The sequence below is a fragment of the Vibrio rotiferianus CAIM 577 = LMG 21460 genome (assembly GCF_002741985.1).
Lineage (GTDB): Bacteria > Pseudomonadota > Gammaproteobacteria > Enterobacterales > Vibrionaceae > Vibrio > Vibrio rotiferianus.
Genome location: NZ_APHW01000105.1, coordinates 115,343 through 173,013, shown reverse-complemented (window position 1 = coordinate 173,013; position 57,671 = coordinate 115,343). Strand labels below are relative to the sequence as shown.

General features: G+C 43.8%; 50 protein-coding genes and 5 pseudogenes (2 of these 55 running past the window's edge). 25 read left to right on the top strand and 30 right to left on the bottom strand.

What is annotated here, in order from left to right; all coding sequences use genetic code 11:
• Positions 1-497: the 3' portion of a glutaredoxin domain-containing protein gene (locus B853_RS21890; protein ID WP_038882731.1), read on the top strand. 118 nt of this gene lie to the left of the window's left edge; only the last 497 of its 615 coding nucleotides appear in the window; its start codon lies off the left edge, out of view; it ends in the stop codon at positions 495-497.
• A gap of 71 nt (positions 498-568) precedes the next feature.
• Here B853_RS21890 and B853_RS26765 read toward each other — a convergent pair whose 3' ends face one another.
• The 3 genes from B853_RS26765 to B853_RS21875 form a co-directional block, all read right to left on the bottom strand.
• Complete coding sequence (locus B853_RS26765) at positions 569-703, bottom strand: hypothetical protein (RefSeq protein WP_010452602.1); 135 nt, start codon at positions 701-703, stop codon at positions 569-571.
• A 134-nt stretch (positions 704-837) separates the two neighbouring features.
• Positions 838-1,185 (bottom strand): hypothetical protein, encoded by a 348-nt coding sequence (locus B853_RS21880; RefSeq protein WP_010452604.1) that lies wholly within the window; start codon positions 1,183-1,185, stop codon positions 838-840.
• A gap of 116 nt (positions 1,186-1,301) precedes the next feature.
• Positions 1,302-2,495, bottom strand: a complete 1,194-nt coding sequence (locus B853_RS21875; RefSeq protein WP_038882730.1) for a multidrug effflux MFS transporter — start codon at positions 2,493-2,495, stop codon at positions 1,302-1,304.
• 111 nt (positions 2,496-2,606) lie between these two features.
• Here B853_RS21875 and B853_RS21870 point away from each other — a divergent pair, with 111 nt between their 5' ends.
• Both B853_RS21870 and B853_RS21865 read left to right on the top strand, forming a co-directional pair.
• Positions 2,607-3,506: a LysR family transcriptional regulator gene (locus B853_RS21870; RefSeq protein ID WP_038882728.1), complete on the top strand. Its 900-nt coding sequence runs from the start codon at positions 2,607-2,609 to the stop codon at positions 3,504-3,506.
• A gap of 198 nt (positions 3,507-3,704) precedes the next feature.
• Entirely contained in the window at positions 3,705-5,537 is a 1,833-nt protein-coding gene (locus B853_RS21865) for a putative bifunctional diguanylate cyclase/phosphodiesterase (RefSeq protein ID WP_038882727.1), read from the top strand.
• Positions 5,538-5,569: 32 nt separating this feature from the next.
• Here the strand turns inward: B853_RS21865 and shyA are convergent, their stop codons facing one another.
• Together shyA and B853_RS21855 are read right to left on the bottom strand one after the other, a co-directional pair.
• Complete coding sequence (shyA, locus tag B853_RS21860; protein ID WP_038882725.1) at positions 5,570-6,859, bottom strand: peptidoglycan DD-endopeptidase ShyA; 1,290 nt, start codon at positions 6,857-6,859, stop codon at positions 5,570-5,572.
• Between the two features lie 123 nt (positions 6,860-6,982).
• A complete protein-coding gene (locus B853_RS21855; protein WP_038882724.1) occupies positions 6,983-7,612 on the bottom strand; it encodes a hypothetical protein in 630 nt (209 codons plus the stop codon).
• Positions 7,613-7,810: 198 nt separating this feature from the next.
• Here B853_RS21855 and B853_RS21850 point away from each other — a divergent pair, with 198 nt between their 5' ends.
• The 4 genes from B853_RS21850 (at position 7,811) to B853_RS21830 (ending at position 13,187) form a co-directional block, all read left to right on the top strand.
• Positions 7,811-8,212: a GFA family protein gene (locus tag B853_RS21850; RefSeq protein ID WP_029561131.1), complete on the top strand. Its 402-nt coding sequence runs from the start codon at positions 7,811-7,813 to the stop codon at positions 8,210-8,212.
• 152 nt (positions 8,213-8,364) lie between these two features.
• Positions 8,365-9,036 carry a YoaK family protein gene (locus B853_RS21845; protein ID WP_038882723.1) on the top strand — a complete coding sequence of 224 codons (672 nt, stop codon included), beginning with the start codon at positions 8,365-8,367 and terminating at the stop codon, positions 9,034-9,036.
• 459 nt (positions 9,037-9,495) lie between these two features.
• Positions 9,496-10,860 (top strand): YjiH family protein, encoded by a 1,365-nt coding sequence (locus B853_RS21835; RefSeq protein ID WP_038882721.1) that lies wholly within the window; start codon positions 9,496-9,498, stop codon positions 10,858-10,860.
• Between the two features lie 455 nt (positions 10,861-11,315).
• Positions 11,316-13,187, top strand: a complete 1,872-nt coding sequence (locus tag B853_RS21830; protein WP_038882720.1) for a methyl-accepting chemotaxis protein — start codon at positions 11,316-11,318, stop codon at positions 13,185-13,187.
• A 359-nt stretch (positions 13,188-13,546) separates the two neighbouring features.
• On the opposite strand, the gene B853_RS21825 is transcribed toward B853_RS21830, so the two are convergent.
• The 4 genes and pseudogenes from B853_RS21825 to ppiC all read right to left on the bottom strand — a co-directional run bounded on the left by B853_RS21825 (position 13,547) and on the right by ppiC (position 20,350).
• Entirely contained in the window at positions 13,547-14,704 is a 1,158-nt protein-coding gene (locus tag B853_RS21825) for an amino acid permease (protein WP_038882719.1), read from the bottom strand.
• A 991-nt stretch (positions 14,705-15,695) separates the two neighbouring features.
• The gene (locus tag B853_RS21820) at positions 15,696-17,792 is read right to left on the bottom strand and encodes a methyl-accepting chemotaxis protein (protein ID WP_038882717.1); all 2,097 of its coding nucleotides are present in this window, start codon (positions 17,790-17,792) and stop codon (positions 15,696-15,698) included.
• Between the two features lie 439 nt (positions 17,793-18,231).
• Positions 18,232-19,583, bottom strand: a pseudogene (locus B853_RS21815) (alpha-amylase family protein).
• A 488-nt stretch (positions 19,584-20,071) separates the two neighbouring features.
• The gene (gene ppiC, locus B853_RS21810; protein ID WP_010452635.1) at positions 20,072-20,350 is read right to left on the bottom strand and encodes a peptidylprolyl isomerase PpiC; all 279 of its coding nucleotides are present in this window, start codon (positions 20,348-20,350) and stop codon (positions 20,072-20,074) included.
• A gap of 210 nt (positions 20,351-20,560) precedes the next feature.
• Between ppiC and B853_RS21805 the strand changes: the two genes are divergently transcribed.
• Positions 20,561-21,475 carry a chemotaxis protein gene (locus B853_RS21805; protein ID WP_010452636.1) on the top strand — a complete coding sequence of 305 codons (915 nt, stop codon included), beginning with the start codon at positions 20,561-20,563 and terminating at the stop codon, positions 21,473-21,475.
• Between the two features lie 6 nt (positions 21,476-21,481).
• Here B853_RS21805 and B853_RS21800 read toward each other — a convergent pair whose 3' ends face one another.
• The 5 genes from B853_RS21800 to hutW all read right to left on the bottom strand — a co-directional run bounded on the left by B853_RS21800 (position 21,482) and on the right by hutW (position 25,221).
• Positions 21,482-21,892 carry a hypothetical protein gene (locus B853_RS21800; protein ID WP_038882715.1) on the bottom strand — a complete coding sequence of 137 codons (411 nt, stop codon included), beginning with the start codon at positions 21,890-21,892 and terminating at the stop codon, positions 21,482-21,484.
• A gap of 139 nt (positions 21,893-22,031) precedes the next feature.
• Positions 22,032-22,568 (bottom strand): ATP:cob(I)alamin adenosyltransferase, encoded by a 537-nt coding sequence (locus tag B853_RS21795; protein ID WP_038882714.1) that lies wholly within the window; start codon positions 22,566-22,568, stop codon positions 22,032-22,034.
• Between the two features lie 103 nt (positions 22,569-22,671).
• Positions 22,672-23,202, bottom strand: a complete 531-nt coding sequence (gene hutZ, locus B853_RS21790; RefSeq protein WP_005441121.1) for a heme utilization protein HutZ — start codon at positions 23,200-23,202, stop codon at positions 22,672-22,674.
• A 122-nt stretch (positions 23,203-23,324) separates the two neighbouring features.
• A complete protein-coding gene (gene hutX, locus B853_RS21785) occupies positions 23,325-23,828 on the bottom strand; it encodes a heme utilization cystosolic carrier protein HutX (protein ID WP_038882712.1) in 504 nt (167 codons plus the stop codon).
• Positions 23,829-23,850: 22 nt separating this feature from the next.
• Positions 23,851-25,221 (bottom strand): heme anaerobic degradation radical SAM methyltransferase ChuW/HutW, encoded by a 1,371-nt coding sequence (hutW, locus tag B853_RS21780; RefSeq protein WP_038882710.1) that lies wholly within the window; start codon positions 25,219-25,221, stop codon positions 23,851-23,853.
• A gap of 167 nt (positions 25,222-25,388) precedes the next feature.
• On the opposite strand from hutW, the gene B853_RS21775 reads away from it, so the two are divergent.
• The 6 genes and pseudogenes from B853_RS21775 (at position 25,389) to B853_RS21750 (ending at position 29,965) form a co-directional block, all read left to right on the top strand.
• On the top strand, positions 25,389-26,135 hold the full coding sequence (locus tag B853_RS21775; RefSeq protein WP_038882709.1) for an energy transducer TonB: 747 nt from the start codon (positions 25,389-25,391) through the stop codon (positions 26,133-26,135).
• Positions 26,135-26,832 (top strand): annotated as a pseudogene (locus B853_RS21770) (MotA/TolQ/ExbB proton channel family protein). Before B853_RS21775 ends, B853_RS21770 begins: the two are co-directional and overlap by 1 nt.
• Positions 26,829-27,242, top strand: a complete 414-nt coding sequence (locus B853_RS21765; protein WP_038882707.1) for an ExbD/TolR family protein — start codon at positions 26,829-26,831, stop codon at positions 27,240-27,242. The pseudogene B853_RS21770 and the gene B853_RS21765 overlap by 4 nt, the downstream one beginning before the upstream one ends.
• A gap of 25 nt (positions 27,243-27,267) precedes the next feature.
• On the top strand, positions 27,268-28,137 hold the full coding sequence (locus B853_RS21760; RefSeq protein ID WP_038882706.1) for a heme/hemin ABC transporter substrate-binding protein: 870 nt from the start codon (positions 27,268-27,270) through the stop codon (positions 28,135-28,137).
• Between the two features lie 9 nt (positions 28,138-28,146).
• Positions 28,147-29,183 (top strand): annotated as a pseudogene (locus tag B853_RS21755) (FecCD family ABC transporter permease).
• Complete coding sequence (locus B853_RS21750) at positions 29,183-29,965, top strand: heme ABC transporter ATP-binding protein (protein ID WP_038882703.1); 783 nt, start codon at positions 29,183-29,185, stop codon at positions 29,963-29,965. Before B853_RS21755 ends, B853_RS21750 begins: the two are co-directional and overlap by 1 nt.
• A gap of 85 nt (positions 29,966-30,050) precedes the next feature.
• Here the strand turns inward: B853_RS21750 and B853_RS21745 are convergent, their stop codons facing one another.
• On the bottom strand, positions 30,051-30,512 hold the full coding sequence (locus B853_RS21745) for a TetR/AcrR family transcriptional regulator (protein ID WP_010452658.1): 462 nt from the start codon (positions 30,510-30,512) through the stop codon (positions 30,051-30,053).
• A 523-nt stretch (positions 30,513-31,035) separates the two neighbouring features.
• Here B853_RS21745 and B853_RS21740 point away from each other — a divergent pair.
• On the top strand, positions 31,036-31,335 hold the full coding sequence (locus tag B853_RS21740) for a YfcZ/YiiS family protein (protein ID WP_038882701.1): 300 nt from the start codon (positions 31,036-31,038) through the stop codon (positions 31,333-31,335).
• Between the two features lie 47 nt (positions 31,336-31,382).
• Here B853_RS21740 and B853_RS21735 read toward each other — a convergent pair whose 3' ends face one another.
• Complete coding sequence (locus B853_RS21735; protein WP_038882699.1) at positions 31,383-31,655, bottom strand: YnjH family protein; 273 nt, start codon at positions 31,653-31,655, stop codon at positions 31,383-31,385.
• A gap of 264 nt (positions 31,656-31,919) precedes the next feature.
• On the opposite strand from B853_RS21735, the pseudogene B853_RS21730 reads away from it, so the two are divergent.
• Positions 31,920-32,521: pseudogene (locus B853_RS21730) on the top strand (hypothetical protein).
• Between the two features lie 111 nt (positions 32,522-32,632).
• On the opposite strand, the gene B853_RS21725 reads toward B853_RS21730, so the two are convergent.
• Entirely contained in the window at positions 32,633-33,742 is a 1,110-nt protein-coding gene (locus B853_RS21725; RefSeq protein WP_038882696.1) for a 1-acyl-sn-glycerol-3-phosphate acyltransferase, read from the bottom strand.
• Positions 33,743-33,936: 194 nt separating this feature from the next.
• Between B853_RS21725 and B853_RS21720 the strand changes: the two genes are divergently transcribed.
• Entirely contained in the window at positions 33,937-34,545 is a 609-nt protein-coding gene (locus B853_RS21720; protein WP_038882695.1) for a cupin domain-containing protein, read from the top strand.
• A 45-nt stretch (positions 34,546-34,590) separates the two neighbouring features.
• Here B853_RS21720 and B853_RS21715 read toward each other — a convergent pair whose 3' ends face one another.
• Both B853_RS21715 and B853_RS21710 read right to left on the bottom strand, forming a co-directional pair.
• Positions 34,591-35,073 carry a hypothetical protein gene (locus B853_RS21715; protein ID WP_010452671.1) on the bottom strand — a complete coding sequence of 161 codons (483 nt, stop codon included), beginning with the start codon at positions 35,071-35,073 and terminating at the stop codon, positions 34,591-34,593.
• A 14-nt stretch (positions 35,074-35,087) separates the two neighbouring features.
• Positions 35,088-35,621, bottom strand: a complete 534-nt coding sequence (locus B853_RS21710; protein WP_038882693.1) for a nicotinate-nicotinamide nucleotide adenylyltransferase — start codon at positions 35,619-35,621, stop codon at positions 35,088-35,090.
• 210 nt (positions 35,622-35,831) lie between these two features.
• On the opposite strand from B853_RS21710, the gene nadE reads away from it, so the two are divergent.
• A complete protein-coding gene (gene nadE, locus B853_RS21705; protein ID WP_038882690.1) occupies positions 35,832-36,662 on the top strand; it encodes an NAD(+) synthase in 831 nt (276 codons plus the stop codon).
• Positions 36,663-36,772: 110 nt separating this feature from the next.
• Here nadE and B853_RS21700 read toward each other — a convergent pair whose 3' ends face one another.
• Positions 36,773-38,590, bottom strand: coding sequence for a hybrid-cluster NAD(P)-dependent oxidoreductase (locus B853_RS21700; RefSeq protein WP_038882688.1), 1,818 nt, complete (start codon positions 38,588-38,590; stop codon positions 36,773-36,775).
• Between the two features lie 289 nt (positions 38,591-38,879).
• Here B853_RS21700 and B853_RS21695 point away from each other — a divergent pair, with 289 nt between their 5' ends.
• Positions 38,880-39,044 (top strand): YqaE/Pmp3 family membrane protein, encoded by a 165-nt coding sequence (locus B853_RS21695; protein WP_005453437.1) that lies wholly within the window; start codon positions 38,880-38,882, stop codon positions 39,042-39,044.
• Between the two features lie 154 nt (positions 39,045-39,198).
• Complete coding sequence (pyrC, locus tag B853_RS21685; RefSeq protein ID WP_038882687.1) at positions 39,199-40,227, top strand: dihydroorotase; 1,029 nt, start codon at positions 39,199-39,201, stop codon at positions 40,225-40,227.
• Between the two features lie 102 nt (positions 40,228-40,329).
• Here pyrC and B853_RS21680 read toward each other — a convergent pair whose 3' ends face one another.
• Positions 40,330-41,235, bottom strand: a complete 906-nt coding sequence (locus B853_RS21680; RefSeq protein ID WP_010452699.1) for a DUF808 domain-containing protein — start codon at positions 41,233-41,235, stop codon at positions 40,330-40,332.
• Positions 41,236-41,409: 174 nt separating this feature from the next.
• On the opposite strand from B853_RS21680, the gene B853_RS21675 reads away from it, so the two are divergent.
• On the top strand, positions 41,410-42,327 hold the full coding sequence (locus tag B853_RS21675; protein WP_038882685.1) for a M14 family metallopeptidase: 918 nt from the start codon (positions 41,410-41,412) through the stop codon (positions 42,325-42,327).
• Here the strand turns inward: B853_RS21675 and B853_RS21670 are convergent.
• Positions 42,322-43,110 (bottom strand): AraC family transcriptional regulator, encoded by a 789-nt coding sequence (locus B853_RS21670; RefSeq protein ID WP_010452704.1) that lies wholly within the window; start codon positions 43,108-43,110, stop codon positions 42,322-42,324. The two genes, B853_RS21675 and B853_RS21670, sit on opposite strands and share 6 nt — an antisense overlap.
• A 98-nt stretch (positions 43,111-43,208) precedes the next feature.
• Here B853_RS21670 and B853_RS21665 point away from each other — a divergent pair.
• Positions 43,209-44,115: pseudogene (locus B853_RS21665) on the top strand (DMT family transporter).
• A 500-nt stretch (positions 44,116-44,615) separates the two neighbouring features.
• On the opposite strand, the gene B853_RS21660 reads toward B853_RS21665, so the two are convergent.
• From B853_RS21660 to B853_RS21635, 6 genes are all read right to left on the bottom strand, one after another.
• Complete coding sequence (locus tag B853_RS21660) at positions 44,616-45,440, bottom strand: Cof-type HAD-IIB family hydrolase (RefSeq protein WP_038882681.1); 825 nt, start codon at positions 45,438-45,440, stop codon at positions 44,616-44,618.
• A 51-nt stretch (positions 45,441-45,491) separates the two neighbouring features.
• Positions 45,492-46,331, bottom strand: coding sequence for an arabinose operon transcriptional regulator AraC (gene araC / locus B853_RS21655; RefSeq protein WP_038882680.1), 840 nt, complete (start codon positions 46,329-46,331; stop codon positions 45,492-45,494).
• A gap of 191 nt (positions 46,332-46,522) precedes the next feature.
• On the bottom strand, positions 46,523-46,909 hold the full coding sequence (locus B853_RS21650) for a hypothetical protein (protein WP_249027433.1): 387 nt from the start codon (positions 46,907-46,909) through the stop codon (positions 46,523-46,525).
• A 48-nt stretch (positions 46,910-46,957) separates the two neighbouring features.
• A complete protein-coding gene (araA, locus tag B853_RS21645; protein ID WP_038882677.1) occupies positions 46,958-48,445 on the bottom strand; it encodes an L-arabinose isomerase in 1,488 nt (495 codons plus the stop codon).
• A gap of 9 nt (positions 48,446-48,454) precedes the next feature.
• On the bottom strand, positions 48,455-49,195 hold the full coding sequence (locus B853_RS21640; protein ID WP_038882676.1) for an L-ribulose-5-phosphate 4-epimerase: 741 nt from the start codon (positions 49,193-49,195) through the stop codon (positions 48,455-48,457).
• Positions 49,188-50,891 (bottom strand): ribulokinase, encoded by a 1,704-nt coding sequence (locus tag B853_RS21635; protein ID WP_038882675.1) that lies wholly within the window; start codon positions 50,889-50,891, stop codon positions 49,188-49,190. Before B853_RS21635 ends, B853_RS21640 begins: the two co-directional genes overlap by 8 nt.
• A gap of 371 nt (positions 50,892-51,262) precedes the next feature.
• Here B853_RS21635 and B853_RS21630 point away from each other — a divergent pair, with 371 nt between their 5' ends.
• The 3 genes from B853_RS21630 to araH are packed head-to-tail and all read left to right on the top strand — an operon-like array spanning position 51,263 to position 54,853.
• Positions 51,263-52,261 (top strand): arabinose ABC transporter substrate-binding protein, encoded by a 999-nt coding sequence (locus tag B853_RS21630; RefSeq protein WP_038882673.1) that lies wholly within the window; start codon positions 51,263-51,265, stop codon positions 52,259-52,261.
• A gap of 59 nt (positions 52,262-52,320) precedes the next feature.
• Positions 52,321-53,838, top strand: a complete 1,518-nt coding sequence (gene araG, locus B853_RS21625) for an L-arabinose ABC transporter ATP-binding protein AraG (protein WP_038882671.1) — start codon at positions 52,321-52,323, stop codon at positions 53,836-53,838.
• 25 nt (positions 53,839-53,863) lie between these two features.
• Positions 53,864-54,853 carry an L-arabinose ABC transporter permease AraH gene (gene araH, locus B853_RS21620; protein WP_038882670.1) on the top strand — a complete coding sequence of 330 codons (990 nt, stop codon included), beginning with the start codon at positions 53,864-53,866 and terminating at the stop codon, positions 54,851-54,853.
• A 636-nt stretch (positions 54,854-55,489) separates the two neighbouring features.
• Here the strand turns inward: araH and B853_RS21615 are convergent.
• Both B853_RS21615 and B853_RS21610 read right to left on the bottom strand, forming a co-directional pair.
• Positions 55,490-56,752, bottom strand: coding sequence for a maltoporin (locus tag B853_RS21615; RefSeq protein ID WP_038885668.1), 1,263 nt, complete (start codon positions 56,750-56,752; stop codon positions 55,490-55,492).
• Positions 56,753-56,900: 148 nt separating this feature from the next.
• On the bottom strand, positions 56,901-57,671 hold the end of the coding sequence (locus tag B853_RS21610) for a beta-galactosidase (RefSeq protein ID WP_038885669.1). The gene runs 1,296 nt beyond the window's last position; only the last 771 of its 2,067 coding nucleotides appear in the window; its start codon lies off the right edge, out of view — the gene reads right to left on this strand; its stop codon occupies positions 56,901-56,903.

Below are 57,671 nucleotides of genomic sequence, written 5' to 3'. Positions count from 1 at the left end.
AAAATGAACTCGCAGATGTACCAGTTGAGCTAGAAGTGAAAGATTGGTTGTCTCACTGGTGGGAGCCACTAAAACTTGGAGCATGGCACGCCCCGATACTCGTCGTTGAAGGTAAAGTCGTCAGCCAAGGGGAAGCGCTAAACCGAGGCGTGCTTGTTCAATCTGTTATTGCTGAATGGACTAAACGAGACCAGCTGAAAGGGAACATCGTTTACGGGAAAGCGACTTGCCCTTACTGTGTAAAAGCTAAAAAGCTACTTGATGAAGCGGGTGTTGAGTACAAATACCATGACGTTGTCAAAGACAGTGCAGCACTTTATCGAATGATCCCAGAAGTGAAAGCCATTATTGGTGAAAAAACACCGGTAACTGTACCGCAGATTTGGTTAGATGGTGAGTACATCGGGGGTGCCGATAACTTGGAAAAGTGGTTAGCAGAGAAAGGGTTAGATAATGTGCCAGATAACGTGGTTGAGATCCCTAGTCAAAGCGCATAAATATCACTCATCGAAAAAATAATACATACATAAAAGCAAAAAGCCCTGATATCACATCAGGGCTTTTCTTATTAATTCGCTAGTTTTTTCATTAGGCGAGTAAACATCGAAGGTTTTTTCTTCTTTGCTTTACCGTAAAGCGCTTTATGCATTGCGTCTTTAGCTATCATTTGGCCAATGTAAGCGCCACCTAGTTCGTTACCCATGACCTTCTCCTAAGATATAATTGACTGGTTTATGTTGTAATTTTACACCCAAAAACCGCAATTACAAGACTTAGATCACACTTTTCTGTAATTAAATTACAAGAACTTCTAACCTTAGCGATAAATTTTGATTATCAACGTTTAGGCTGTTGGTAAGTTTTACCCGCAGCTTTATATGTATCTTTCTGTTTGATTTCAAAGAAAGTTTCAAAGAACCAAGCAGCAAACTTTATCAAGTGCTCGCCTTCATTCATAACATGCTCGACAAACTCTTTTTCTTCACCAGACTCATCAGCTTGGATCGTAATATGGTAAATACGTTTTTCACCATCGACTTCAGCAAGACCAAATTGACCTGTAAGTGATTCTGCAGCTTGTGCGATCTCTTCTTCATCAGATGCTTTTAGCAGTTCAAGGGCTTGAGGTAGGTTCTCTTTCTCACCGATTTCTTTTAGTAGTGCTTCAAATTCGTTCTGTTGCATGGTTTCACCTAACGATTAACTGGTATCTTGCTCACGCGACCCCTTTATGAGTCAACGCAAAGCTAGCGTAACTTACGGCGCATTTTAGAAAGGAGATTGTAAGCTTGCAAGCAGATTCAACGTGAGCTCTCTGGTTCGACAAAGCGATGATAAGGCTTCCGAATCTGACTCAGTAGCAAAACTAGACAACATAACAGTGCAATCAACATGTAAAAGAAACCTAATTGCTGTTGACTGGTTACCCAATGTTCTACCAAATAACCTCCCAACAAACCTGCGAGACACATTTGTATCGACCCCGACAATGCAGAAACCGCTCCTGCTTGTTTCTTGTGCGGCGACAGCAATAAACTTATCGAGACAGGGAATGACATGCCTTGTGCAAAGCTCAAACAAGTAAACGCAATCAATAGTGAAGTCACTGTAAACGGCAGTAGGAGAAGCATTGCCCCAGAAAAAGCTACTATCACAAAGCTCATTAACAATATTTGCTGCTCTTTATACCGAGCATTAATAAAGTTGAGAACCAAGCTTCCCATTAATAACCCAGCCGAAGGCACAATCATCAAAGTGCCATAGTCTGCCGCTGTAAGACCAAGTCCTTGTTGCATCAAAAAAGGATACAAAGACAAGGTCACCAAAGCAGATAGATAGCTCAACCAGTTGTAACTGGCACTACCAATTACTTGCTTATTAGTCAGTAAGTCAAAGTAACTTAGTATCACTCGCTTTGGCTCAAAGCGTCGCTTTGGATACGGTAGTGTTTCTGGCAGCACCGCAAAACCAAGGGCAAAAATCGCCGCAAGATAAAGGAGAACGAACACAAAAACCGCATGCCAACTGATGTGATAGGCAATCCATCCACCAAATAACGGCGCAACAATCGGCATTACAGAAGCGGTCACAGAGATATAAGAAAGTGCTTTGGTCAACTGTGCCCCATCATAACTGTCTCGTAATACCGAGCGCCCAAGCACAGAAGCGCTTCCTGCCCCCAAACCTTGCAATAATCGCCCTACTTCTAGCGCTGAGATATGGTCTGCAAATGCAATACAGATTACCGTCCCAACCAAATAGACACTTTGACCGATAATAAACACTGGTCTACGCCCTATTGAGTCCGATAATGGACCATAGAACAATTGAGAGACACCAAACCCAACGAGGAATAGTGTGACGAGGTTTTGTATCTCGTGCTGCTGAAGGTTAAGGTCATGACCAATAAGTGGTAAAGAGGGAAGATAAATGCTGACGCCAACTTGACCGGTCGCGATGATCATCATAGCTAACAATAATGGTGTTTTACGCAATATACCCTCCTAACAACATGACAGTTTCACGACAGACAGTGTATATTTGATACTCAAAGATGATAATAAACTAAAATGGAAAGGCATTATTTCCTATTAGGATAGAATAGTATGGATTGGATTCAGAGCGTGCACAGTTACATTCGTGTGGTAGAAGAAGGAAGCTTCAATGCGGCGGCTAGAAAGCTCAACACGACCAGTTCGGCGATTAGTAAGCGTATTCAATGGCTAGAAGACAAGATTGGCGTGCAATTGCTAAAAAGAACAACACGGTCAATAAGCCAAACCGAAGCTGGTGCGCTTTTTTATGAGCGCGCTAAGGTACAGCTCGATTCTTGGCAGTCGGTGTTAGATGAAACACGCTCAGTAAACCAGTCCCCTGCAGGTCTACTTAAAATCGGAGCCACTCTTGCGGTAGGATCAAAGTTTCTAGTGCATTATCTGGATGATTTTCTCGATCAATACCCAGACATTAAACTTCAGTTGTTTACAACGTTACCAGGGCAACTTCCAGAACTGAGTTTGGATTTATTTATTAGCCGAGAACTGGAACAGCTCAACTCACTTAGTTTCAAAGCAACGCCCCTTTTCGAGCACAAAGCCCAGTTTTATGCGGCACCCAAGTACTTAGAGAAATACGGGTCCCCTCGCTCAATAGAAGAGCTAAGCACCCACAACGTACTTATTTGGGGTGAAAAACCATCTAGAGACGTTAAGACCATACATGGCCATCGGTTTACTATATCTGGCAACTTCTCTACCACTAACCCTGAAGCCTTATTTCACGGCGCTAAGAGAGGAATGGGAATTATACTGACTAACAACGTCATGATCAGAGAAGAGTTGAAGCAAGGCAATCTTGTCCCTGTATTGCCCGAAATCACAGCTGACGAAGCGACTGTGTATGCATACTACCCCAAGCTAGACTACCAACACACTCGTACTAAGTTATTTCTAGACTACCTAAGGAAACGCTTAGAAGATGAAAAAAAAGAGCTGCTTGCATTGTAATTCATCATAGTGCCGATGCTCATACCGATTGATACCCTGTGTGAAGGAAGTTCTTTTAGGTATTTTCTCAACATTGAGATAAGTTGAATTTGAAAAATATTTAGTTTTCACCGATATTTAACGTGATGCATATCGAAATAATTTGAGATTTAGCGTGTAACAAAAATATCAAAATCACGAACAAAGAGATAACGTCAGATGAAGTATTCACTAGATGAGTCACACATCAGCGTCTCGGACCTAGAAGAAACGTTAAGCCTTGATGGACTCGACTTACTAAATAAAACGACATTAGACCTACATCAGAGGTTTGATAGCTATTGCACATGTGTGGTGGAGGTGGCGCATTTGTACCACCATGCCGTCACCCTATCGTTCGCTGAGAACAATCAAATTATTGACAACAGCACCTACGGACTTGAAAAAACGCCTTGCGAACAGGTATGTGCGGATATTGGCAAACAAGTATTCTATCAAGATGAAGTCTACAAACTCTTTCCAGAAGACGCTCTATTACAAGACGTAGGAATACAGGCTTACATTGGGCTACCGCTAAAGAACCACAATGGTGATGTTCTCGGCATTATTCATTCCACATATCAACGGCCAATACTCGATGAAGAAGCCAGAGAAATAATCCGGCATCATCAATTCTATGCGAGCTTAATCGTCCATAGTTTAAGAGAAAAGTGGATCAGCGAACGATCTGATAAATTGCTCAATCAGCTCAGCTACGAAGTTTCCCACGATAACTTGACTGGTCTCCTCAACCGTAGTTGTTTGGCTGACTCACTAGAAATGCTAACGCAGCAATCAACAAAGCCCTTTCACCTTGCCTACCTTGATATCGACAATTTCAAATCCATCAACGATATCAACGGCAACTACATTGGCGATCAAATCATTAAGTTTACCGCCAATGTCATTCAGCAAACTTTGGGGGAACAAAATAGCGCGTTCAGAGTCGCCGGTGATGAATTTGCTTTTATCAGTTTTGAAAAAGACCCCGTGACGATCTGCCAAGAAATACTCGATAAAATTGAGTCCGGGTATCAAGACAACGCTAATCGAATCAACTTTACCGTCAGTATAGGATTGGCGAAAGCAAGTACAAGTCTGACAAACAGCGATGAGTTAATCTTGAATGCCAGCCTTGCCTTAAAAGACTGCAAGAAGCATCGAGACATTTCAATTCAACATTATGACACACATCTGAGCGCGATATACCATAAACAAACTCAGCTTATTGAAGCACTTAGAGATATTTTACGCCATCCAACTTCAGATAATGATGAGCTATATGTCGTCGTGCAACCTATTGTCGATATCACGCAAGACCGATGGGATTATTTTGAAGTTCTTGCTCGTTGGAACAGTAGAAATTTCGGCCCAATATCGCCGATGGAATTTATTGGAGCAGCAGAGCAATCTGGCCTCATCGTAGAACTCGGTGAACGAATCATTGAGCTCGCTTGTCAAGCAAAACAGCAATTGGAATCTCAGCTTGGCTATCCGATCAAACTTAGCGTGAACTGTTCCGCCTATGAGCTACTCAACTCAAAACGCTATATTAACCATCTGACTGACACAATCGAAAAATACGGACATCAGCCTAGCGATTTCGTTATCGAGTTAACTGAGACAGTATTGCTTGCTCAGTCAGGGCAGGAAAGGTTGGTTCTTGACTCACTTCGCTACCTCGGGTTCAAAGTCGCTCTAGATGATTTTGGTACTGGTTACTCAAGCTTAAACTATATCCATAGTTACCCAATTGATAGCATAAAAATAGACGCAACATTTATTCGAAATATGCTAACCAATCAAACGTCAGAGCAGGTGGTTAAGCTCATCACTCAACTAGCACAATTGCTTGGTGTCGATTTGGTCGCAGAAGGGGTCGAAGACGATATTGCACTCAATAAACTTATAGATATTGGCTGCCATCAAATACAAGGGTATCACTTCTCTAAACCAATGGAAGTATCAGAAATGGTCTGCATCATAAATGAAAGAGATATTAAAAGCGCATAAAAAAGGCCAAACACTGTTTGGCCTTTTTCAGATTAAAGAGATGCTAATTCTTGTTTATGCAGCAAACGATCCATTTCATCTCGTTTCACAATAAACGCAGCCATATCTTTCTTAGGTACCGAGCTCGCCATTGGTATGTTCGCTCGCATTGCATTCACCGGGCGCCCATATTCAATTAACTCGTAATGAAGGTGCGGTCCAGTTACGCGACCAGTTTTACCCGACAAACCAATTCGTTGACCACGAGATACTTTCTGCCCTTTCTTCACTAGAATTTTGCTCAAGTGTAAGTAGCGCGTCTTATATTTACTGCCGTGTTCAATCACAACATAGTTACCAGCATAAGGGTGTTTACGGGTCATAATCACTGTGCCATCCCCCGTAGCCTCGACAGGAGTACCAATAGGCACTGCCCAGTCTGTACCATTATGCGGCGCAACACGCCCAGTTACAGGGTGAAGACGTTTTGGGTTAAAGCTTGAGCTTATACGCCAACTGCGACTTACTGGGTAACGTTGGAATGCGCGCTGAAGACTCTCGCCCTTAGCATTATAGAACTGACCATCGGTATGAAGGTATGCAGAAATCTCACGACCACGATTGTAGATCTTGATCGCTTCAATTTCATTCTTACCTGTAGCAATACCATCAATCGTTTGAGAACGGCGAACCACTTCAAAACGATCACCTGCACGCAGGTCCTTTCCAAAATTGACTTGCTCTTTAAGCAAATTGACGACTTGACCTATTTCAGCTGTCGTCAAACCTAATCGGTTGGCAGAAGATGAAAAACTACCATTTATAACACCAACTAAAGGTTGTTGATGCCACACACCAGGAATAGAAACGTCTTTGAAGTCATAGCTACCGTCATTGTTTCTTTGATACACAGCTTTATCAGCAATGGAGAACTGAAGCTCCATTTTTTCTAGGTCACCCGTTTCTTCATTTCGCCAAAAGCGGAGTGTATTACCAGGTTTTAGTGTATCTAGTGCTAAGAAGTTGAGGTCTGTTTCCATGACCTTCATTAAGGAGCTATAACCAAAGCCAAGCTGGCTAAAAATTGAACTTAGATTATCACCAGCTTGAATTTGATACTCAAAACTTGGAGGCGTGGTCACAGCCAGAGATGCCGTTTTAGCATCTAGAATTCTTTCTACAACCTGTGATTCAGGTAAATTGAGGGCGATCGTTTTGGTAAGAGAAGACTCGTTGATCGAGTGAGAAACACCAATCGCAACAAACACAGGTAAGGAGTACAGCAGTAACGCTTTACGGCTTGTGAAGCTAGGAAACCGCTTTGTTGACACATTTTCAGACACGGGAATTACTATCTCCTTATTAATAAGGCTCATAGCTTATGCATTCCCGAATCAGAAATCACTAGCAAATTACGAGATCTAGCGCAGAAAATGCCTATTTTTTACAGAAGCAAAAAAAAATCATCACTGTTGCATACTCAAGCTATTACCTACACGAAGAATTGTCGCTGAGATCAATTGATTTGGTTGCTCCGCAAGCGCTTGTTCTTCGCCATGTTCAAGATAAGAAAGCGAAACTTTCGTATCACTCACCCATTCCAGCGATGATATTTTGATGCGGTCTCCAAGAAATTCACTATTGAGCAACACTACTCGACTTGGCACTGCATCAAACTTGAACAATCCGAGGTAATAAAATGCGCCTGAACCCTGTGTTGTTACAATCACTGGCGCAATAATCCAAGGTGTACCATTGATGTCTCGTTGAGCAATAAACTCGGTAGGAACCAGCACTTCACCCTTGGTAGCGCCCGCATCGTATTGACCTTTCAATAAGCCATTTTCTTTGTCCCATTCATCTAAAAACGTCACCGCACCTTGTTCAGGGACTTGAACCGTCCACGGATTTCGTGACTGAATCCCAAGTACTTCAGCTACGATTGAGTTAGCTTGGGACTGAGTTTGAGGAAACTTCGCCATGATGTCTTCATCAGAAAGGCTAAAACGGTAAATACCAGCAATCACCACAATGGCTAACAACAGCACAGGGATGAGAAGAATAAGTGGAATAGGTAGAATTCTCTTACGAGTCATGCGTGCTTCCTTGTGTTTGCTCTCATAATTCTGCGCTGAGTATATACCAATTCAATCGTTAAGACCGCAGTACGATTTTGACTCAAGTGTTTCAAAGTTAAACTAAACTATACTCAAGTGATTCGCTAGCAGCCTAGTTGCTCCCAGCACTACAACATCACTTCAATCACAATAACTGACATCCAATAGGTAATAACAATGACAACAATCACCCACACATGCGAGTGTGCCTGTGGTTTGGTTCAACTACGTTGTATGGCAGAACCCATTAGGACTTCAATTTGTCATTGCTTCGAGTGTCAGAAACGCACTGGAAGCGTCTTTGGCGTGCAAGCCAAGTTCAATAAAGAGCAAGTGATCTTAGACGGTGACGTGACGAGTTATACGCGATTATGTGATTCTGGCAACCAAGTACAATATGAGTTTTGTCCAGCTTGCGGCACCACAATGCGTTTATTATTGTCAGATGCGACTGACTTTGTCGTCGTTCCGGTAGGTTTGTTTAATAACAATGAGTTCCCACAGCCTACTATCTCTATTTACGAGCAAAGGAAGCATGGATGGGTACATTTTGAATGTACTATGGAGCATATCGAATAGAAAAGCGTGCAAGGTCGCAGGACATAATATTTGAATCCGCTCAACAATAGTTGAAATTTTATTGAGAATGATCAACCGAGTATCGTGTGAAAGGCTTTCGTTATAACTTGTAAGCGCTATAATCTGCTCCTAACATTTGGTGAGGCTTAATTGTGATTTCCAGACTTCCTCGTTGGGTGGAATATGGCGCGTTTCTGCTGGCTCTTCTGGCTGGTTGCGTCAATGCCGTAGGACTACTCGGCTTTCAACATCAAGCGATAACACATCTTTCCGGAACGGTAACTCAGCTAGGGAACAGCCTTTTAGTCGGTGTGGACAGTACCATCCACCTACTACTCATTGTATTCAGCTTTTTAATTGGCTCAGCATTTAGTGGCTTCTTTATTGAAAGTAGCGCGCTAAAACTAGGACGCCGCTACGGTGTAGCGCTTTGTATTGAAGGAAGCTTACTACTTCTAAGTTTGGGCTTCTTAGTGCAGGGCGACGTATACGGCCAATACCTCGCTTCGGCGGCTTGTGGCTTACAAAACGCAATGATTACAACGTTTAGCGGTGCCGTAGTGCGAACAACACACATGACGGGGATTATCACTGATCTTGGGATAATGATTGGCGAGAGTTTGCGTGGACGCCAGTTTGATAGAAGAAAAGCAAAACTATTTATCTTTATCTTCTTAGGTTTTTTACTTGGTGGTACAGCGGGAGCTGCGCTTTTTAACGTCTATGAGCTTTATGCTTTGGTGTTTCCTGCATTATTGGCATTTGTTATTGCTATCGCTTACTGGGGCTACCTTTACTTGCTCAGCCGAAAACAGGCCGCATAGCACCTATCTCTAATCTAATTTCAATGACGGTTTAAGTAATACACCTAGGCCGTCCTTCCCTACTTCTTGTGCTCGTTTCCAAACATGTTTATCAAAGTCTGATCTGACTCCTTACAATTAGTGCCACCAGGATGAGAAGATCCTGAGGCGCCCTTGAGATCCGAATCACATTTACTATGCTTTTTATTGCTCTAGTCACATTGTGTTGTCTAGCCGAATGCAACGAGCAGTTTGCGTGCTACAATTTTCTAACACGAGCAACAATTTCATATACAAGATTCTAGTTTTGATCAGATTAGCCGAAAAAACGGCTGAATAACTAGATGTATTTAATGAATAGTATTGCAAAGGATACAGTTTGCGGGTAATCTCCGCACACTGTGATTAAATACGGATGTTTAGTGAATATTTATGTCATGGAATATGGCGAGTATTGACTAGTAGTAACACGAGACAAATATGCATAACAACACTAATGCTGCTGAAGCGCCTAAGGGCAATTTCTGGATGTTCTTCATCCCATCCCTGATTGGTCTTCTACTCTTCATGGCTCCTATCTCTTACGATGGTGGCCTGACAATTCCAGTTGCAGTAATGGCAAAAGTCATTCCTGCAGTTCTGGGCGATACATTAATTGCTATTGTAACCGCTATTATTGCTTTTATGGCTGTCGCTTCTGTTCTTTGTAAAATTTTCAAGCCAGCAGCAATCCTGCGTAACAGTTTCTTAAACGGTTTGTTTAACCCATCACCTCTCTGGTTGTTTGTTCGTCTCATTGGTGCTGCGGCAGTATTGATGACATTCTTCCAAGTTGGTCCCAAAGCAATCTGGGAAGAGAATACTGGTGGTCTTGTTTTAACAGGTCTTCTACCGACATTATTTGCAGTGTTCATTTTTGCGGGTCTTCTACTGCCACTGCTATTGAACTTCGGTCTACTTGAACTATTTGGAGCACTGCTCAGTAAAGTAATGCGTCCAGTGTTTAACCTACCTGGCCGTAGTGCGATTGACTGTATGGCTTCTTGGCTAGGTGACGGCAGCGTTGGTATCCTGCTAACCAGTAAGCAATACGAAAACAATTTCTATACTCAACGTGAAGCGGCGGTTGTTGGTACTACCTTCTCTGCAGTATCCATCACTTTCAGTTTGGTTGTTCTTGCTCAAGTTCAGCTAGAACACCTGTTCCTACCTTTCTACGGTGCAATCTGTTTGGCAGGTGTCATCGCCGCGATCATTATTCCTCGCTTACCACCATTAAGCCTGAAGAAAGATCGTTACATGGACGGAAGTGAACCAAAGAAAGACGCTGATGCAGTTCCAGCAGGTCACACAACATTCTCTTGGGGCATGGATCTTGCGCTAAAACGCGCTGGTCAAGTGACTTCTGTACAGTCGGTATTTAAAGAAGGCGTACATAACGCTATCGATATGGTGTTTGGTGTGCTGCCTGTTGTAATGGGTCTTGGTACCGTGGCTTTAGTAATTGCCGAATACACATCCGTATTTGAAATCCTAGGTCAACCATTTATCCCGTACCTAGAGCTTCTACAAGTACCTGAAGCGGCGGCTGCATCTCAAACTATCGTTGTTGGCTTTGCAGACATGTTTATCCCTGCAATTCTTGCTGCCTCAATTGACAATGAGATGACGCGTTTTGTCGTTGCTGCAATGTCAGTAACCCAGCTTATCTACATGTCTGAAGTTGGTGCTCTACTACTGGGTAGCAAGATTCCGGTAAATATTATCGAACTATTTGTTATCTTCATCCTGCGAACACTAATTACACTGCCTGTAATTGCAGGTGTAGCGCATTTGATTTTCTAAAGTTCTTTTTCCTAAGGCCCTGCTTTTGCAGGGCTTTTTATTACGCCCAACTCTGAGATCAACATAAAAAGTAAACACAAAAAAATAGAGCTCTAGCCAACATCCCTCCCACTTAGTCTCATAAGTGAAACACACAAATTACATTTAATCGATTCAATCCCCCAATAAGATTGATTTTATAAACCTCACGCCATCCCATCTCGATTGACAGCAAGCGACTAACATTTCGTTTTTTGACACTTTTATTATCAAACTTTATCAAGATGACCAAACTCACACATTTAGCTCAATGTTGCAGTGAAAGTTAAAAAACATGAAAAATCCATTCAGGAATCTGATAAAACTGTCGATAACAAAATAACAACAACACGTTTTTTGCTATCTGTTGTCGTAAATCATCCCCCAATAAGAGATGAATCAGAGATAGTGTAAACAGGGAGACTTGAGGAAAATCTATGAAATTCAGTCATAAAGTAGTAACCGCGTCCTCGATTTTATTGTTAGTGACAGTTTCGCTTCTGTCTATTCAACAGGTAATGACGGTACGCTCAGAAATCGAAGATCATATCAATGAATCACTAGGGGAGATTCTAACGAGTGTTGGGAACACCGTTGAGTCTCAAATGGATGCAAAAAAAGCGCTGGCACAATCTCTAACAGAAGTAATTGAGTTAGCTCCTAAAGACCGACAGTATGTAAAAGACATTCTTGAGCAGCCCAAGCCTAAGTCAAGCTTTCTCGCGATAGGTTTCGGTTACCAGGCTGACGGTTCAGTCATCGAAAATGATGACAACTGGGAAGCTGGTTCTGATTATGACCCTCGCCAGCGTCCGTGGTTCCAAGCTGCAAAGAATCAAGGTAGCCTTGTCGTTACTGACCCTTATGTCGATGCCTCCTCTAAAAATGTCATTATCTCTATCGGCACCCCAGTAAAAGAGAATGGTCGATTCATTGCAGGTATGTTCTACGACTTAGAGCTTACTAAGCTGGCTGAATTGGTAAACCAGGTAGATGTATTTGATGCGGGATACTTATTCCTTGTAACCAACGACGGTACAACTATCGCGCACCCAGAAGCTGCAAACAATGGCAAAAAGCTGTCGAGCTATCTACCCCAGATTGACTTAGGTAAACGTGAGCAACATATCGAAGTCAATGGCCAAAGCTTTATGGTGAGCTTATCTCACATTAAGAGCGAGAATTGGTACGTAGGGGCAATTGTTGATGAGAGTATCGCTTACGCAGCCGTAGATAAGTTGCGTACTAGCGCAATCATTTACTCACTTATTGCCGTAGTATTTTCAATTGCTGCGCTTACTATGTTGATTCGATTCTTGATGCGACCATTAGATGAGCTGAATTCCGCTATTCAAGGTGTTGCTTCCGGTAAAGGTGATCTAACTCAGCGCTTGTCTACAGAGACTGATAAAGAGTTTTCCGAGTTAGCACATGGCTTCAATACCTTTATGGAGAACCTTCAGCATCAAATCATCGAGTCCAAGCAAATCTCTGATGAGATCTTAACGGGAACTCAGTTAACTGCAGAAGGGGCGAAAGGATCAGCTTCTGCGATGCAAACTCAGCTGCAAGAGCTTGAGCAATTAGCAACAGCCATGCACGAGATGTCTGTAACGGCGACAGAAGTTGCGAATAATGCTCAAGGCGCCGCAAGTGCAGCGAAAGAAGCGGACGAGGCCACCATACAAGGTTCCAATGTAGTTAATGAATCAACTGCAACGATTAACCTACTTTCAGACAACATCGACCAAGCAGTTGAGGAAGTTCAAGGCCTTGAGTCTGCAACAGCGAATATTGAGACAATCTTGAAAGTAATTAACGATATTGCTGATCAAACTAACTTACTTGCACTGAATGCAGCCATCGAAGCTGCTCGCGCAGGCGAATCCGGTCGAGGATTTGCCGTTGTAGCTGATGAAGTTCGTACCCTAGCACAGCGTACGCAAGAATCTACGACGGAAATTCGCAGCATGATTGAACAACTTCAATCCGGCGCATCTTCTGTGGCGAGTGCGATGCACCAAAGTAAAAATAGTGCCGTTGAGGCGGTTGATAAAGCGGAACAAGCAAACGGCGCTCTGCAACGAATCCGTGATTCAATTCAGCAGATCTCTGATATGAACTTGCAAATTGCCTCTGCTGCAGAAGAGCAAAGCTTGGTTGCTGAAGAGATCAACAATAACACGGTCAATATTAAAGATTTGTCTACACAAGTATCTCACTCAGCTGACCTTGCCGATGAAGCTATGCAGAAACAAAATGAAAACGTTCGTAAACAAGATGAAATTCTAAACCGCTTTACAGTTTAGATACTTCTCTTTTTTAACCGACAAGCAAGCAAACAAACAGCGAGCCCATGTGCTCGCTGTTTTTCTACTTATAGAAAGAAAGCATCATTCCAACGACTGTGAAAGAAAATCGCTTCGACACTCGGCTCCCCTTTACTTTATAACTTGTTCGCCATCATAAAGAGAGTAACAGCAAGTCATGTCAGCCTCTGGCGAGACAGTTTCGCATTAACGTCAAATATCATCGCGATTTATCAGGCAATGCTCAGGCCATACACACAGCTAATGCGGCACTAACACCTTCGCATAAAAAAGCCGCTTGCCCAATTGTGGACAAGCGGCTTTCTATAGTTCAATTACTGTGTGTTCGTCGAGTCGATTTATACCGCTTGAGCGAACAGCAAGAAACATCCGAATAGGAAGATAATGCTCATCCCCATCGCACCACCACCCGCTTCGTACACGCTGCTGTCTTCTACAGGTACACGACGCACTTTCATGGTCATCGATAGTGGAACAAACACCGCTAGGAATACAAGGATGATACCTGCGTAGCTAAGGATCGCTAAGAAGTGCTCTGGAGCGAATACCGCACCAAGTAAGGGCAGAATAAACGTAGTTACGAATACCACTGGCTTACTTGATTTTAGAAGATCTGCATTTTGGTCGTAAAGCGCCATTGCCACACCTAAGAAAGACGTCAATAGTGCCAAGCCAGTAAACATAGACAGGATGAACTCAAGACCTGTGTACTGCTGACCAAGAACAGAGATCAACTCAGACACGTTTGAGAATTGAACAAGTTCATGTGGTGGCAAGTTACCCACTACCGCGAACAACCACAGTAGGTAACACACAAGAGGAATCGTAGAGCCAACAATGATCATGTTGCGTAGTTGGTTTTTACTCGCTTCTTTGTTGTAAGTGACCAAAGAAGGAATCACCACCATGAAACCAAAGCTTGTGAACAGAACTGAGCTTTGTTTGATCAGTGCCATTTTGTCTGCGTTCACTACTTCACTTAGGCCTTCAAACGATACATTTGGCGCAAGAGAGAGTAGCGTTAGAACAAGCGCGACAATCATACCGACGAACAAGCCACGGTTTAGCTTATCAACAACGCCTGTACCAGCCGATACGATAAGACCAACCAAAACGGTAAAGCCAACTTGGCTAGAAATAGTAGAAAATGGTAGGCCCATTGACGTAGTGACTTTTTGCACCAAGTCACCAGCACCGATGATGTACGCCATCAATAGACAAACAAGCAATGCGTACAAAAGACCGTTAGTAACAAGCTGACCGCCTTTACCAAGGGTTTCACGAGCAATGGCGTTCATACTCACGCCACCACCTACTTTACAGCTTGCTTCCAACAGAAGAAGTGCCGCATAAGTCGTACCTGCCCAGATGAACAGCATGAGAAGAGTGCCCCATAGGAGGCCAAATTGAGCTAGCACCATTGGTATAGCGAGCATACCAGCGCCAAGAGCAGTACCTGCAACGATCAGGGAGCTGCCGACAAGTTTTGAGTTCACGGTTAATACCTCTAAATTTAATCCGTTTTGTTGTGACTTATCGTGCTTTTGGTTCGAAGCACGATCTACGGAGACGCCCTACCCTGCAGCCAATGAATTCACGATGAAACAGTAACTCAAGGTGCAAAAAGCCTAAACTCAAGATGGATCTATCCTGTCTGAGTACATTAGGGATGTAGGGAATCATTTCCGGGCAGAGTTCAATTAACGGAATGTCTCACTTTGGGTTCGAAGCAAAATCAGCGCATCCTTTTTCGTCAATCCCATTCTCTGCTGAATGGATTTGGTTCAAAAGGATTGTAAGGCATAAATAGGACGATTGAAAAGCAAAAGCTCCATCTTATAGCCATATATTTTAACAACTATCAGTTGATGCAACAGATATGTTGTATAACCGCCGATTATTTAGTCTTTTGTTGCTATAGATAGTAGGAAATGAGCTGTAGCGCTCAATTTTTAAGGTGTACATGAAAATGTACACTTTGTTAGAAGGTGTTAGAAACCCGGAACATAGCCTAGATTCAGCAATATCGTTATTATTCTCACCGTACCGACACGTTTCGGTTCACATACCTCTAAACACTGATTTACGGTTCGAAAATATAGGTAAATGAGTGTTCCGAATGCTGGGTTTGGTTCCCCAGCATTTTTATTCTTCTTGCTATTTTTTCTCTGGCTAAGCCTATCCTTTCCAGCACCCTGCTACATCTATTTACACGCGTCCTGTTCTCCTATTGAAGATATATGTTCAAGTGACTTCAAGATACAGGGTTCAGAGCGTTGTCACTGATTCCCGGTTTACCGAAAGTGAGCGATGAAAAACAACGAAGCGGAATAGCTAGCTCTTTTCAAATTGTTTGACGAAGCTATTTAGTTAGCAAAGAACGTGCTTCAGTGACACGCTCCCGAAGGGCGAGGTTATTTGAGTATAAAAAAGGCAAGGTGCCTAATGACAACCCTGCCCAACTTCAACAATCGTCTTATATTGCAACTAGGATAATTTGAACTTGCTTAGTTCACCATGTAACTCGGTAGCCTTTCGCGTAAGCTCATTACTGATTTCAACAGAAGATGTCATCGAGTCCATCACATCCATTGCTGTATCGTTGATAGTGACAACGTTGCGATTAATTTCTTCCGACACCGAGCTTTGCTCCTCAGCAGCCGACGCAATCTGATTGTTCATATCATTAATTACTTCGATAGCATGATTGATTTCAGAAAGCGCCTGTTGCGCAGCTTGAGTTTCATCTCGAGTATCGACAGCTTGTTGCTGACTTTGCTCCATCAAAACAACTATTGATTGAGTCTCTTGCTCTAAACGAGCCAGCATAGTACGAATTTCTTCAGTAGAACCTTGAGTCCTTGTTGCCAAATTACGCACTTCATCTGCCACAACCGCAAAGCCTCTACCAGCCTCTCCTGCTCGAGCCGCCTCAATGGCAGCATTTAAAGCAAGTAAATTTGTTTGCTCCGCAATACCGCCGATTTCAGTCAAGATACCTTGGATGGCGGTGCTTGACGCAACAAGGTTTTGCGTTTGGTTCTGTGCATCACTCACTTGACTAGCAAGATGTGCCACCGCGTTGGCTGCGTTGTCCATCCTAGCCATGCCATTCACACTATTGCTTTGCACTTGGCTCGCAGCTGCTGCTGCTTGAACCGCAGAGTTTGCCACTTCATGAGCGGTTGCACTCATTTCATTGATGGCTGTAGCGAGGGAGTTCACCTCATTAACTTGAGCGTTTAACTGCTCTTTCGAAATATCAGCACGCGTTTGGCCTTCAGTTGCGCTTTTGTCAACTTGATCAGCCGTTTCAGTGACCGTTAACAGCATTTCCTGTATGCGGGCTAGGAACGAATTGAACCAATGCGCTAATTGAGCCGTTTCATCTTTCCCTTTGACCTCAATTCGATAGGTAAGATCGCCTTCTCCTTGTGCCGCATCTTTAAAACGCTCGACTAAGTTCGTTAGTACTTTGCCTAACGAGTTAGCGATGAATGCCATTGCCAAAATACCGACAAGTGCAGCAATCCCACCAGCCCAAACACCTTTTTCTATGGCTGACTGGTTCTGCTCGTCGCTCCATTGCTCATAGTCAGCCACACTTTTTGTTAGGTGGCTACTAGGAACCGAAACAATCACGACCCATGGTGCATCATTGGTATCAATCGAAGTTATGGCGTACTCATTGCCATCAAACGAAATAATTCCGATCTCTTTTTGTGTCGCTAACGATTGGATATTTTTCCACTGTGATAGTAATTCGGAAGGTACTTTCATCCCTACAGAAGCAGAATCATCACTGTTCGCAAGAACGGCGCCCTTCCAAGAGGAAATTAGAATCTTACCTTGGCCCTCGAATAAACCGCTCGCTAGATTCTCACTTTGTCCTTGTAACTCATTTAGTGATAAATCAAAGCCGACAGAACCAATAATCTCGCCATTCATTTTGATTGGCTGGCTGATTGTAGTAATTAGCTCTTCTCGACCACGAACCGGATACATGTACGGCTCCATAACAAACGTTTTACCCGTTTCATATGGTTTCAAATGCCAATCATCTTTACGCTCACCACTACTATTGAGTTCAGTGTTGCTGAAGCTTTCCATTGCAACAACATCAAAGCTATTTTTGGAATTAGGAGAGAAGAATGGTGCCAAATAGCCTTTGGTATTGAAGCCGTCTTTTATGTCAAATGCTGTTTCACTAGGCCAAGACATGTCTTGCCATACCATATATCCAGCAAATACAGCTTTATTCTGAGCCTCCAAAGAAGCGATGAACTGTTTTACCACCGCCTGTGGTGTAGCACTAGACTCTGCACTCAATTCGAGAATTGATCGCACTTGTTTCAGGTTGGCAAGCACTGGCTCCAGCTGGTTTGAAATACTAAGCTCCTGTTGTAGAGCGGCATTTCTTAGATCAGAGGTGGTCGCATTTGTCAGTTGTTTTTTTACTTGTGTTGTAATCTGTTGATTTACTTCAGTGAAGGCACTGGTTGTCATCCCCATCGCAATCAATAAAGTGAAAGCCATTGCACCACCGGCGCTCACTGCAATTCTTGTTCGTATACTGTTAAACATACTTGTTTCTCCAACAGGCTAGTAGCTGGATTAATATTTAAATAAGGTAGGAAGGGAAATTGTATCTAACAGGTGTGAATGGAGAATGTTGTAATGTGAATGAAATACGAACGGATTATGAAATTACATGAACAACACTATATCGTTTAAAGTGCACAAGGCGGGGAAGTAAAGATGTTTATTGAGTGTGAATCTATCTATATCTCAACTAACGCAATGATATTATAAATATTTATCAGAATTTAAAGATAGTTACCGGAGATACCGTGATCTCATGACTGAACAACTCGCTGCGGCCTATCTAACAAATTTGGGCAACCAATAATGTGATATTATTCACATAATATTTTTCTTAAATATCTGTGACTTAGCTGTAAATAAATCCTATTTTCATATAAATACCCTTCTCCACTATGAGGAGAAGAGTATTTAAATCGATCTAGCAGTTTACCAGCATCATAGCGTTAAGAGCTGGTACCTTAATGGGTTGGCCAAGTTCAAACTGTTCACCTGAGAGTAGATCCGTAACTAATGCATCGCCAGGTAGCTCTAACGTCTGGGAACGTAGAGACTTATTAAGAACCAAAATCCCCTTATCACCTCGCTGCAGCACAAGCATATCATCATTACCTTCTACCATTCTCATCGGCTCACCATGCGTTAGGTTGTGAAATGCGATCATCTTCGCCATTCGAGGATCACGCCATGAGTTTTGCCAACGAGGATTTCCAAGACGATCTTTGATACCACTAGGGTCAAGATCGGTATATACCAAAGGGACTCCTCCGTCGCGCCCCATGATATACGCATACGCTAACCATTCTTCTTCCTCACCCATTACATGCTCTAAAAATACATCATTGTTTGGGATATCGTGAGTAATGGCAAAGGTGATAGCTCGGCCATTGGATAACGCCTGCCCAAAGCAATACGGATCGATGAGTGACTTGAAGCTACCACTTTTCTTAAGCGCTTTCGAGATTGTTGAAAACAGCGGAAAATCATACGCACCGAGTCGTGTTTCTTTCAAATAAGGTTCAAGAAACAGCTCATATTCTTCTTCAGTCGCGCCACCATCCGTAATTATTTCACCAAAAATGTGGACGTCATGCGTGATATCCTCAGTCCAAACCTGCTTCAAGTGCTCTAGCGTCATGTGCTTTGCTGCATCAATACGGAACCCCTTCACGCCAAGCTGTTTCAACGCTTGAAGATACAGTCTCTGCTGAGCGACAACATGCTCACACACTCGTAACGTAGGTAAACCCGGATCGGTCGGCCCCCCCCTGTGATACGGCCATTTTGTACTTGCCACTTATCTTTCCAATCTTTGATACCAAAAGCTTCGACAAAATCATTTTCATCAAACAGCGGCTCAGATAAGTCCCCAAATAGAACGAGGTCTTGATACTTGTCTGCATTTTGCTGGTACTCGTCCATCACAGCTTGGCGCGGGTACTGCAAATCCGCGCGGAGATGGGCTTCATTAGCCATATGGTTAAATACTACATCGGCATAAACTAATACACCTACACGGTCGAGAGCTTCAACCATGTTTTTGAAATCTGCGGTGTCTCCAAGTGCATTATCGATAACACGGTAATCTTGAGGTTGGTAACGCTGCCACCAGCGTTCGTCTTGTGCACTTTTCATTGGTGGAGAAACCAAAACCGAGCCATAACCTAGCTCGCTAATCTCCGCTGCACGTTGGCCAATATCAGCATACTTCCAATCAAAAGCATGCAAGATTACATTTGCACCCGTCGATTGTGTGTCTTGTAAGCCACTCATGTTTCTCTCCTCGTCGCGTTCGCTCACCCATTTATTGCTCGAATTCGTCGTGAGCGAATCCAATAGCTGAAATTATAAGAAGTATTGGCGCCTCTCCCTCCCCCCCCTAATATGTTTGTGCTAGGGGGAAAAACGAGGCGTAGCTCCACCTTGGGTACGGCTTAAAGGAGTACTTGAATACAATGTTCACTAAAAACAAACACCAGAACGACTTGAGATAACTCATAAGTAGTTGTTTTAAAGGCATTTTTAAAACAAATATCGGAAAATGATGATATCGCTATTACGCCTTTCCTTGAGCACTTCGTCTAAGTAGAGGCACAAATTCAATATGTAACAAATATTTAAGAAGACGAAACTGTAGCTTATGTCACAGTTGGTGCGGTTTATAAATTGATAGAAAAGAAGAGAAAGACTCAAAAAGATGGCGAGAGGGGGGACAAATAAGAACGCTGGATACAAAAATAGCGCGATAAACGCGCTACTTTTTAAGTGCGGTACAACACCTTCACAACGTGCCAACCGAATTTGGTTTTGACTAGATGTGGAGTTAGTACCTCTCCTGAAAAACAAACTTTATCGAACTGCGGCACCATTTGACCACGGCGAAATTCACCTAGATCGCCACCACGTTTACCAGATGGGCAAGTGGAGTATTTCTTTGCCAATGCCTGGAATTTAGCACCTTTCTTAAGTTGCTTAATGATGTCTTCAGCTTGTTCTTTGTGCTTTACAAGAATATGCAATGCAGCTGCTGTGTTTGCCATTTGTCTGTCTCTCACTATTTGTGGGGGCGCAAGTTTAACCAATGTATCCACCTACGCTCAAGCGTTAGTACACTTTTGTATGAAAATAAAAGTCAAATGAGATTTGCGATATTTCGTTAAGAGCTCAACTTTCTTCAGCCAATAGTTGAAGAGTAAGGATTATAAGATAAGATATACTACATAAATCAGTAACATTGATAAGGTTATTTCATGGCAAAAGTCGCAAGCAAAGCGAACCAATCTCAAGGCATGTTGGTGTTTAAACTCACCCTGCAACAGAACTTCGCAATTGGCACACTTAAAGTCCGTGAAATTGTTCCTTACATGCCAACGACCAAGATCCCTTATTCACATCACCATGTGATTGGAACCGTAACAATTCGCGATTTAACTGTACCCGTTATCGATATGGCTGCAGCGATTGGATTCCGTCCTATTCAAGAAGAGGAATACCAGAATTGCTATTTAATCGTGACCGACTGCTTACGTACGGTAGTTGCGTTCATGGTTCGAAGTATTGAGAAAATCATTGAATGTGATTGGAAAGCTATTGAAACGCCACCAGAAAGTGCAGGTCACAACATCTTTGTAACTGGCATTACTCGTTATGAAGAGAAAATAGTTCAAATGCTGGATGTGGAGCTTTTGCTTTCGAAGATCTACCCTCAATACGAAAACACCAAGATTCCAATGCTGACAGACATCGAACGTGAACGCCTGAAAGCCCTAAGCATCCTTTTAGTGGATGATTCTTCTATTGCACGTAAGCAGTTAAGCGATGCATTAGACCGCATCAACATCCCTTATCAGATTTGTAAGAACGGTACTGACGCGCTCGACTTAATGAAACGAGAAGCTGAAGCCAACCGCCCAATTGACCTTCTGGTGAGTGATATTGAAATGCCAGGACTGGACGGTTACGAACTTGCGTTTGAAGTTCAAAATGATGCTTCGCTGAACAATTCTTACCGTATTCTTCACACATCACTCTCTAGCGAGATTTGTGTCGACCGAGCTCACCAAGTTGGCGCGCATGAAGCGTTAGAGAAGTTCAATGCTGGCGAACTGATTGAAGCAATGCTGCGCGGTGCAAAAGAGCTAGAAGCAAAAGCAATGGCTTCTTAATCAAACCTAGTACGTCTGCTTTATCTCATATTTATCGATGATTTTTCCGGCGGTGAACAAGCTAGTGATACTCGCTAGCGAACATGAAAATAGCGTAACAAAGACGAACGTCTTTATGTGACTGTTGAGTAATAACTCTCCACCGAAGAAATACAGCCCTATCGCGACAAGCGTTGGTGAAACTAATACCGAGCGACACAGCAATTCCATTGCAAGGGAGAAAAAGTAGACTTCCTCCCTTTTAGCGATCGAATACCAGTTGTAGAAAACAATAGCAACTACTACACCCGCAGCTAAAACCATGGCAGCGGTGACGCTTGAAACAGGCTGTCCTGCAAACAATACAAATCCAGCCCTTATAGACAAAATCAGGCAAATCACCCAAGCTAATAAAGGAACCCCAATAACTAATCCCATCGTATCTTTCCTTTGAATTAATGTTACTTGTTATTCAAACAAAGGCAGTAAGGTAAGGAAAGGTTATCGCAGTACTCGTATGGGCATCTGCGACGGATAGCTTAAAGTCATTAAATTCAAACTATTAGATTATTTTTAACTACTTATTTGGCATTGTGTAGCTGCGAGACACAAACTCAGTTTCTTCCACTTGATAGATGTGATTGATGTAGGAAGCCAAGCTGTAGAGAACGTTGGCGAGCAGGTTTGAATATCGGAACAAAATTGGGGCGGGTTGCTTTTTACCCGAATGCTCTACCGCAACCAATGCACGAACGACCTTTTTGGCTTGGCAGCGACACAAATGCAATTGGCTGGAAGTTGGGTGACCACCGGGAAGTACAAACCCCTTAAAGCCGCCGTCAATGCGCGCTTTGATTTCGTCGTAGTCGGCTTTGAGCTCATCAACTTCCGCTTCTGTGATCGCCAGCTTGCCGCGAATAGAACCATTAACATGGTACACGTTTGGCTGCATGCGAGTTAGGACGTCGCGGCTAAAATCATCCAACTCCATCGATAGCACAAGCCCAATTCGACTGCACAACTCGTCTGCCGTAATTTCAAAATCGCAGACCGGGCTGTCTTCATAAATGAATGGGTAACAAATCTCGCCAAGTTCCTTACTTACTGGTCTCATGCTCTTTCTCTGTGCTTTGGTTCTAATAAAAAGGGAGTTAGTATAGCCTAACTCCCTTTGGGCATTCACATCCGTTTAGACGATAATAAGTTAGAAAATCGGCTTATGCGTTTTCGATTTTCTTGTGACCTTCTTGAAGGTGAACGAAATCAACCAGATCATCGCCTGATACTTGGTAAGCTTGACCAAAACCTTTCACGAACAGACCTTGTTCTGCTTTTAGGTTGAACAGAACGAAGTCTTCTAGTTGGCTCAGACCATCAATGATCTCACCGAAACGATCTTTCATTTGACCAACAACTTGTTGCCACATTTCAGTATCACGCTCAACAACGGTTGCAACCGCATCAAACGTTAGACGCTTACGAGCAAACAACTGCTTCGACGAATCTTCATCTTCAATCATCATCAAAGATACATTTGGATTCTCTAATAGATTGCGTGCGTGACGAGCAATCTGAGAAATAAGAACGAAGTAACCTTCCTGGTTTTGAACGTATGGGGCGTAACTTACGTTTGGACGACCTTCCGCATCAACTGTTGCTAGTTGAATTGTACGGCGCTCCTGACGAAATTCCTTAATTTCTGGTCCTAGACGACCTTGTAAACGCTCTTGTTTAACTTGCTGATCCATTTTGATACCTAACTTTACTTGTTTTGTGTTTCCGAGTTTAAACTCGGTTATTCTTTGATAAACGACGCCACCCCACCTGTTGGCTGATGGAGCAAGCGTCGTACGCATTTAACACTATTAAACTACTGGTTGAACTCAGCTTGCATTGCACGGAATGCAGTTACTTGCTCTTCAATCAGTTCGCGCTTTTCATTACGACCGAGGTAGATCTTAAAGATGTTGCTACCGCACTCAGAGAAGAAACCAAAGTAGTGGCTTTCGCGTCCCATAAACGGCTTACTTACTAGCGCGATGTTTTTCACGTTATCCAGTTTAAGGTGGCCATGAAGCTCGCCTTCTTTACCCATTAAGTTATAGTAACCACGTGCTACTTTGCCTTTCGGGAACGGTGCTTTCACTTCAAATATTGAGCCGAAAGAGTGAACAATCGTCGTTACAGGACCAAAGCCAACAAGACCTTCTAAAATGCCTTGTGCTTGCTCACCCGGAGCCACCGATACCATTTCTTGAGGTAATGCTGCAACCACTTCAAATTCCGATACGCCAAGGCGCTCTGCCATCGCCGCTGGCAGCAGTTGTGGTTCTTGTTCTAGTAGGAGTTCGACCTGTTGCTTAATTGATTCCATTGTTTTTTCCATTTCTTTCAGATTAATTGTTAGATACTTTTGGTACGTTTTCGTTCATTTCCGATGTTAGTACCTGAATACATGCCTGCGCGAGAGAAACAGCCCAGAAGCTCCCTGCAAGGGTTAGCACTAGGCTGCGCTCTTGAAGCTCGACCAAGCCCTTGCCATGCCAGACTTTGAACAGCGGCATTAGGAAGTTAAAGGTATCTTCACCCATGAAGTTTGGCAGTTTATTCCCTTGGACAATGCCACGGTCAAAACCTGACTTAAGCGCAGCAAAGAGTGGCTCTAGTGGGCTTTGCTTCATCATCATCGCGATAGTGCTTTGCCCTTCATTCACGGCCTTCACATAAGTGTCTAGCGTGCGGTGTTGCATCATGCCGTAACCACCGATATTACCGCCAGCACCGCAGCCAATAGGAAGCACTTCTGCATACGTCTTTGCTAGGCTGTTGTACAAGCTTCGTTCACGGTTATCGATCGCCCAGTGGTTAACGCTGAGTTGCTTCATGTGGTGCTTCGACATGAATTTCGCACCAAGCTCGTACATGCCAGCTTTTTCTGGTGTAGTTGCTGGTGGTGGCATCTTGCCCTTCTCAACTAGGTTCAGCATCGGAGCGGTACCACCAACAACAAGCTGGTATAAATCTAAACCGTGCGCCCCAGTAGATATGAAATCATTCAAATCCTGTTCGAGCACTTCTCTGGTTTGATACGGTAAACCGTAAAGTAAGTCGATAATGACGGGAATTTTGTCTTCTTTAGCGAGCTCAGCAACGCGATTCAATACATCTTCACGATCATCTAAACGTTTAGCACTACGGCGAACTTTAGTATCAAAGCTCTGTACACCAAATGAGAAGCGGTTGAACCCACCATCTAGCGCACCTTGATAGAGTTCATCTGAAAATCGGTTGATGCGACCTTCCAACGTAATTTCGCAATCAGCGGCTAAAGGGAAGTAGTCATGAATTGCCTGACCAAGAATACGAACTTGATCTGCAGATAAGTCTGTAGGCGTACCGCCACCGATATAAACCGCATGAAAAATGCCACTTTGTGTCCATGGCAGTGCAGCTTTCTCTTTCAGCTCTTTCATCAGAGCATCAAAGTACTCATCAACAAGCTTACGGCTCGCGGCATTTTGGAAGAAGTTACAAAAAGTACAGCGCACACGACAAAATGGCACATGAATGTACAGGCAACGCTTATTGTTCTTTTGCGTTGTTTCGGAAGTGATCCGTGACAGAATTTCACCTTGTTGTGGCGGTGGCACTGGCATGCTGCTACCACCCGCATGTGCGGAGTGTTTTTTCACAAAAGCAAAGCGCAGCGGATCGGGGCTATCACTCCCAAGAATTGATTCGTCAAATTTATAAATGTCGACGCTCATATTTACTCACTTAAAGCCCACCACACAAAGGATTGAGGCTCATTTCAAAAAAACTGTAAAGATCATAATTTGCACGTAATGATAATGCAATTGATAATTGATCTTATTTCCTTTTCGCGTAATAATCCCTTCCACTTGATAATGATTCCTACTACCGAGATTTATCCGTGAACGTTAAAAGATATGCCATTGCCGGAGGCGCCTCTTTAGTGGTGCACGCTGCGCTTCTTTTTGTCTCTCAAGAGACGAAAGTGTTTGCAATGCCAGCAGGCAATCCCACCAGCTCGGTAAGCTTGAATTTAGTCTCAGCGCCAAAACCGGTACAAGCGGCTCCAACGCCACAAGAAGTGGTGGAAGAAAAGCAACCGGAGCCAAAGAAACAACCTGAACCTAAGAACCCAAAGCCTGCGCCGGTTAAAAAAACGGTGGAAAAACCGATCGTAAAAAAAGAAGCGGTGAAGAAAAAACCCGTCAAAAAGAAACCTGAACCGATTAAAAAACCTCAACCACCAAAACCCGTTGCAAAGAAAGATCCGCAACCAAAAGAAAAAGTGGAAGAGAAAATCGCAAAAGAACCTCAACCACAACAAGCGGCTCCTACTGATCAATCTAAAGGGGCGACATCACAGCCTGTGATGCTTGATCAGCCTGCTTTTGTGTCTCAACCAGTTCAGCCCCGCTACCCACGTTCAGCACGCAAACGCGGTATTGAGGGTGTCGCCCTCTATGAAGTGTGGCTAGATGCAAACGGCAACCAGATTAAACAGGTTCTTATTGAATCATCAGGTGCAGAGATGCTTGATGTTTCTGCTCTACGTGCCATCAAACAATGGCAATTCTCACCACATATTTCTGGTGGGCAAAAAGTTGCTCACCGAGTTCAAATCCCAGTTCGTTTTAAGTTGGATGGATAATGGAACAACTACAACATTTACAAAACCAATTTGGTCTTATGACTTGGCCTTTAGTTATTTGCTCTGCACTTACAGTCATGATCATTGCGGAAAGACTCTTTCAAGTATTCATTAGCTTAGGCGTCGGAAAACGCGCGATTCGCCAAAAGTTGACCGACCTTGATCCAACCAACAACAAAGACATCGAAGCCCTAGCGGATGAGTTTTCCGGCAAGCGCCCCCTCTTATACCGTGGCGTTGCGATGCTGCTTGCCCACCACTCATTTTCTAAGTCATTACGAGAAGACGCAGCAGGGATTTGGCTACAAGAAAAACGTCATCAGTTGCACTCAGGGCTGCGTTTATTGACCCTGATTGGCGTGATCAGCCTCTTATTGGTCTGTTGGGTACAGTACTTGGGCTTATCGACATGTTTAAAGGTATTGCTTCTTCTACAGGCAACATCACACCAAACGATCTGGCCGATGGTCTTGGCCTTGCGATGCGCACGACAGCTGCAGGTTTGATCATTGCATTACCAGCAATTTCTGGAGCGCAACTTATTGGCCTATGGGCTGATCGTGTTATCGCAAAGCTTGAACACACTCTGAACTACGTGAATCTATGGCTTGAAGGCATTTCGCTTCAACACGTATCCCCTGAAAACAGCAAAGAAGTCGCGACTGTTGCAAATCATGTTGAAGCGAGAAGCTCATGATAAAGGCACCGCAAGACAATAACAGCCACGGCTTAACACCAGACTTAACTCCGCTGCTCGACATCATCTTCATCGTTATGGTGTTTTTGATGCTCACCGCCGCGGTGAAGTTAGATTCCCTCGATGTGAACCTACCAAGTACTGATTCCCAAGCAGTTGCTGAAGTAGACAAACAATCGATCACAGTGAACATCCTTAAAGAAGAGCCACATTGGGCGATCAATGGTAAGGCGTACATCGATTGGGAAAACTTCACGATAGCTCTGTTAGAAGAAAGCAAATCAACTGACAAACCCATTGTGATTGGCGCGGAAAAGACCGCAGATATTCAATCACTGGTTAAGCTTCTTGGTTTTTTACAAGAAAACGGAATTCAAGCGACTCAACTGCTCACTGAAGAGTCGCAATAAAAGAACATAGATTGAGAACACACTAATGAATAAAACACTTTCGCCCGTTCGTACCGCATTGACAGCCGCCATTACTATGCTTGCAAGTGCGACCCTGTTTGCCAACGAAGCACCATCAAATGAACGTATTGTCAGTGCAGGTAGCGCTGTGACTGAGCTATTGCTTGCTCTTGATGCCAAAGACAGCCTTGTTGCTGTCGACGTAACAAGCCAGCTACCGGAAGGGATGGAGCTACCAAAAGTTGGTTACCACCGCCGCCTGTCTGCTGAGGGCTTGCTAGCACTTAGCCCAACTAAAGTGATTGGCTCAGATGAAATGGGCCCAAACACCACGCTAGCCCAATTGAAATCAGCGGGTGTTGATGTCGAAATCGTCAACACAGAAGCAAACGTGGAAGGTTTGGTTGATCGTATCGACCAAATAGCGACCATCATGCATCGTGAAGATCAAGCAACAGCACTAAAAACAAAAGTTGAAACGCAAGTAAAAGCACTAGAAAGCAACCAACCAACAAAAGCTGACAAGAAGAAGGTACTTTTCCTGCTGATTCACGAAGGCCGTCCTGCAAACGTCGCTGGCTCAGAAACCACACCGGATGCAATCATTCAACTTGCAGGTGGCGAAAACCCAGCAGCGAGCAAACTCTCTTCATACAAACCACTATCAACCGAAGCAATGGTTGAGATGCAGCCAGACGTGATCCTTGTAAGTGGCCGTAGCTATCAAACAATGGGCGGTGCAGACGCGATTTTGAAAGCAATGCCACTTCTTGCCGCTACCCCTGCTGGGAAGAATAAAAACATCGTAACGATTGATGGCCATGCTTTGGTTGGCGGTTTGGGGCTTAAGAGTCTTTCAGAAGCCAAGCGCCTTAACGAACTACTGTACCCATAGAGAGACTCAATGCTGTTAAGACGTATCCCTTTATCTACTACTCTATTTGCGTTATCGGGCATTTTAGCTTTATCGCTGTAGCGTCCATTACAGTAGGTCCAATGAATATTAGCCTCCAAGACAGCCTGAGAGGCTTAACAGGATCAGGTTCAGACCTTGCTCCTCATATTCAGCTCGTCATCAACGAAATCCGCCTTCCACGCACCATTCTTTGTATGTTTATTGGTGCGATTCTCGCTATCTGTGGTGTTGTAATGCAGGGGTTATTCCGTAACCCACTTGCCGAGCCAGGCATCATCGGTGTTTCTGCGGGTGCTGCGCTTGGTGGTGCATTTGCAATAGTCGTATTTGCCGACTTCAGCCAAAATTACCCAACACTAATGAACTTAGCGGCATTACCATTCTTCGCCTTTCTAGGCGGTGCGATTACGACGGTATTAGTTTACTGGCTAGGCACGAATAAGTTTGGTACGTCAGTAACCATCATGCTACTAGCGGGCGTAGCAATTAGTGCTCTTTCTGGTGCTGCGATTGGCTTTATGAACTTCATCGCCGATGATCAGATGCTTCGAGACTTAACGCTTTGGTCGATGGGCTCACTAGCAGGAGCAAACTGGTCAGGGATTGGCTTAGCCGCTGTTACTCTCATCAGCTTGATGTTCTGGTTCCAGAAAAAAGCCATGTCATTAAATGCATTGCTCTTGGGCGAGTCAGAAGCCAAACACCTAGGAGTACCGGTACAAAAGCTCAAACGCCAACTTATCCTGTTGTCTGCTGTTGGAGTGGGTATTACGGTGAGTATCTGTGGTGCAATTGGCTTTATTGGTCTGGTGATTCCACACCTTGGCCGGATGCTTGCAGGCCCTGACCACCGTACACTACTTCCTATTTCAGCGCTGATGGGCGCACTGCTTCTGACCGCCGCTGATATGTTTGCACGCGTCGCTGTTGCGCCCGCAGAGTTACCTGTAGGCATTGTGACTGCGCTGATTGGCGCGCCATTCTTTATCTACTTACTGTTCCAACAAAAAGGGAAGATCCTGTAATGAATGACATCGTTTTGTCTGGCAGAAATATCTCTATGAGATACGGGAGCCGAGTAGTACTAGACGACATCAGTATCGATATTCGTGCAGGTGAGGTCACCGCATTATTGGGGCCAAATGGCGCGGGGAAAAGTACGCTGCTCAAGCTACTGTGTGGTGAAATTCCCTCTCAGAGTGACATCCAGTACTTTGGCAAACAAAAAAATGACTGGGAGCCCTCTGAAAGTGCAAAACACGTTGCCATGCTACCTCAACACAGCACGCTGACGTTTCCGTTCTTAGCAAGACAAGTCGTCGAGCTAGGTGCGATTCCTCTATCGATTTCAAATAAAGAGACCACGCAACTTGCTTTGCAATACATGAAGCAGACCGATGTCTTGCATTTGGCAGATAACCTCTACCCTGCTCTTTCTGGCGGTGAAAAACAGCGCTTACACTTAGCTCGTGTATTAACGCAGCTTCACCTGTCCGGTGATAAGAAAATCTTAATGTTAGACGAACCCACTTCAGCGCTCGATCTTGCCCACCAGCACAACACACTCAAGATCGCTCGCAAGGCTGCGAAAGAAAACAACGCTGCCGTTGTTATCGTATTGCACGATCTTAACTTAGCCTCTCAATATGCCGACAGATTAGTGCTGTTGCATGATGGAAAGCTGGTTTGTGATGACACACCTTGGAACGCCCTGACACCAGAACGCATTGAACGTGTCTATGGCTATCGTTCTATCGTAACGAAGCACCCAAGTATGGATTTCCCGCAAGTCCACTCAGCGGCTTAAACAGAGCGCCTGTGCTACGACCACAGCAAAGTGCTCCAAGAAACAAAAAAACCCGCTCAATAGCGGGTTTTTTATTTGATTCGTGTTATTTGCTCATTTGAATTAGAGACTTACCTATTAACCACTCTAGCTCTCTGTCACTACCAGCGCCAAATTGGCTTTCTGCCATTTTGTACAAACGATCAATGCCGTTTGAAGCAAACTCGTGTGCGCTTTCTGAAGTAACAATATGATGGAATAATAGACGTAGAATTGCTAAGAATTCTTTGTCTTCTAAGGCCTTAACCCAGCTTTGAGAGAACGCATCAACACCTTTGTCAAATTCTAGATGTTCAACAAACATCTTAAAAATTCGACCATCTAGTGCTGCGGTAAAATCCGTTTTCTTCGGGAAATGGTGGCTAATACCTGTACGCGATACACCTGTTTGCTGGCTCAACGTTGTATATGACATTTTGTCATAACCAAGTCTAAGCAACTGATCAACAACAGCATCCATTATTTTTTGGATAGTGATTTCGGTATCTTCTTTACTACGCTTTGGCATATTTTAAGCTCTTCTCTTTTTAAATCCATCTAACTCACAGTTAAATGAGGCCAGAATGAAAATCATCTCAGCATTATCTATTGATGAGCTTTTTCTTCAATATAAGCTCAGTCAACTCGAAACCACGCGGCGTAAATCGTGGTTTACATTGACCTTTTTATCAATATCTGTGATTAAAAATATGGCACTTAGTTCAATCCAATAAAAACCAATGCCAGACTATTCATCATGAATATGCTTTTGCCAAGAATGATAATTATGTAAAAATAATCAATCAGGAAATAGTCTTATAAATTAATACTTAGTTCAACTCACCTGACAAAAAACTGACTGCTCAATTCATCAATTACTCTTAAATATTGATACACATCACATTTATCAATCAAATTGTAGCGTTTCATCAGCATTAACCTTCGATTAACAACATAGCATACCGAGCCTTTTTTATCCAAATTCATTCATTTTTGTAGATACAGATCAAATACCTGATAGAATACCCATAGTTTTTACAAGAGGATTCGTTATGAGTGTCGAATTAGAAGAAAACCAAGTATGTGAAGCTTGTGGCTGCGCTGGTGAAATCGGCTTCATCATCAAAGAAGGTGACGATGTTGCTGACGTAACGATTTTTGCTGAGTCTAAAGCGGCATTAGAAGCAGAGTTTGCAAAATACCTAGAGCTAGCAAAAGCAGTATGCGCAGACGTTGAGTACAACACATCTGAGCTTAATGAAGAATCGAAAGAGTTAAAAGCTCGCTTCAAGTTTGATGTAAGTGCTGAAAAGCTAATCTTTGAACTAAAGACCCGCTCTCTAGCTCGTTAATCAAAGGTCACTCCCTCTACATAAAGCGAGCCTTATGCTCGCTTTTTTTAGTTATTACTTTCAAACACAACCCATTTCAAAGCACCATTGAGCTCAAAATCTTTCTCTGGGGCGCATTGAATTAAGACACTATCGATTTTAAGTACAGCGCCAATACTGTATGCCTTATCCTCATAATAGCAAACACGTTTACCGATACTTCCATCTGCAACAATCACTGGCTTTATGTCAGATGTTGTATATGTTTTTGCATGCGCATCATCAGTGACTAATAATATCCCCGAAACCGCAATAGCGAATAATGGTGTTAAGTAATTCATATTGTTTCCGCCCAGTAAGAAGGTGCTTAGAGTTGTTGATCTATTTATAGACTTTATCCTTATTGAGGACAACAAACCTGAAATAACATCAAGTTGCTTAATATTATAAATTGCTAAATAAACTCTAAAACTTAATAAATAATCTATTTAGTGATATCGCTTCCATAACATTGTTACTGGATTTAAATAGATATAACCATCTAGCAGATATCTCGTGATTTAGTTATTCTTTCAAGTATGTTGTTGCCACTTGGTTCAAATAATATGTTTCGCGGCTTTCTTCTCACAATTTGCCTACTATGTCCATTGACAGCGAATTCCTATGAACTCGATTCATACAGTAAGCTCAATCACGTTGATAACTATGGCAATATCGACTTAAGAAACAAGCCATATTCATCTTTGCCAAGTGGCCTTGTTGTCAAAGGCAACTTGAACATATCTAAAACTGCTATAACTAAACTTCCCAAAGGCCTCGACGTGGGGGGGGAAGCTTAGAAGCAACAAACAGTAGTTTGAAGAAAGTGATGCCCGGCGTATCCATTAAGGCCTATGCCAACCTACTAGGCAGTCAAATTGAGAGTTGGCCTAAAGGCGTCAAATTAGGCGGCTACCTAAACTTAACCGACACACCACTAAAGCGATTGCCTAATTGGCTCAAAGTTAAGGGTGACCTCAGCGTAATCAGAACGCCTATCGAATCATTACCAGAAGGCTTAGTCGTGGAAGGTAACCTATATATTGGAGGGTCTGCGCTAAGAGAGTTTCCCGATACTATGACAGTTAAGGGTAATATTTTCTTAGGTGGTAATCGAATATCTAAATGGCCTACGACGCTTAACTTAGGCGGCGCGGTCGCACCATGAGGTGTTTTTAGACTTTGATGTGAGGAACGAGCTAAGAACCTATAGATAACACGCCTATGTTAAGTTCTTATTTACCTCGTTCCTCTGAACTGGTCAATTTCGGCTAACCGACTAAGCCTCTTTATTGTTAACCGGATTTGCGTAACTCGCTACGAGAAAACGCTGGGCACCAACTGGTAACATCTCAAGCTTTGCTGCTAGTTGAGACTTGACGTCATCTGAAACACTCTCATCTTCACACCCTGCAGCAAGCAGGTTGATAGGGAATACTCGATATTTGTTGTGAATTTGGCGGTCGATTTCGTTTGCTAACTCGTCTGGCGTCTCAAATTCTTGGTCAATTACATCACCAAATGCAACATGCACTTTACCTTTGTAACCCACGATGCCTTGGATGATGCTTTCAATGTCTTCAAACTCACCTTTTTCGTAGCTACCGTTTTCTGCTTTTTCATACAGCTCTTTGGCTTTCGCAATGTCACAAGGATCGTTTTGATATGAAATTGATACTGGTACAATCTTCAATGAACGAGTGTATTCACCAAAGCTGATTTTTTGCTTACGACCTTCAACATGAAACATCTTTAAGATCGCAGGGTCAGTGAAATCATTACCGTCTTTAGCTCGGCCTTCTTTTTGGGCAATCCAAATAGAGTTGCCAGTATCTAGAGAGTGTTTGATGTAGCCTGATAGCTGGCCAAGTGCTTTCATCATTTCACGCGGGGCTTTGGCTGAGCGTTTAACAATGAAGCTCTTATTCAGTCTCATTAGCTCTGTAGCACACGGTTTCTTTAGCAGGTTATCACCAATCGCGATACGTACAGTACGATGATCCGTTTGATGTAAACCATAGTTAACGAGCGCAGGGTCCATCGCAATATCACGGTGGTTAGAAACAAATAAGTAAGATGTGTTTTTGTCCAGTTTATCCAAACCAGAGAAGGTGACACCATCAGTCGTTGTATCCAACGTATCTTGAAGGTATTTCTTTACTTCTAGCTGAATGGCTTCCACAGAATCCAGTTTACTCCACTTCGCTTTTAAGTAGACGCGGATAATCGGACTCATGAGTGTTTTGAACCACGCCGCTTTGTCTGCAAAACGGTGGTTTAAAATCGCGCTGATAAACTCATCGTCTTTGATCAGGCGGTCCAGCGCTGCTGGAATTTCTTCGTCATTGTATGGACGAATTTCAAAATAAGGATCTGTATTAGAAGTCATTGTTCACTACATTTCAAAAAAAGCTGGCACATTCTACGCGGAGTTTTGCAAGCCCGCAGCATTTCTCCCCATACTTTTAACATGGTCATACCAGTAACATCACAAGATAATCCCCCAATTTGCCTTTATATCTGGTTGGCATTTGGGGGGGGTTTAGCGTTACCCTTAGCGCCCCGAAAACTCAGGTCTTTCTAATGAACTACGCGATTGAATTTCACAACGAATCATACTCCCTTCTCACCACAACAGCTCGAAAGAAGGCGTTAAAACACAGCTTGTTAACCGTTGTTGAAGGGCTCGCAACCATCAGATTAGGTAAACATGAGTATGCCATTGAGCCGGGTAACTCTTTTTGGATTCCTCAAGGATGTTTGAGTTCCATCACTTATTTTCCAAACTGTATTGTTATTCGTTGCGATTTCTCTGTTCGTTTGCGAGATAACTTTGCTCCGCAGGCTGGTTTTGTTGAGCGCTCTCTTCTGCTTCAAGCCGCACTTGAGAAAATACAAGTATGTGACGCAGAAACGTCACTTCACAATGATCTACTGCGCATTATCAAGCATGAAGTGCTCGACGTTGAGCCGAAAATCATCACATCTAAAGTAAGCGAAGCCTTGAAGCAATGGAGCCCGCAGAGTAAAGATCAGGCATTAAAAGAACTCCATCTTGCTCTGTTGGTACGAGAAGCTCGAAAGAGAACGCTTTCTGGCATTAAGAAAAGGCAGGTAGTTGAGGATTTGTTTGACGGCAGTGAGCAGCAATGTGATCAGCTAAGTGAACTGTTATTAGGCAAGAAACTGTAACCAAAGAAATTCAAAAGCGTGCACTTGGCACGCTTTTTTATTGGTTCAGAAAGGGACTTCGATTTGCATCATCCAATTGGCGTCATAATAGTCATGCCATCGATAATCAAATCTCATTCGAGGCTCTCCATCCCCTTTGTCTCCAAAACCGACACTAAACATCAACCCATGGCTTTTTAGCCATTCTTCTGTCGTCATGTCTCTTTCAAAGTCTCTCAGCTCTTCAGGCATCCAAACACCTAACCCAAAGTAGTTCTTTTCCAAGCTTTGGGTCAATATTGGAGTATCTTCCGGCTTGATGGCCCATTGTTCCCAATAACTTTCTATCGGCTCATCCAAAAGGACTTTCGGCTTATACCACCTCAGAGCATCGGAACTTAACACACCGACACTATCAAAGAGCTCTTCGCACACTGACATCGTATTATCGGCAAATACAACAGAGCGATCCGATTCGTAGTTACATGCAGAATACGCCTGGCTTATAACAAGCAAGGAGCATGTACTCACTAAAATCGCTCTGAACATAGATCTAAGACCTCTTATTTACCGAACGGCATTGTCTTATATAAGCCTTCATCAATCAACATGCGCTTGACCGAAATCGTCGTATAACGGTCTATGCTTTCACCTTGGTTGATTGCATTTCGAATATCAGTGCTTCGGACTTTCAACTTTTCTGGACAAGCCATAACAGACCAACGCTTGGTAATTTCTTCTGCTTTATGAAACTTAGCAAATTTGAAAAAATTATCAGGACCAATAACAAAAGTTATATCGGCCGTCGGATAAATTTCTTGAATTTTTGTCAGCAACGCAAAAGTCGTCACACTTTGCTCAGGTTGGTACAAAGTTTGCTCCAAATCCGAACGTTGAACATTGGAAAGCGCCATATCCTTGATAAATGCATCGACAAGCCTGCACCGAGTTGGGTAATCCAACATGTCTTTGCCCCATGCGTGTGCAATGCTTGGTTCAAGAAGCACAACGTCAAAGTGACTCAATGACTCGATCACACTTTTGTGACCTAAACTCGGCGGGTTAAATGCACTACCAAAAACGGCGATTTTTTTCATATCCGGTGATTACCTGGTTGAAGAGAGTTTTCTAATCCAATGAATTCGGTATGATACTACTAATCTTTAGAGTTTTTTGACACTAATGCGACGTTTGTGAGCATCAAGTGAGTGTTTTATCACCATTTAAGAGCCATGAGCGCTCGCCTCGGTATGAGCCTCTTTATACTTATTTGGTGTCTAATATATTTGCAGGAAAAGGAACCCGAAATGGAACAATCCATCCGCGATGAAATGCGTGTACTACCTTCTATCGACCCGCATTTCGAAATTGAGCGCCGTGTCGCTTTTATTAAGCGTAAATTGCAAGAAGCAGGCTGTAAGTCTCTTGTTCTTGGCATCAGCGGTGGCGTTGACTCAACGACATGTGGTCGTTTAGCTCAACTGGCTGTAGACCAACTAAACGAAGAAGCGAGCGACAATAGCTACCAGTTTATCGCTGTTCGTTTGCCTTACGGCGAGCAACAAGATGAAGATGAAGCACAACTTGCACTTTCTTTCATCCAGCCAACGCACTCTGTATCGGTAAACATCAAAGCAGGTGTAGATGGCCTTCACGCCGCTTCTCACGTTGCATTAAAAGATACTGACCTTCTTCCAACAGATGCTGCGAAAGTTGACTTCGTGAAAGGTAACGTAAAAGCGCGTGCTCGCATGGTTGCTCAATACGAAATCGCTGGTTACGTTGGTGGCTTGGTTCTAGGTACTGACCACTCGGCAGAAAACATCACTGGTTTCTACACCAAGTTTGGTGATGGCGCGTGCGACATGGCACCACTATTCGGCTTAAGCAAACGTCAAGTTCGTGAAGTAGCTGCAACACTAGGTGCTCCTGAGCAGCTAGTGAAGAAAGTACCGACCGCAGATTTGGAAGAGCTTGCACCACAAAAAGCTGATGAGGATGCACTGAGCCTAACTTACGAACAGATCGATGACTTCCTAGAAGGTAAACCAGTATCGCAAGAAGTGAGCGATCGTCTTGTAGCAATCTACAAAATGACTCAGCACAAACGTCAGCCAATCCCAACGATCTACGACTAAAATGCGATTTTATTCCTGAGCGATTTCTTTCTGAATCTGCTCTGAAGTAAATAAAGAAAACGCCGCTAAGTTAGCGGCGTTTTTGTTTGTTACGGTTTATTTTTTGGAGTTCAGTCCGTAAGTGTCACGTCCGTCTGCGGAATAGCACAACACGCGAGCACTTTACCCATTGCACGTTCTTCTGCGCTTAATGCAGGTACATCCGGATGATCGACCTGCCCTGATTCTAATTGCACCTTACACGCCCCACACAAGCCCGCACGACAACTGTTCGTGATACTCTTGCCAGCATTCTCGACTTGTTCCAGCAATGTTTGTTGGTTGTTACCCGCCAACTTCAAGCCGTTGAATTCAATCTCAACACTTTTCTCAGGTTTGGTCGTCGCAACCGAAACGCCAAAGGCTTCTTGATGGTAGTTATCTTCAGGCAGCCCTTTCTTCAGCAGAAGGTTTTTCGCTTTCTGCATAAAACCATCTGGGCCACAAACGAACACTTGGCGTTGTTCAACATCTTTAATCTGTTTTATATGAGACAGACTGATACGCCCTTTCAGACCAAACCAGTCCACCGCAGGCTGAGTTAAGCAAATCTTCACATCTAAGCCTGGATGTTGGCGTTTTAGTGCGTTTAACTCATCTTTGCACGGGATATCAATCTCGCTACTACATTGATGGTAGAACACCACGTCATCGAGCTGGTTGTGATCAGCCAAGTAACGCACCATCGATAGCATTGGCGTTACACCGCTACCAGCAGACAGCAAGAGTAGAGGCTGAACAGAGTGTTCTTTTAGATGAAATTGACCATCTGGCGTTTCCGCTTCTAATACATCCCCCACTTGCAGGTTATCCAGTAACGCGTTAGATACACGACCACCAAAAACACGCTTGACGGAAATCGCATAACGGCCTGGGCGAGATGGGCTAGAAGAAAGCGTATAACGACGCCCAACTTTCTTACCGTCTATATCCACTTCAATAGGTAAATGCTGACCCGGTAAGTACGTTGGTAACTGACCTTTACTTGGCTCAAGCCATAAGGTGACGAAGTCACGCGCAATCTCTTCTCGCTCGACACAGGTAAGCGACATGCGATTAGGAGAGTTATCCGGATAGAACTCAGCTTCTTTGTATTCCAGCACTTCCACCTTGTCCCCCTGACGAATAATGCCTTCGTTAAGGGCAACAAGATTTTGGCCAAAGAACACGCCCCCACGCTCATTCGCACGGAACTCTTGCAGTGTTTTAAGTGGTTCTTTGCTTTCTCGGAATGCACCGCGTTGAGTGTTAACGGTAGTAAGGATGCAACGCTCACAAGGTTTTACTGATTCAAATTCGACTTCACCAATGCGAATGCGCTTCCATGAATCTTCTTCAAATGGCTTGGTATCAGATACCACTAGGTTGGTTCGGAATTGATCCATTGAGTGCTGTTCAGAGCTTCTGCGATTTAGCTCTTCCAGTGACGCTTCACTGATAACAAGCACCGGATAACCATCAGCAAAGCTAACGTTGTGCCCCAACTTCTCTCTTACACGATTGGATTGCTCACCAGTAAAAAGCAACTCAACGCGAAGACCTATTACTTTGCTAAACCAATCATCTGCTTCGTCAGTGGTGGTATATGCGGTAAAGCTATCTTTCCAAACCGTCGCGGGGGCTTCCTGCATTTTGAAGTCTTGATAACGGATCTTTAATGGCTCTTCCCCAAGGCTGGTAAACACCACACCATCTGGCAACAAAGCTGACTTAATGGTCACCATTTGTGGGAATTTACGGGCTGTCACCATTGAGCCGTCTGACGTCGCAATCATAAATCGACGATCAAAACTCAATCCTTGCTTTTCAACCCAAGCCGAAGATAGCGCGACGCCTCCGACGGATTTGACTGGAAAAACATTAATTTGGGATAAAACTGATTGCGACATAACCTACTTCCTACAGGTGCTTTTTTAATTGTTCTACTATCATATCCCCATAAGCTTAGTGACCCAAGTATCTCGAGGTTACTCGGGTATAAAACTCCAAGTTGCATGCGATATATTCACAAGGGGTTCATTCTTGGCCTTTAGGATATGTGTCAGTGCGTCGCATTTTATGAATAACGTCCCATAAATTTGCATATTATTGACGAAATTAGGATTGCCAAGATGTGACATTGAGCACATAATTCGCCAACTTTTTGACACTAAAAATAACCTATCCGGAGCATAGACCATGGATACTAACAAACTGATTCTAATCCTACTTTGTATCTTCCTTCCACCAGTAGCGGTTTACATGGAAAAAGGTCTAGAGAAAGACTTCTTCATCAACCTTATCCTGACTTTCTTCTTCTTCCTACCGGGCACAATTCACGCGCTTTGGTTGACGATGAAGTAACCAACTGAGCTCCTACCGTAAAGAAATGTGAAAAATGGGGTGAAATGGAAGAGCAATTCCACTATCATCCTGTCGCCTAAGCGCAAGCGTTTGCTCTTGAGGTAAATGCAGCGTTTAGGCTCCAAACATAACTTTTTAATGGTGGGAGCAATTAATGACAACACTGACTATTACTCGTCCTGACGATTGGCACGTTCACTTACGCGATGGTGAAGTTCTAAAAGATACCGTTCGCGATATTAGCCGTTATAACGGTCGTGCACTGATCATGCCGAACACCGTCCCACCAGTGACCAATACTGAAATGGCGCTAGTCTACCGTGATCGAATCCTTGCTGAGCAACACGGCGAGCAATTCGAGCCTCTTATGGCGCTGTACCTTACAGATAACACCACACCAGACGAAATCCGCAAAGCCAAAGCAACAGGAAAGATTGTCGCTGCAAAGCTCTATCCTGCGGGCGCAACCACCAACTCTGATTCTGGCGTAACCGATGCAAAGAACATCTACCACGTTTTTGAAGCAATGGAAGAAGTTGGCATGCTGCTTTTGGTTCATGGTGAAGTGACTCACAACCACGTTGATATTTTTGACCGTGAGAAGGAATTCCTAGACACGGTTCTTGCTCCTATCGTCAACGACTTCCCTAACCTAAAAATCGTTCTTGAGCACATCACGACTGCGGACGCGGCTAATTTCGTAAACAACGCTTCTGATAACGTTGCAGCAACCATCACTGCTCACCACCTGCTGTTTAACCGCAACCACATGCTAGTAGGCGGCATTAAGCCACACTTCTACTGCTTGCCAATTCTTAAGCGTAATACCCACCAACAAGCGCTTATCGAAGCAGCAACGAGTGGTAGCAAGAAATTCTTCCTAGGTACAGATTCAGCACCACACGCAAAAGGCGCAAAAGAGTCAGCTTGTGGTTGTGCAGGTTCTTACACTGCACACGCAGCGCTAGAGCTTTACGCTGAAGTCTTTGAGAACGAAGGCAAGCTAGAAAACCTAGAAGCATTCGCTAGTTTGAATGGCCCTGATTTTTACGGTATCGCTCGTAACACAGATACCGTGACGCTAGAAAAAGCATCTTGGAATGTACCAGAAACCATGCCATTTGGCAGCGACATCGTTGTGCCAATCCGTGCAAATGAAAAGATTGAGTGGGAAGTGAAATAGTCACCCTCAAGAAATGAAAAAGGGTCATGCCACCATATTCGATATGGAAAGGCATGACCCTTTTCTTTTAGCTTCAATAAAACCTCAAAACAAAATTCGAGTTTATTTACCGCGAACCTTCTCCACCACAGTCCAAGCAGCAACCACAACTAGACCGGCAATCACACCAATCACGCCGTTGAGCAGTGTTGGTACAATCGCTGTCGCAACCGTATGACCGCGGAAGTCCATAATGATCGGTTCAATAAGGTGATGAATCGCAGGTACGTTATGAACGACAATACCGCCACCAACCAAGAACATGGCCGCGGTACCCACCACAGCAAGCATCTTCATCAACTTAGGTGCAAACGCCACTAGCGCCCCACCTAGCTTCGCTTTCAAGCCTTCACCATTTGATGTGCGCTCAAGATAAAAGCCCAAGTCATCAAGCTTAACGATGCCTGCGACCAAGCCGTAAACACCAATAGTCATCAGTACTGCGATTAAACTCACCACCAGAATCTGCGTCACGATGCTTGAACCTGTGACTGTACCCAAAGCAATCACAATGATTTCAGCAGACAAAATAAAGTCAGTACGAATCGCACCAGCCACTTTTCTTTTCTCGTACTCTTCAACCGATTCTCCGGTAAGGACCTCCTCTTCTTTCTCGTCATGTTGGTGCGCATGAGGAAAAAGCTTTTCTAAGATCTTCTCCGCCCCTTCAAAGCAAAGAAATAAACCGCCAATAAGAAGCAGTGGCATGATCAACCACGGAATAAAAGCACTGATCAACAACGCCGATGGCACCAGAATCAATTTGTTTTTAAATGATCCTTTTGCCACCGCCCAAACCACAGGAATTTCTCGTTCTGACGCTACGCCAGAAACCTGTTGCGCGTTTAGCGCTAAATCGTCGCCCAGTACACCAGCGGTCTTTTTCGCCGCCATCTTAGACATCAACGCGACATCATCCAATACAGCTGCAATGTCATCCAACAGTGTCAGTAAACTTGCTCCAGCCATTTATTTATCTCTTTTATGGAATTGAATAAGTAACAAAATGTAACACCATTAAACCACTCAGCAAAGTTATGATTTTGCAAAGAATAAGGTCACAAATTGTGTTTTCTATTGCCGTCGCTCTGAGACAGGACTAGTCTTGTCTTACCTTTCAAGCACACAAAAGAAAAAGTATAGATGAAAAGCGGATACACTTACCCAATCGGTACCCCAGGTCAGCCATGGGACGAAGCAGAACGTAAAGCTTGGCGTGAGCAACGTGACGTAAAACGTAGCTACCAAGAAGAAGTCGTGACAAAAATTGACGCCCTTCGCGAGCGTTTTGATGTTGAGCAATACGGTGCACTTTCTTACGACGAGGCACGCTTCCCTCTGTTTTGTATCAAGACTCGCAATTGGGATGCAGCAAAACCTGTTGTTTTGGTAACTGGTGGCGTACACGGCTACGAAACAAGTGGTGTTCATGGCGCACTGAAGTTTGTTGATACGCAAGCAGACCGTTATGCAGAGCACTTCAATATCGTTGTCGCACCATGTGTCAGCCCTTGGGGTTACGAAGTGATTAACCGCTGGAACCCAAATGCGATCGACCCAAACCGCTCTTTCTACGCAAACAGTCCAGCAGAAGAGTCAGCAAACTTGATTAAGCTTGTTGCGACCTTGGGTGATGTTCTAATGCACATCGACCTACACGAAACAACAGATTCTGACGAGACCGAGTTCCGCCCTGCTCTAGCGGCGCGTGATGGCCTTGAATACATCGAAGGCATGATCCCAGATGGTTTCTACACGGTGGGCGATACAGAAAACCCGCAACCAGAGTTCCAAAAAGCCGTCATCGAGTCAGTAGCGAAGGTGACCCACATTGCCCCAGCGGACGACCAAGGCGAAATCATTGGCTCGCCAGTAGTGCAATTTGGTGTGATTAATTATCCAATGGTGAAACTGGGTTTGTGTGGCGGCGTCACCAACTGTACTTACGGCACCACAACAGAAGTTTACCCAGACAGCCCGAAAGTCACTGACGAAGAGTGTAACGACGCTCAAGTGGCGGCGGTTGTCGGTGGTCTAGACTACGTGCTCGCTCAGCTATAACAAGCGGTTCTTATATTGCTCCGGTGTTATGCCGGAGTATTTCTTGAACATAGCAATAAAGGGACTGGCTTGGTTGTAGCCCAGTGTCAACGCCACCTCTTTTACAGTCTGCCCCTTTCTCAGCAACTCCATCGAATGCAGGTAACGCACTCGCAATCGCCACTCGGTAAAGCTCATCCCCAGTTCACTTTGGCAATGGCGAGCTAACGTACGCTCTGTAGTGTGCACCTTCTCCGCCCACTCTCCCAAACTAATTTCATCGGTTGGAGCTTCTTCAACAGCTTTTAAGATTGGCTCTAGGTACTTATTGTCAGTGGTTGGCAAGAAGTGATGCTCAACTTCTTGTTTGGCTAGCTGATCGAGAAGGACTTGTACAAGACGCTTATCTTCTTCGTTTTGAGCAACATTAATATCGCGCTGACGGAAATCTTCTACGATCGCCGAGACAATAGGCGTCACTTTGATCAAACTGGTTTTGGAGGGGAAGTGCTTCGTCAACTCTGGAGCAATATTTAAAGAGCAGTATTCCAATGGTTTGCGGTTATAGCTCTTATGTCGAATACCCGCTGGCACCCAAATCGCAAGATGAGGAGGAGCTAAGAAGCGAGTATCTTCCGCATCCATTTCTAAGATACCACCACTGATTAGTTGAACTTGCCCCCATGGGTGACTATGAATACGAGTTTCCGTATTCGACAGGAAGGCCTCAAAATTCATAAATACATCTGATGGTGCTCTATCAATTGATAATGACGGGTGAAGATTCCTAGTGCTCTTTTTCAAATTTGTCTTCCTATCGCTTACTATGTCTTTCCAGAGATACTTTTCATTATAAAGACCTGTCAGACTAGCGCCATTAATTATTCTGCGATGAGGTTCTCATGGTTTATTTGCTTCCGTTTTTTACTGTCATGATTTGGGGTGGTGAATTCCATCGTAAATAAAATGGCAGCAAGTGCCATCGAACCTAGCGCAATGAGTTTCTACCGTTGGTTTGTTGCTATGGTACTTTTAACGCCATTTTGCTTACCAGCAGTGATCAAACAACGTCATGTGATTCGCCCATACCTGGCTAAATTGGCTTTCCTCGCACTATTAGGCATGGTGCTAAACCAATCCCTAGGTTATTACGCAGGGCTAACGACGACCGCTTCTAATATGGCACTGATTACGTCTCTCGTTCCTTTGATCAGTGTTTTCTTGAGTGTACCTTTACTGGGCAAGTCGATTTCCATGCTGAGCGTGGCAGGTGGCGTGATTTCATTAGGCGGCTTGGCGTTTATGTTAGGGCACGGCGATATCACCTACTTCCTGCATCAAGATATGACGCAAGGTGACAGCTTGATGCTGCTGGCTGCGCTTTGCTACGCAATTTATTGTGTGTTACTAAAACGCTGGAAGATGCCTTTCAACAGTATGACGTTGGTTTACATGCAGGGCTTTTTCTCATTGGTTATGCTTGCGCCATTGTGGCTAAGCAGCGATCAACTTCTACCAAGCCAAAGCGCATTACCTTTAATTGCTTACGCTGGTATTGCCGCGTCTATCTTTGCTCCATTGATGTGGGTAAAAGCGATTGACTTGATTGGTGCTGACTCAAGTGCCATGTTCATGAACCTGATGCCTGTGGTTTCAGTAGCCTTAGCTTCGACCATGCTTGGGGAGGAGGTACATGTCTACCACATCATTGGCGGCATGCTGGTTATCTCCGGCGTTATTCTTTCACAAATTAAGATTCGTAAGAAAGCACCCACTACGCCCCCAGAATTACCCGCAACCTCTCAATAAGCGTTTAAAAAGCCATGGTCATCACCGTGGCTTTTTTCTATCGAACACAAACGGGTGGTAGCACTGATAGAAAAGTTAATGTTTTGTTGCATTGCCTATTCCAGATTCAACTCCTTACTGATACATTGAAATCAGTAACAACTGTTGATGCAACCATAAAGTGATATCTATGATTTCTTTAATATCAATACATTAGAAAAAATACAACCATATGTTGATATCACCTAATACAACCATAAGTTGATATTTTTGTGACAATAATATTTAAGGTATCAAAGCGCAGTAAGAAACTTTCTTACAAGAAAATAGTTCCATCACTTCCTCTAGCAATGTGTAAGTAGACAAAGTCGCTTGGTAATTAAGGTACGACAGAATCGCTTGGTGATCACAGAAAATCTACATCCATCGTAACTCAGAAATGGACAAAACCTTCTTAGATTTTTTACGTAAATTAGCAAATCATGGATTACATCTGGATCGTAAAATAACCTCTAATTATGTTACATTGGGAAGAGTTCTTTTAATAATAACGCTAACCCTTTTCCTTGATTGTCCGTACTCGTCAACCGATCAGCGGAGTTTTGTACTTTCTCGCTAGCATTTAGCATCGCGACACCACAACCCGCCATAGAAAGCATTGACACATCGTTGAAATTGTCTCCGATCGCAACAGTTCTGTTTATATCAAGCGACATATTAGATGCATAGTCCAATAGCGCTCGGCCTTTACTGTGCCCTTTAATGGCTAAATCAATTCGGTTGGTTTCTGAAATAGAACCCGAAAAATGAGTGGTAATTAGCTCTTCTTGCAAAAACTGGTTGAAGTTATCCGTACTGCCTTGAACCACAAACTTCCAAATGCACTCCGCTCTTTGCTGTTCTTGAACTAGGTTTTCCACAAAGTAAATATTAGGTCGTTTATCGATGGGATAACTATCAGCCCATTGTTTTAGAGGTAAGATATATGGCATGGGGTCTTGGTCCCAAACCGCCATACCAAAATCAGTGTACATCACTATTTTCAAGTCATAGTCAAAAGCGAGTTGCAGGAACGCATTAGCCAAGGTTGGGGAGATTGGTGTCCCGCTTTCAACCTGCTGATTTACATAGTTGTATTGGTAAACACCGTTGCAACAGATAATCGGCAAGGTAACACCCAATTGGTCATAATAAGGTTTTGCTGCTGTATGGTGGCGCCCTGTAACAACCACAACATAATATTTATCTACAATTTTTTGAACATAATCTCTGACCCAAGGGTTTAAAGTATGATCATTTCTGAGTGCCGTACCATCAAGGTCCAAAGCGAGCAATTGGTAATTCATGCGATATACCGAGTTTATTATGTGGAAAAGCAAGATATTTTCTTGCCACGACTAAGTGATTTGCTCTCTATAAAGCTTAGGGCTAACACCAGACTTGCGTTTAAAGACTCGTGAAAAATAGAGGGGATCAGTATAGCCGACAACCCTGCCTATCCTGTTGACCGAATAGTTGGTGGTCACCAAGAGTTGCTTAGCTCGGCTGACTCGTTGGTCGTCTCGCCATTGAGTAATCGTCATACCAACTTCATCACGAAATAGGTGACCTAAACGTGAAGCGGATAAACAAGTAAAATCCGCAATGTCTTCTAGAGAGAAACTTTGACTTAAATTTTGTGCCATATAGTTCATCGCCTCAATCACACGTGGGTCGAGAGGTTTATTGACGACATCTGGCTGGATACTTTTACAGCGAATAATCAGTTGTTCAAGAAGGTTGATCGCTAAATCATCGCGATAAGGCATATCGGATTTAGAAATATATTCTATATCGATAAATAGCTTCTCTAACATTGAAACCGTGCTGCCTTCTATTCCCTTGGTTAGATATACCCCTTTATGCTGTTCGTGCCAGCAAAGCCACTCGTTCCAAAATGCACGTGGACGAAAATAAACCCATCGGTGGAACCAAGAGGCATTGTCTTCTTTACGATGATAAAAGTGAGTCGCACTCGGTGGAAAGAGCAGTAAGTCACCCGCTTTTACATCAAAAGCATCATCGCCATGGAAAATAGTACCCTCTCCTTGGCTGGTGAGGTTAATAATAAAACCTTTCATCCCATTTGGTCGGTCAATGACAAAATCTAGCTCATCTCCTTCAATAATAGGAGTGAGGCCAGCCACAAGGTGAGCGTCAAAGTTATACCCGGGCTTTAATGGATCGTTGTTTTGCATGCATTATCTATATTGAGGTTTATGTCAGTCTATTCTGGCTACGAAATAGTGTCACTGTGACTCCTCACAGTTTATCCAGAATAATCCACTGTTTAGCAGAAAACGCTTCTCTGAAAAAATCGGTCTTCTCTGTTTTGGATAGAAAGTCACTCGGCAGACCGTCTCTTCTATGTTGCCAAGGGAAGTGAGGTTTAGGGGGGGGCTTCCTTATCAATAGGGCGCGGTAAATGTTGGATTTCATGGCGGATATCTAAACGTGTAGGTACGCTATTGCGCGCTAGGTATTCAATCACCAGAGCATCGCCAGAAAAATAGTAATTCATGTTAATCGACAACGTTTCTGAATGTTTCACCTGACACCACTGCTCTAGCCGATCCGTTTTGTGACGAAACTTCCAGTTAGCTTCCGATACTGAAATCAGGTTTCCGTTATTTATAACCTCAAAAACACCAACATAATGAATTTCACCATCGTATTGAAGTTCAAAACTCGTGGGGTGCGCACTGTCGAGCTTAAGTACCCAGCATGATTTATCCAATTGATAAATGGGAGTAGCGACTACATCTGTATCATTCACAAATTGACTCCAAAGTGCTCCCTTGTAGGAGCACATTATTGAGATTAATTAGCGGTAGTAAACGCCGTTGTGACGTAAGTCTTGTTTGAACTGACGCAAGTTAGTGTCATTATCAATTACGACCATTTCGATGCCTAGAATTTCTGCGTAGTCAGCCAGTGTAGACAAGGTTACCGCTTGGCTATAAACCGCATGATGCGCGCCACCAGCGTGAATCCAAGCCGCCGCTGCCACATTAAGGCTAGGTTGTGGCTCCCACAATGCATGAGCAACAGGAAGATGCGGTAATGATGCTGGTGGAGTAATCGTATCAACCATATTCACCACCATTCTAAAGCGATCACCAAGGTCAATAACAGACACATTCAATGCTTCACCAGATTGACCACTAAAAATCAGACGTGGGATATCACAACGACAACCTATTGTGTGACGGTGGATCTCTAGTTTAGGTTTCGCCGCTGCGATAGATGGACAGACCTCGAGCATATGAGCCCCCAAAACCTGACCTTTCCCGCCAAAGTTGTAGGTGTAGTCTTCCATAAATGAAGTTCCGCCTTCCCTACCTTGCCCCATTACTTTAATAATGTGAGTCATAGCAGCCGTTTTCCAGTCACCCTCACCACCATAACCAAAGCCTTTACTCATCAATCGCTGTGTCGCGAGTCCTGGTAGATTCGTTAGGCCCGTTAAGTTTTCGAACGTATTAGTGAAAGCGCTCGCACCAACCGAATTGAGGAAAGATTCCATACCCAACTCGAGACGAGCTTCTTGCACCATCAATATCTTTTGGTCTTTATCATTTAGAAGCTCTGGCGCCATCTCATAGGTTGATGCATATTCGTCAAGCAAATGATTCACATCTGATTCTGATACCGAGTTGACTACATCACTCAGCTCACCCAGCCCATAAGCATTCACTTCGTAACCAAATTGAATTTGTGCAGAGACTTTATTGCCTTCAGTTACGGCGACTTGGCGCATGTTGTCACCAAAGCGTGCAACTTTAAGTTGTTTGCCGGCTTCTACACCAATTGCGGCGCGACACCATTCATCAACATCTTTATGCACTTGCTCGTCTTTCCAGTGGCCCACAACCACTTTTCGCTCAATATTCAGACGAGTACCAATAAAACCGAACTCACGGCAACCATGCGCACTTTGATTGAGGTTCATGAAATCCATGTCAATCTCATCCCATGGCAGTTGCGCATTAAACTGTGTATGTAGATGTAGGAATGGTTTGTTAAGTTGAGTTAAGCCTGCAATCCACATTTTCGCGGGAGAGAAGGTGTGCATCCAGAGCATTAAGCCGACACAATTCGGATCGTTGTTCGCTGCACGGCAGACAGCAAGGATTTCGTCAGGCGTTTTTACTGTGCCTTTGTTAGCGATGTCTACAGAAATTCCTGGAGCTGCATTTAGGCCAGCAATGATTTCTTCACTGTTATTTGCCACACTTTCTAAAACTTTTGGGCCATACAGATGCTGAGAACCTGTCACAAACCATACTTGTTTCTCATTGAAAATATTCATCATGTATCCTTATTTTTTGGTTTGACCGTAGTAGGCGTTTGCGCCGTGCTTACGTAAATAGTGTTTATCCAAGAGCGATGGATTAATCGAACTTACGCTCGAGTTGATTTGTAATGTTTGTAATGCCATACCAGCAACCACCTCTACCACCACAGCATTATGTACAGCTTGATGTGGATCTTTCGCCCAAGTAAACGGCGCGTGCTCTTTAACAAGAATACCGGGAGCAGCCATCGCGTCTCCGTCACCAATGGTTTCAACAATTACTTTGCCAGTGTTTAACTCATAATCTTCAGCAATCTCTTTGTCACTCAATGCTCGAGTACAATCGATTTGACCATAGAAATAGTCCGCGTGAGTGGTACCCAGTGCCGGAATGGCGCGACCTGCTTGAGCCCATGCTGTCGCTTGTGGCGAATGAGTATGGACAATACCGCCAATATCGGGATATTGACGGTAAAGCTCTAAATGCGTCGCGGTATCTGAAGAAGGATTCATCTCTCCCTCAACGATTCGGCCTTGTAGATCCACAATTACCATGTTGGCGGCGCTGAGGTCGCTGTATTCAACACCACTCGGTTTAATGACGACCAAACCTGACTTACGGTCGATGCCTGAAACATTCCCCCAAGTGAAGGTCACAAGGTTATGGCGCTGGAGGTCCATATTGGCTTGCCAAACTTGATGACGAAGTGCTTTAAGGCGCTCTGCGGTTAAATCAACGTCGGTCCATACTGTTTGTTCAGACATTGTCACGCTCCTGAGATTGATGAAATTCAGCAAGCTGCTCCATGTGCTGCCCTAATTGACGATAGGTCGCATATCGCTCCGCTCTCATCGCTTGTACTTCTGGGTTTGGTAAATAGGCTTGACGAATGGGGCTGGCCATCACACTTTGTGCTGCTTTGGTATTTGGGTAAACGCCCGCGGCTACTGCAGCAAATATCGCAGCTCCCAAGGCACAACATTGCTCCGACTCTACGACGACGATTTCGCGGCCTATCACATCAGCACACATTTGCATCACATAAGGTGATTTCTGAGCAATACCACCAATGGCAATCACGCGTTCAACGGTTACGTCTTGTTCAATAAAGCAATCCACAATCGCTTTTGCACCATGCGCTGTCGACTCTACAAGCGCTGAGAATATAGCGGGTGAAGCACTGCCAAGATTCAAATCGCAAATAGCACCTTTTAAACGCTGATTTGCATAGGGAGTACGTCGACCATTAAGCCAATCCATTGCCACTGGTGTGTACTGGTCAATACCTTGCTGCTCTGCTGCTTCCGAAAGCATTGGCAGTAAGTCAGAAGCGATTTCTTCTGCGGTCAACGCAAAGTCTGGGTTACGCTCTACATAAGCCTGCAATGGCCACATCAATACGTTTTTAAACCAAGCGTACATATCACCAAACGCTGATTGCCCCGCTTCTAAAGCGAGCAACTCGGGCATAGCACTGCCTTCTACTTGGCCACAAATCCCATGAATAGTGCGGTCACCGACCTGCTCTGCTTCCACCATTAAAATGTCACAGGTCGAGGTTCCAATGACTTTTACTAAGTCATTGGCGCCAGCACCCGCTCCAACGGCACCCATATGGCAATCAAACTCACCAATGGCGATGGCAATACCTTCCGGTAGTCCCAATCGCTCTGCCCACTCTTTCGAGAGATACCCAGCCGCTTGATCTGATGTGAATACATCCGAAAACATGCGGTCACGAATACCATCGAGTGTTGGAGAAATTGCGCTTAAGAAGGCTTGGTCAGGCAAACCACCCCAGCTGTCGTGCCACATGGCTTTATGCCCAGCAGCACAAATACTACGGCGTAGTTTTTGAGGATGTTGATTACCAGAAAGAGTGGCTGGAATCCAGTCACAAAGCTCTACCCAGCTATAGGCTCGCTTTGCAATTTGTTCATCTTGTTCACTGACCCACGCAGCTTTAGCCCAGAACCATTCCGATGAATACACCCCACCGATGTAGCGGGTGTAATCGGTATAGGTTCCCGAGTGTGCTAGCTCATTAATCAAATCGGCTTTGGTTACCGATGTATGGTCCTTCCATAAAACGAACATCGCATTGGGGCTGTTTTCGAACTCTGGAAGTAAAGCGAGAATGGTACCGTTTTCATCAATTGGCGCAGGTGTCGAACCCGTTGTATCAACACCAATACCCACGACAGAAGAAGTTACGGTAGGTGAAACTGTGCTCAACACTTCTTGGATAGCGTCGGTCATCGCATCCAGATAATCTTGGGGGTGATGCCTGAACTGAGATTGATCAGGCTGACAATAAAGTCCTTTGATCCATCTTGGGTAATAGACAACAGACGAAGATACTTCTTTGCCTGTGTCTGCATTAACGACAAGAGCACGTACAGAGTCCGATCCGAAATCTAAACCAATTACATGCTGCTGATGTGTTTTCAATGTGTCCATAAGAGCTCCAACTTTTGGTCAGCAAACTAAATCCTCTTGCAGTTATAGCGAGAGCGAAGCCGTTATCCCATAAATAGGCTCGCTAACTTTATGGACAAAAACGCCACGAGACGTTTTTTGTGTTCTCTCTAACACCTAGGGAAATCGAGCTAGAATCACACCATAATTAGCAAATTTAACATTTCAAGTGCTGACAAATTAATCTCAAATCACGAAAAAACCACTAACCGAGAGCTACATCATAGTCTCTGCGGCTAAATAAATGGACAAAAACGCTACATTCCTCAGCTGTGATTCTTATCACTAATAATTATTCCAAGATCCACAAATATGTAGGACGAACACTCACCTCTACCAGCGGATGGATAACAATGAAACTAAAAAAACTACTCACAGTCGCGGCCTTATCTGGCATTACTTTACTCAGCGCTTCTGCCAATGCCTTTTTCGGCTCTAACGATGAAACTCGATTAGGCTACCTAGTTAAGCAACCGGAGGAACCATGGTTCCAAACAGAATGGTCATTCGCTGAAAAAGCAGGTAAAGATTTAGGCTTTGAAGTCGTAAAAATGGCCGTGCCCGATGGCGAAAAAACCCTTAATGCTATCGACACACTGGCGGCACAAGGTGCGAAAGGTTTCGTTATTTGCACACCTGATCCTAAATTAGGTCCTGCAATTATGGCGAAGGCAAAAAGTTATGATCTGAAAGTTGTGACTGTCGATGACCAATTCCTGAATGCGAAAGGCGAACCAATGATCGACGTTCCTTTGGTTATGATGGCAGCAACCGCTATTGGCGAACGCCAAGGAACGGAGCTTTACAATGAAATGCAGAGACGTAACTGGGATGCATCTACAACAGGTGTAATGGCAATCACCGCTGACGAACTTGATACAGCACGCCGTCGTGTAGATGGCTCGATTTCGGCACTAGAACAAGCCGGCTTCCCTGTCGAGCAGATCTACCGTGTACCAACGAAAACCAACGACATCCCAGGTGCACTAGACGCAGCAAACTCTCTGCTTGTTCAATACCCAACCGTTAAGCAATGGCTAGTTTTAGGCATGAACGACAATACTGTACTAGGCGGTGTACGTGCCACTGAAGGTCAGGGGTTCAGTGCAAACGACGTAATCGGTATTGGTATCAATGGCGTCGATGCAGTGAACGAACTGGCTAAATCTCAGCCGACAGGGTTCTACGGTTCACTGCTACCTAGCCCAGACGTACATGGCTACAAGAGTATCGAGTCACTTTACAAATGGGTGACTGACGATATCCAGCCAGAGAAGTTTGTAGAAGTTACAGACGTTGTACTTATCACGCGTGATAACTTCAAAGACGAACTAGCTAAGAAAGGGCTTTAAGCTCACTTTCGGTGACGACCTTATGAGTCGTCACCACCTGACTTAACGGAGAGAATGTCATGGCTAAGTCCCCCTCTTACATAGAGTTTCGCAATATTTCAAAGCACTTCCCCGGTGTTAAGGCATTGAACAACGTTAGCTTCCGCGCCGATGCGGGCAGTGTTCACGCCTTGATGGGCGAAAATGGTGCTGGTAAATCAACGCTTCTCAAAACTCTCAGCGGATTTCATCAACCAACTGACGGTCATATCGCCATTGACGGTAAAGAAGTGGCGCTAAACTCAACCAATGATGCCCTTGCTCACGGCATTGCCATTATTTATCAAGAGCTCAACCTCGTTCCTGAACTGACGGTTGCCGAGAATATTTATCTTGGGCAATTGCCAACCAAGGGCGGCCGAGTGGACACCGAAACTCTAAACAGAAATGCACGAGTTCAGTTAGAACGCTTAGGTGAAACCTTCGATCCTTCATGCCAATTAAAGGATCTTTCTATCGGCCAATGGCAAATGGTTGAGATTGCCAAAGCATTGAGTCGCAATGCACAAATTATCGCTTTTGATGAGCCAACCAGTAGCTTATCGCAACGAGAAATTAAGAACCTATTTAAGGTTATTCGTGAACTGCGTGATTCTGGAAAAGTCATCATGTATGTATCACATCGTATGGAAGAAATATTCGACCTTTGTGATGCAATTACTATCTTCAAAGATGGTGAGCACGTGCAATCATTCCATGATATGTCTGAACTGACTCATGACCGATTAGTGGAATTGATGGTAGGTCGCGAAATCAACGATATCTACAACTATCGTTCACGTCAGCATGGTCAAAGTGGCCTGCGTATAGAAAACTTCGAAGGCCCAGGGTTAAGCCAGCCGCTATCAATGGATATCAAACAAGGTGAAATTTTAGGGTTATTTGGCTTAGTAGGAGCTGGACGAACCGAGCTAACTCGCCTTATTTTTGGTGCCGATAAGAAAAGTGCAGGAGACCTGTTTCTTCACAATATTAAAATTGGCGTAAAAACCCCGCAAGATGCCATTCGAGCTGGTATTACGCTGTGCTCGGAAGACCGCAAAGCCGACGGCATCGTTCCTATCATGTCAGTTCAAGAAAACACCAACATTAGTGCTCGCCCTTGGAATCTAAAGTTCAAAAGCTTGATTGATTTCGACTGGGAGAAAAAAAACGCTTCGAAGCAAAAAGAAGCACTTAATGTAAAAACTTCTTCTTTAGAACAACCTATTGGAAAACTGTCCGGTGGTAACCAGCAGAAAGTCATTCTTGGCCGTTGGTTGTCAACAGCAATGAGCGTCATCTTGTTGGATGAGCCTACCCGCGGTATAGATGTTGGAGCAAAGTCAGAAATATACGAACTCATTTTTAAGCTGGCGGAAAACGGGGTGACCGTACTCGTCGTTTCCAGCGACTTACCGGAAGTATTGGGTATCTCAGATCGCGTCGTTGTCATGAAAGAAGGCGCTGTGACCGGTGAATTACAACGCGACGAATTTAACGAGCAAACTGCGCTTCGTCTGGCAATGCTAGACCAAGAAGGCTCGGCCGCTGCTTAACGCTTAAAAATTAAGGAATATTATTATGTCTGTAACAAGCTCTACAAAACCTCTTGAACAACAGGACGCAAAACGCTCCTTTAATTTGGCCGGCATTTGGGACCGATTCGGAATGCTGATCGTGTTCGCTGGTCTATTTATTCTATGTGCCTTATTTGTGCCTTACTTTGCGACTTTCATCAATATGAAAGGGCTTGGTCTGGCGATTTCGATGAGTGGCATGGTGGCATGTGCGATGCTGTTCTGCTTAGCTTGCGGTGATCTCGACCTGTCTGTCGCTTCAATTATCGCCTGTTCAGGTGTCGTGACCGCAGTAGCAATTAATGCCACGAGCAGTTTGGTACTTGGTATTGGTGCAGGCTTATTGTCTGGTGCAGCATTTGGTCTACTTAACGGTTTCGTGATAGCTAAACTGCAAATCAATGCGTTAATCACTACGTTAGCAACCATGCAGATCGCTCGTGGTCTCGGCTACATAATCTCCGACGGCAGAGCAGTAGGTATCACCGAAGAGAAATTTTTTGCTTTGGGCAACTCATCCATCCTAGGAATTCCGACACCGATATGGCTGACCATGATTACTTTTGCTCTATTCGCTTTTCTTCTCAATCGTACTGTTTACGGTCGCAATACGTTAGCGATAGGTGGTAACGAAGAAGCGGCGCGTTTGGCTGGTGTCAATGTGGTCAAAACTAAGATGATCATTTTCACCGTATCAGGGTTAATCTCAGCGCTTGCTGGGGTTATTTTGGCGGCGCGTATGACAAGTGGTCAACCAATGACCTCCGTAGGTTTCGAGTTGGTCGTCATTTCAGCTTGTGTACTCGGAGGGGTCTCTCTAAAAGGTGGTATAGGTAAAGTATCCTATGTTATTGCTGGGGTATTGATTCTGGGAACAGTAGAAAATGCGATGAACCTACTCAATATGTCACCATTTTCTCAATATGTTGTTCGCGGCATAATATTGTTAGCGGCGGTTATCTTCGACCGTTACAAACAGACCAATCGAGCGTAGCTTTCGAAAAACTTATCAATAACTATCTCCAATGAACAACCATGAACTACGCCATGGTTGTTCATAGAGACTAATGTGGAATGATACAATATAATCAGGCACATAATTAGTGTTCTAGACATAAGGAAAAGTAAGTCTAATTGCGGAAATTGAAATCAAATCTAATTCCTCACTAACACACTTCGGGGCACAAATGAGCCAGATCAGATCTAACTGAATTGAAGATGGGTAGTAACAACTCTAATCTGATAAGAATAAAACTTGAAAAGAGATCAAATTTACCACCAAGCAATGTAATCGTTACGATTAAGGGCGCAGCCCTACCAGTGACTTACGGTTTGCGTTATATAAAAGTGCAAAAATTTAGTTTTGCTTTTTAAAACAAGAAGTGATGAACAGATACTGCAAGTCAGAAAACAAGAAAAATCATATTATTCTTTTGAAAAAGAAATTTCAGAGACAAGTACAAATTAAAAAAGCTCCTAAAATGATAACATCGCCATACCCCTCCCCCTCGGTAAAATATGACCCACTTTAAGAGCACACTACTAATAAGCGTTTCAAGCCTAAGCTTGAGATAGGCCAGAATGGAGTTAAACAGGCCTATCTAAGTAGTAAAATGGCAATTTTTATTGGTTACCACCAGGCTTCGACTTGCACACCGTAGTTGATCGTATCGTTACTCTTATTGTTGTCAAAAGAGTCACCCTCATTGTCCTTCAAATAAGTCGCAAAGAATCGGATTTCTGGACGAGCGAAGAAAGACTCTCCCGTTGAGATAGCATGTGCAATAGTGAATTTTGTACCACTAAACTTGTCTTCAGAGCCTGAATCCCAAGTTTTTTCTTGGTCAAAGTAGCCGACCTCTAACATAGTCTTGTTGTATGGCGACCAGTTGTAAGTTGGACGAGCTACAAATGATAACAACTCTTCCTTATCTAACCAGTCACCATGATCTTTCACGTTACCGTAAGTTAAAACATGGTTTATCACGACATTTTCGCCTAAATTCAAATCACCAGTAGTGATAAAGCGGAACCCTTTTGCATCGCTGACGTCACCACTCCATATGTCATACCAGCCACCACCTTGTGAGATAGCGTTCTGTGCAAGTCCTTTGTCCATATATTGGAGCACAAACTTGTTATACCCCAATGAAAAACTCTGGCTAAGTTCAGCAGTTAACATTAAACCGTTATCGAAGTTCTCAGCGGCGTCTTCTTGCTCATCCGTTGGGTTAACCATTGCATAGTCAACACCGAATTCAGTCCAGGAGCCTTCCCATGGGCTAAAGCCAGCGTAACGTAAATCTAAGAAGTAAGTATTCAAATCTCCGTAACTCGTTTTATTGCCAGTATCATCCCACTCGGCCAACTCATTATCGGCTCGGATAACCGCTGCTGAAATCGCACCGGTATTTAACTTGATGTTTTCGATACCCACACCGTAGCCAGAAATATTCCAGTATTTAGTGTCTATAATGTGGATATCATGACGTTGATAAAAGCGTTTACCAGCCCAGATAACGGCATCAGGAGAAGATGGGATATAGCCTTTAGCTTGAACATTTAACTGCTTAATACCAAAGTTGGCACTGTCATCTTTACTATTTTCAGACTCTAGGTTCCCCTCCGATGACATTTCAAACATACTTTCAAAGTACATTGAACGACCATCTGCATTAAATAACTCTTGGCCTAATCCAATTTCCGAATAAGTATCAAACTCATTACCCAAGCGACCCAATGTCGTTTTATAAAACTCATCTCCTCCTTTGGTACCGCCTCCATCAGCACTGGCTCCCAAACCAGCACGTACGTAACCGTAGAAATCGACTGCTGAAACTTGAGTGGCGAATAAAGAACCTAAAATAGCGACTGTCAATGTTGCTTTTTTCATTTTAATTTCCTTTTGTATTACTTTTGAGTTATTGGCTGGGTAAATATCGCCATATCCTTTGTTTAGGCAATACTTACCCGTAAGATGAATTTCATCTTATTTTTAAATATTGTTATTCATTGCCCGCCTAAATAATCAGGCGGGATAGCTATTTATCATTTCTGATAACGATGACTTGATAGGGTTGAAGTTTAATATTCTCCTGAATATCGTCACCTGTATTTGCATTTATCCAATTCCCGTGCGGAACTTTCAAATCTCGCGGATCATTCAAAAAGTTCATAATGAACAAATAGCGAGACTGTTCATCTTCACGAGTTGTCACTGACACCCCGTAAGGCACGTTTTCAATTGGCTTGCGGATTCCATGTAAATTAGCAAGAGAGATGTAAAATAACTCGTTAAACTCTGTCTCTGTACGTGCAGCGATGTAATAAGCACAACCTTTACCAAGCTGGTTCTTAGTAATGACCGGACAAGCATCAAATAGATCCTCACGGTAATAAGCCAGAGCTTCTGCCGTCTCTAAATGGATATGTTCCATTAAGTGCTTGGCCTTAAATTCACCACTGAAGCCAAAACCAGAGTGCGTTTCCATTTCAAACAATACGCGTTCATGGTCATAGAGTGAGTCAATCTCTTCAGTCCAAATACCCAACGTGCGGCGCAATGGGCTGCCTTCTCCGCCAGGGAAACCTCCCAAGAAGCACAGGTCATTCTGATCAACGATGCCACTCCAATAAGTCGCGACTAACGTCCCACCCTGCTCCACAAATGCTTCCAGACGTTCTGCTACGCCAGGTTTTATTAAGTAGAGCATAGGTGCAACAATGATCTTGTAAGGAGTAAAATCACAGAGCTGCTCTATAATGTCGCAGCTAATACCTTGCTGCCAAAAACCTCGATAATGGTCACACAC

Bases quoted from the DNA above. Each gene is read 5' to 3' on its own strand.
- B853_RS21715 (WP_010452671.1), bottom strand. From the start codon at position 35,073: ATGTTCAGAGCGATTTTAGTGAGTACATGCTCCTTGCTTGTTATAAGC.
- B853_RS21760 (WP_038882706.1), top strand. From the start codon at position 27,268: ATGAATAAAACACTTTCGCCCGTTCGTACCGCATTGACAGCCGCCATT.
- B853_RS21725 (WP_038882696.1), bottom strand. From the start codon at position 33,742: ATGACTTCTAATACAGATCCTTATTTTGAAATTCGTCCATACAATGAC.
- B853_RS21735 (WP_038882699.1), bottom strand. From the start codon at position 31,655: ATGAATTACTTAACACCATTATTCGCTATTGCGGTTTCGGGGATATTA.
- B853_RS21640 (WP_038882676.1), bottom strand. From the start codon at position 49,195: ATGTCTGAACAAACAGTATGGACCGACGTTGATTTAACCGCAGAGCGC.
- B853_RS21800 (WP_038882715.1), bottom strand. From the start codon at position 21,892: ATGGGATTAGTTATTGGGGTTCCTTTATTAGCTTGGGTGATTTGCCTG.
- B853_RS21750 (WP_038882703.1), top strand. From the start codon at position 29,183: ATGAATGACATCGTTTTGTCTGGCAGAAATATCTCTATGAGATACGGG.
- B853_RS21615 (WP_038885668.1), bottom strand. From the start codon at position 56,752: ATGAAAAAAGCAACATTGACAGTCGCTATTTTAGGTTCTTTATTCGCC.
- B853_RS21710 (WP_038882693.1), bottom strand. From the start codon at position 35,621: ATGAAAAAAATCGCCGTTTTTGGTAGTGCATTTAACCCGCCGAGTTTA.
- pyrC (WP_038882687.1), top strand. From the start codon at position 39,199: ATGACAACACTGACTATTACTCGTCCTGACGATTGGCACGTTCACTTA.
- B853_RS21700 (WP_038882688.1), bottom strand. From the start codon at position 38,590: ATGTCGCAATCAGTTTTATCCCAAATTAATGTTTTTCCAGTCAAATCC.
- B853_RS21680 (WP_010452699.1), bottom strand. From the start codon at position 41,235: ATGGCTGGAGCAAGTTTACTGACACTGTTGGATGACATTGCAGCTGTA.
- B853_RS21635 (WP_038882675.1), bottom strand. From the start codon at position 50,891: ATGGACACATTGAAAACACATCAGCAGCATGTAATTGGTTTAGATTTC.
- B853_RS21870 (WP_038882728.1), top strand. From the start codon at position 2,607: ATGGATTGGATTCAGAGCGTGCACAGTTACATTCGTGTGGTAGAAGAA.
- hutW (WP_038882710.1), bottom strand. From the start codon at position 25,221: ATGAGCGTCGACATTTATAAATTTGACGAATCAATTCTTGGGAGTGAT.
- B853_RS21720 (WP_038882695.1), top strand. From the start codon at position 33,937: ATGAACTACGCGATTGAATTTCACAACGAATCATACTCCCTTCTCACC.
- nadE (WP_038882690.1), top strand. From the start codon at position 35,832: ATGGAACAATCCATCCGCGATGAAATGCGTGTACTACCTTCTATCGAC.
- araH (WP_038882670.1), top strand. From the start codon at position 53,864: ATGTCTGTAACAAGCTCTACAAAACCTCTTGAACAACAGGACGCAAAA.
- araG (WP_038882671.1), top strand. From the start codon at position 52,321: ATGGCTAAGTCCCCCTCTTACATAGAGTTTCGCAATATTTCAAAGCAC.
- B853_RS21830 (WP_038882720.1), top strand. From the start codon at position 11,316: ATGAAATTCAGTCATAAAGTAGTAACCGCGTCCTCGATTTTATTGTTA.
- B853_RS26765 (WP_010452602.1), bottom strand. From the start codon at position 703: ATGGGTAACGAACTAGGTGGCGCTTACATTGGCCAAATGATAGCTAAA.
- B853_RS21795 (WP_038882714.1), bottom strand. From the start codon at position 22,568: ATGAGACCAGTAAGTAAGGAACTTGGCGAGATTTGTTACCCATTCATT.
- B853_RS21805 (WP_010452636.1), top strand. From the start codon at position 20,561: ATGGCAAAAGTCGCAAGCAAAGCGAACCAATCTCAAGGCATGTTGGTG.
- B853_RS21630 (WP_038882673.1), top strand. From the start codon at position 51,263: ATGAAACTAAAAAAACTACTCACAGTCGCGGCCTTATCTGGCATTACT.
- B853_RS21820 (WP_038882717.1), bottom strand. From the start codon at position 17,792: ATGTTTAACAGTATACGAACAAGAATTGCAGTGAGCGCCGGTGGTGCA.
- B853_RS21865 (WP_038882727.1), top strand. From the start codon at position 3,705: ATGAAGTATTCACTAGATGAGTCACACATCAGCGTCTCGGACCTAGAA.
- B853_RS21850 (WP_029561131.1), top strand. From the start codon at position 7,811: ATGACAACAATCACCCACACATGCGAGTGTGCCTGTGGTTTGGTTCAA.
- hutX (WP_038882712.1), bottom strand. From the start codon at position 23,828: ATGGAATCAATTAAGCAACAGGTCGAACTCCTACTAGAACAAGAACCA.
- araA (WP_038882677.1), bottom strand. From the start codon at position 48,445: ATGAATATTTTCAATGAGAAACAAGTATGGTTTGTGACAGGTTCTCAG.
- araC (WP_038882680.1), bottom strand. From the start codon at position 46,331: ATGCAAAACAACGATCCATTAAAGCCCGGGTATAACTTTGACGCTCAC.
- hutZ (WP_005441121.1), bottom strand. From the start codon at position 23,202: ATGGATCAGCAAGTTAAACAAGAGCGTTTACAAGGTCGTCTAGGACCA.
- B853_RS21835 (WP_038882721.1), top strand. From the start codon at position 9,496: ATGCATAACAACACTAATGCTGCTGAAGCGCCTAAGGGCAATTTCTGG.
- B853_RS21675 (WP_038882685.1), top strand. From the start codon at position 41,410: ATGAAAAGCGGATACACTTACCCAATCGGTACCCCAGGTCAGCCATGG.
- B853_RS21745 (WP_010452658.1), bottom strand. From the start codon at position 30,512: ATGCCAAAGCGTAGTAAAGAAGATACCGAAATCACTATCCAAAAAATA.
- B853_RS21695 (WP_005453437.1), top strand. From the start codon at position 38,880: ATGGATACTAACAAACTGATTCTAATCCTACTTTGTATCTTCCTTCCA.
- B853_RS21880 (WP_010452604.1), bottom strand. From the start codon at position 1,185: ATGCAACAGAACGAATTTGAAGCACTACTAAAAGAAATCGGTGAGAAA.
- B853_RS21740 (WP_038882701.1), top strand. From the start codon at position 31,036: ATGAGTGTCGAATTAGAAGAAAACCAAGTATGTGAAGCTTGTGGCTGC.
- B853_RS21855 (WP_038882724.1), bottom strand. From the start codon at position 7,612: ATGACTCGTAAGAGAATTCTACCTATTCCACTTATTCTTCTCATCCCT.
- ppiC (WP_010452635.1), bottom strand. From the start codon at position 20,350: ATGGCAAACACAGCAGCTGCATTGCATATTCTTGTAAAGCACAAAGAA.
- B853_RS21660 (WP_038882681.1), bottom strand. From the start codon at position 45,440: ATGAATTACCAATTGCTCGCTTTGGACCTTGATGGTACGGCACTCAGA.
- B853_RS21765 (WP_038882707.1), top strand. From the start codon at position 26,829: ATGATAAAGGCACCGCAAGACAATAACAGCCACGGCTTAACACCAGAC.